Below are 57,671 nucleotides of genomic sequence, written 5' to 3' on the forward strand. Positions count from 1 at the left end.
TGTAAAAAAAGTTCTTAATTGAAGATTTCTTTGCTTATAGAAGAGTAGCAAAGAAATACAGTTGCATAGCGGACGGAAGATGTGCAGCAATCAGCTTAAAAAATGCGACTGTCCAGACCTGAATAGCTGAGGAAATAAGGGTGATTTTTCCGGTTATATGCATCATAGGTTTGTTTCATGGGTAAATAAGGGTAATTTTTCCACTTATTCAAAGAAAAGCTCTCCATTTTCACGTTTTTCGATTCGATAAACGGAATTTCTCCGTCTATTTAAGCGATTTTTTTATTAATTTTCTAATTAAGGGTAATTTTTCCGTTTATTTATCAGAGCTGGCGCTTTACATGATCGCCCAACCGATAAGATCGAATCCTCTTGATCCCAGATATGGGAATCCTTTGAATGCATGAGGCTAAATTTAAACCGGGTTTATGTTAATCACCCTAAATGGAATTTTATGATATACACAGTTAAGCGAGCGTAAATAAGCGGAGGTCTTCAACTGTTCGCTTTAACTTTTCACGAGTTAGTTTTAACTTTTGTATTTCACATTCTCAGTTCCGCATTAACTTGTACTATGGCTGGCCTTCATACTGCGCACTCCGTCTTTACTGCGCACTCCGTCTTTACTGCGCAGCATCACATCTTTTAATTTCGTATAAATTGTTTCGAAATGAGACAGGTTCAGATGCTGATCTTATGGCTAATGGCGTAACTCCCCCAAATCAAAATGTTTTCAGAAAAAAGGATCCACCTAGTGTACCCTGACTTATACGGCATGAAACGAATAGTTAGGTTGGATGATTCTGTTAACGAATTCATATTTGGTTCACAGAGTGCGGTTACACTAGGGAAATCATAGCAGGGCTTTCTTTTGAGATTATATGTTTTTAGATTGGAGATGAGTAAATGATTCGTTTGGCAAGGTATATGAGACCGTATCTATGGCCGGCACTTTTTTCGGTTATTTTTGTCTTCTTGCAATCATTAGCAAACCTATATTTGCCAACATTGATGGCGGATATTGTGGATACGGGTGTAGTGAAAGGCGACATGCCGTACATCTATAAAATGGGTGCCTATATGCTGCTGGTGACACTGGCTGCAGGCGTTCTTACAGTGCTTGCTAACTATTTGGCATCAAAGGTCGCCGCCGGATTTGGCCGTGATGTGAGGAATAAGATGTTTTCACATGTTGAGACCTTCTCGCTAAAGGAATTTGATCAGGTGGGAACAAGTTCACTCATTACGCGGACGACCAATGATATTGCGCAGATTGAACAAGTATATATGATGATTCTCAAAATGATGACCATGGCTCCGCTGATGTGCATCGGAGGAATCATCATGGCCGTTTCCAAGGATGCAAAACTGTCGCTAGTCCTGGTTGTCGCATTGCCGCTCCTGATTGTTTCAATTTCCGTGCTTGCGCGGAAAGGAATGCCTTATTTTAAGGCTATTCAAAAGAAAATGGATCGACTCAATTTGATTCTGCGTGAAGAGTTGACCGGTATTCGTGTGATTCGATCTTTTAACAGGACAAAGCATGAAGTGCAGCGCTTTGATGAAGCGAATAAAGACATCACGCAGACATCGATTCGAATCAATCAGATCATGTCGGCTGCGATGCCGCTGATGATGCTCATTATGAACTTGTCGATGGTTGCAATCGTCTGGTTTGGCGGGCTGCGCATTAATAGCGGATCCATGCAAGTAGGCGATTTGATGGCATTCATCCAGTATGCGATGCAGATTATGTTCTCGGTCCTCATGGGTGCAATGATGTTCATTATGATTCCCCGTGCTCAGATTTCCGCGACACGTGTCAATGAAGTACTTGACATTCAACCTGATATTCAGGATACAAAGCGTAATGGGTCAGAAAAAATTGATGAAAACGAGCAAGGTGTGGAATTTCAAAATGTGACATTCACTTATCCCGGAGCTGAAAAGCCTGCGTTGTCGGCTATTTCTTTTACAGCACAAGTCGGAGAGACGACCGCCATCATTGGGGGAACGGGTACGGGAAAATCAACGCTGCTGAATCTTATTCCACGATATTTTGATGCAACTCATGGCAGTGTTCGAATTAATGGTGCCGATGTTAAAACAGTTTCCTTAGATAAACTGCGCCGAATGATTGGCTATGTGCCGCAAAAATCTATACTTTTCACTGGTACTGTTGCGGATAACATTCGCTACGGAAATGAGCGGGCGACAGATGAAGAGATTGAGGAGGCTGCGCGAACGGCACAGGCAGATGATTTTATCCGTGAGATGGGGGAAGGATACGACTCTGTCATCGCTCAAGGCGGCAAGAACATTTCCGGAGGACAGAAGCAACGCTTAGCGATCGCCCGCGCTTTAGCTCGTCAGGCAGAGGTCTATCTGCTCGATGATAGTTTCTCAGCACTTGATTACCGCACTGATGCGCGTCTGAGGTCAGCGCTCGGCCGCATTACTCAGTCAGCGGCGGTGATAATTGTCGCGCAACGCGTAAGCACCGTGCTTCATGCCGATAAAATTATTGTTTTAGATGACGGCAGGATCGTTGGTATGGGCACACATGATCAGCTGATAAAAACATGCGCCGTATACAAGGAAATTGTTGCCTCGCAGCTGGATAAGGAGGAATTGGCATGAGCGACAAAAAGAGCAGCAGCCGCAATGGCGGTGGATTTGGCCCGGGTCATATGCGCATGCCTGTCCAAAAGCCAAAAAATTTTCGTAAAACCTTTCACCGCCTGATGGGGTATCTGCGTCCGCATAAAGCGGTACTGGTTGCCGTTTTTATAACGGCCATCCTTAGTACAATCTTTACCATTATCGGACCAAAACTAATGGGGAACGCGACGACCAAACTTTTTGAAGGTATGATGTTGAAAATTAAAGGGGTTCCGGGTGCGCACATCGATTTTAACTATATATGGGGCATCGTTGTCACCTTGGTTATCTTGTATGTTCTTAGTTCAGTCTTTACCTTTATCATGCAGTATCTAATGAGCGGCGTCTCGCAAAAAATGGTCTATACACTGCGCAAACAGGTGAATGAGAAGTTGGCCCGATTACCGGTCGACTATTATGATGCGCATCCAAATGGCGATATACTTAGCCGTGCTGTCAACGACTCGGAGAATATCAGCAATACACTGCAGCAAAGTCTAACGGCATCGATTACATCAATCGTCTCATTGATCGGTGTTATTGTCATGATGCTAACGATCAGTCCTTTGTTGACGCTCGTGTTGCTTGTGACGATTCCGCTCAGTTTCGTAGGCATTTCTCAAATTACAAAACGGTCTCAAGGATTTTTTAAGCAGCAACAGGTGCAAATCGGTCAATTAAATGGCCATGTCGAAGAGATGTTTACCGGTCATCAAGTCATCAAGGCATTCGGAAAAGAGCATGAATCTGTTAGTAAATTTAAAAACATTAACGGCAAACTCTATCATTCTGCGTGGAAGGCGCAATTTCTATCGGGAATTATGATGCCGATGATGATGTTTGTCGGCAACATTGGTTATGTATTGATCTCTGTTGTCGGCGGTATTCTGGTTGTAAAGCGTTCGATTGAAATCGGTGATATTCAAGCATTCATTCAATATGCGCGTCAATTTGGCCAGCCGCTCAATCAAATCGCTAACATCTCAAATATTATTCAATCTACAATTGCATCGGCAGAACGAATCTTTGAGATTCTGGATGAAGAAGATGTGAAACCGGATAGTGCAAAATCAGAATCGCTTGCGCAACCGGCAGGTCATGTGGCTTTTGATCATGTGAACTTCCGCTACAAAGAGGATCAACCCTTAATTGAGGATATGACGCTTGATGTGAAAGCCGGACAGTCGGTAGCGATCGTCGGACCGACCGGTGCCGGAAAAACAACTCTTGTTAATTTGCTTATGCGCTTTTACGAATTGCGGCATGGGAAAATCACGGTCGATGGTGTCGATACCCGCCTCATTAAACGAGAACAGCTTCATCGGCTCTTCGGCATGGTGCTGCAGGACACTTGGCTATTCAAAGGCACGATTCGCGAAAATATCGCGTACGGCCGCGAAGGCGCGACGGAAGAAGAAATCGTGCGTGCTGCGGAGGCGGCACATGCTGATCATTTTATTCGAACCTTGCCGGATGGCTATGATACGGTTTTAAATGAAGAGGGGACGAATATTTCTCAAGGCCAGAAGCAGCTCCTGACGATTGCGCGTGCTATTCTTGCCGATCCGGTCATCCTCATTCTTGATGAAGCGACTAGCAGTGTTGATACACGAACTGAGATGCATATCCAAAAAGCGATGAACAGACTCATGACGGATCGTACCAGCTTTGTCATTGCCCACAGGTTGTCAACGATCAAGGAAGCCAATTTGATTTTGGTCATGAATCACGGCCGTGTCATTGAGCAGGGGACGCATCAATCGCTGCTTGAAAGAAAAGGCTTCTATGCTGACCTGTATAACAGCCAATTTACAGAAGAAACGGAGCATCAGGAAATTAGATAATGACACGTAATACAAGCGATCGGGCCTTTGCCCTGATTGCTTTTTTTTGATTGAGGGGGCATGCTAGTATGCGATGCGCCAATTAAATTAGAATTGGAATGATCCTGATACAAAATGAATACATTCACAATCTTTTTTTGTTTTTTTGTTTTACTTTGTGAGCAAGTATATTAAACTTTTAAAAAGTGGGAGTAAAAGAAAAAAGCGAGGCAGAGCAATGGTAAAAAAAATTGTGTTTACCGGCGGAGGTTCAGCGGGGCATGTTACCCCAAACCTGGCGCTTATTGACGAATTAAAGAACTGTGAAATTACGTACATCGGCTCAAAAAATGGAATTGAAAAAAATCTGGTGCAAGCACATGGAATTGACTATCGAGCCATTTCAAGCGGCAAGCTTCGCAGATATTTCGATATGAAAAATTTTAAAGATCCATTCAAGGTTATTGCAGGAGTGATGCAGGCCTATTTGATCCTAAAAAAGATCAAGCCCAATGTGATTTTCTCTAAAGGCGGATTTGTCTCTGTACCGGTTGTCATTGCCGGGTGGCTGAATCATATTCCGGTTTACATTCATGAATCGGATATTACACCCGGACTAGCCAATCGAATAGCGATTAAATTTGCGACTAAATTGTTTGTGACCTTCGAGGAGGCCGCGGCACATCTGCCGAAGGATAAGGTGATGTATACCGGCGCGCCAATCCGTGACGTCTTGCTCAAGGGCGATCGAAAAAAAGGACTGGAATTTCTCGGGTTTCAAGGAAACAAACCAGTACTTCTTATTATGGGCGGCAGTCTCGGCGCAAAGAAGATCAACGAAGTTGTTCGAGAGTCGCTTCCTGAATTACTTAAGAGCTATCAAATAGTGCATTTATGCGGCAAAGGAAATGTTGATGCTGAATGTGCATCGACGGCAGGCTACAAGCAATTTGAGTATATCGACAAGGAATTGCCGGATGTCATGGCTGCGTCGTCGATCATTCTGTCGCGGGCGGGCTCAAACGCGATTTTTGAGTTCCTTGCTTTAAAAAAACCCATGATTCTCATTCCACTGCCACTCCGATCAAGTCGCGGTGACCAGATTCTGAATGCGGAATCGTTTAAGAAAAAAGGCCTGTGCGAAGTGCTGGAAAATGATTCGTTGACCTCCGATGAGCTGCAGCAGACTATCGCTAATGTCTATAAAAACCGATACGATTATATTGATCGGATGACAGCTGCTCAAGTTGCGACCCATGGGATCAAGAATATATTGAGCGAACTTAATAAGTAAAAAATGAGCGATCCGAATGTATTCGGATCGCTTTTTCAATACTATTTTCAGCTTATTTGCTTTACGTCAACATCCACTTTTAGATTTTGTTTCGGTGTACCATGGTAGACACCTTTGACAGGGACGATATCTTTGTAATCGCGTCCGTAAGCGAGAATGATGTAGCGCCAACCAACCGGAACATCATTTGTCGGGTCAAATCCTGTCCAACCGACTTCAGGAATATAGGCTTCAATCCAGGCATGAGAAGCTTGTTCAAAATCCGCGTTCCCACCGCTGAGATCCGATATGTATTGATAGCCGCTCACATAGCGCGCAGGAATGCCGATGCATCGGCAAAGTGCGATCATGAGATGGGCAAAATCTTGGCAGACACCGCGGCGCAGCTTAATCATCTCGTCAATTTTTGTTTGGACCTGTGTCGCGGCTGGATCATAAATATACTCCTGCTTAATGGCTGTCGTTATCTCGGCTAAGAGTTGTGAGACAGATGGCATCGATTGGCTTAGAAAGCGGTTCACGATGTTGTTAACATCAATCGTATTTTGCGTGTAATCTGTCGGTGCCAAATACTCGGCGAACTGGTCGAGAAATGCGTCACTTTTCATAATTGTTTGTTCCTGTTCAAAAGGAAGGATGCTTTCTCTAGGCGCTAAAGAATCATTGGTCACTACAATGGATTGGGCGGTGATTCTCAGTTCTGAATGAGGATCGGCGATTGAAAAAGCATGCACGCGATTTCCAAAATAATCTTCATAGGCGTAGAGCGGCGCGTGCGGATATGTGGAAATCGCGTGCTGATAGCAGGACTGATTTCCGTTCGTTCTGGGCGATAAGCGAATCTCATTGACACTGTCCGATACTTCTCCATCATATTGATAATGTGTTGTATGCACTATTTTGAATTTCATCGTTTGGCGCGTGACTGCTGATTGAAAGATGAACGCTCAAAAAGTCAGCACGTTGACCCCCTTTGCTGAGAACATTTGTCCAATTTCTGATCCGATTGTGTTGCATCGACGCACTTCAAGGTCGAGAAAATCGGCGACCCCATTTCGAACGATTTCGGAAGGATCCATGTAATTGAGCTGAGCGTGCATTTTGCCGATCAATTTCCGAACATTTTTAATAGAGTGGGAAATCCCTCCTTGAGAATCGGATAGTTTAGCAAGATGTTCGTTCAGATGGCAGAGTGAAAAACGTGTCGATCTTGGAAAAACAGCGCTGAGCATTAAAAATTCGAGCATAGTGACTGTTGAAATTTTATTTGAGAGACATTTTCGGAAAGCTTCATAGCCGCTGACTGACTTAAGCAGGGCGAGTGCGTCGCCAAAAGAAAGTTCTATGCCATTTTCACAATAAACCACACGCAAAATGCGCAATGTGTTTTCCGCGCGCTCAAAGTATTTTCCTATTTCAAGCATATGCCATTCTTGACCGCGAAGCATGGTTGATTCAACGATACCTTGAAACAGCGCTGTTTGATTCTTGATTTGTTCAAAAAACGTGTGGGGGTAGACTAATAGATTGTCCAATGTCTGTTTATCAAGCCAGATGTGAAAGCCGTTGATCGCGTTCCAAAGCTCACTTGGAAGCCGCTCACGAATCGCTTGCATGTTTCCACGCGCGCTGGTCACACAGGAACGAATAGAATTTGTATTGTCTTTGTCAAAGATTATGGTGCTGAGCACAGTGGATTCGTTGTAGGGTAATTTCTGTTCTTGAAACGCTCGTACATCCGCCAGCGTTTCAATGAGCTCTTTCCATGGATACTGATCCCGTTCTGTGTGTGTAGCTTGGCGGTGATAGTCGACATCAATAAGTCGGGCGTGATTTTCGATGCGCTCTAGATAGCGTCCAAGCCAGTAAAGTGATTCTGCAATTCTACCGATCATACGGATCCCCTCTTACTGATTCCTTTTGTATTTTTACTGCTCCCCGTACAAGGGGTGTCGCGCAGTTAAAATTAAACAATCCAAGTGTCTTTGCTTCCGCCGCCTTGTGATGAGTTGACTATAAGCGAGCCTTTTGTCATGGCGACACGGGTCAAGCCACCGGAGATGACGGAGGTTTTTCTGCCCTGAATGATGAACGGGCGCAGGTCAATGTGTCGGTTTTCAATTTGACCGTCGGTGAGTGTTGGGACTGCGGAAAGACTGATGGTTGGTTGAGCAATGTATCGATCCGGATGCTCAAGAATCTTTTGACGGAACAAGTCAATCATTTCCGGAGTGGATTGCGGGCCAATCAGCATGCCGTAGCCGCCGGACAACGAGGTCTCTTTGACGACCATTTTTTCCAACTGATTAAGCACAAACTCTCGATCTTCTTTTCTCTCCATATGATATGTGGGTACATTTTTCAGGATAGGCTCTTCATGCAAATAGTAACGAATCATGTCCGGTACCTTTGTATAAACAGCTTTATCATCGGCGACTCCAGTGCCAGGCGCGTTGGCTATGGCAACATTCCCGGCCCGGTAAGCGTTCATTAGACCGGCGACACCAAGAAGTGAGTTCGGATTAAAGGCGAGCGGATCGATAAAATCGTCATCGAGCCGGCGATAGATCACATCCACCTGTCTTAATCCTTCAATTGAATTGATGTATACCTTTTGGTCGACAACGCGCAGATCCGGTCCCTCTACGAGTTCGATGCCCATTTGCTGCGCGAGAAAGACATGCTCAAAGTACGCGGAATTATATCTGCCCGGAGTCAGTAGTACGATGACGGGATCCTGTTTGTGATGAGGTGCTAGGTCATGCAGCGCTGTGAGCAGATCCTGGGTGCCTTGCTCAATGCTCTCGACGTGTGAAGAAAAATAGAGTTCAGGGAAATAGTGCATCATGAGCGAACGATTTTTGAAGACGTAAGATAGACCGGACGGTGTGCGCAAGTTGTCTTCGAGCACGTAGTACACACCAAGCTCGTCACGGATCAAATCAATTCCGGAGAGTGCGATATAAACATTTTCCGGAACGTCGACATTGGCCATCTCCGGCAAGAAATATGGATTGTTAATAATCTGTCTTCTGGATAGTAGGCCGTCTTTAATGATCTTCTGTTGATGGTAGACATCATAAAGGAAATGGTTCAGCGCTTTAACACGCTGTCTGAGGCCTGCGCTAATGTTTTCCCAATCCTCACGCGGAATGATTCTCGGTATGATATCAAAGGGAATGATACGCTCACTGGCTTGGTTTGCTGTATACAGTTGAAAGGTCACGCCCTGACGCACCATTTGTTGCTTAATCTCTTTGGAACGGTCAAGGAGTTCATTTTCACCAAGCGTTTGCAGACAATCGAACAAATTTTGATAGTGTGCTCTGATCCGGCCGTCCGGTAGAAACATTTCATTGAAACAGCTTGTTTTCGAATGGTCGATTGTAAACATACAGACCGTCTCCCTTAAGGAGGGCTATTCAAATAGCGGGAACTGCGCAATTTGAACAGACGCTGACCTAATTAAGTTGATTAAATTTTTTAATAATTTTAATAAATTATAATCACTCTTGTGTCTAGCTGTCAATGCTTGCTAAAAAAAACAATGTATCGCTCATGATTTAGTTACTGCGAGGGCACGATGCAAGCCCAGAAAACATACACTAGGAAGGTCAGGAAATGAGCCAAATCACTAATAATAGGCAATGGTAACTAGCTTGATAGTCGATTAATGAATAGTTTTTTAATGTATAGGAAAAACTGAGTGTGGAGGTGAACATGATGACAATGCGGGAACAGGATCATTTGGAGGAGACATGCTTAATTTGCGGACAGCAAAATGTTGAAGGAATTCATATCTGCAATCAACTAATCTGTGAATCTTGCCAGAAAAAAATAGTTGAGACGGATGTGACAAATTGGAAATACAAATTCTATATGAATAAATTAGCCAAACTTCGAATCGGCCAAAGTCAGCAAGCAGTGACACGGGTTGTGATTCAGGCAGGAGCGGCAGGGGAAGCAGATAAACACTAATGCTTCTTTTTTTTGCAAGAAAAAATTACGGAGGGGGGCTGTAAAGCGCAACATAGGTATTGCAAACGTCAAATGATGTGTAATTAGTATTTTACGAGCCGCTTCTTTTTTTGCTACACTGTATGCGAAGGAAGTGATGGGTCAAATGGAATGAATTGGTGAGTAATCGCCTGTTCGTTTACATTGTGTAAAGCGCTTCTGAATCTATTTCGCGGGGAGGCGGCCCGATGACTGCCAAATCAATAAATTTATGGAAGCGATGGCTGCTCTTGGGCTGTCTCTGCGCTTCGCTTCCTGCATCCATAGTATTATTAATGGTGAGAGAAACGAGCGGCAATCCGGTTTTTAATTATGGGCTGCCCTATGTCTCCTTCCTCTTTTGTTTCGGACTAGGAATCTATTTTTGGTCGCTAAATCAGTCGGAGAAAGGGGAGCAGAGACTAGTCATTTTTTTAACAGTCCTCAGCCTGTTATGGCTGACGGGGAGTGCCGGCCGAACAGACTTTGAACGACTTGTCTGCCGCGATTTGTACCTAATTATTTATTTAACTTCCCTTGTTTTATCGATGAGAGTGCTGAAGAAATTTTTTTCATACTGGAGCCTTGTTTGGGTGTCTGCGCGGACTGAAATCATTGGTGCTGCTTGCGCTGCATTGACACTGATATCCGTAATTGCGGGTCAATGCGTCGGTTTAGCAGGTGCTTGGTTACTGGCTATAGTTGTCATCGCAGCATTGATGCTTTTCATAATCATCTGTGCCATACGCGCTTTAAGGCGTTACGATGATGCGGCGTACACGCCCATGCTGCAGGTAGTGACAATCGGGCTGCTTTTTGCATTCATACCGAACCTTATCTTGTCGCTTGTTCCTTCACTTGTTCAAAATGAGTTAGTCGTTCACTTGCGGTTGGACATTTTTTTATTAATATGGCCATTACTCTTGTCTTATTTAATTAACTCCAATCGCTTTATGGATGTTTCATTTGTGGTGACTCATGTCGCTTACTGCGCGCTGATTGCGGCACCACTGGCAGTCCTGCTTGGCGTACTATTTCATGTGGTGGCCGAATGGAACATGGTCGCTTACGCTCGAAGTGATGGTTACCGTTTCATGATCGCCGCTTTTGTCGCTTTGTTCGTGATCTTTTACATAAAGCAATATTTGGATTATGCACTTAGAAAGAGGCTTTATCCCAAACAGCAAGACGTAGAGACAAGTTTGAACCGATTTTTACAGTGGATTAAACCGGATTCCGACTTAAGTGATGTCGGCCGGATTATTAAAAGAGAGATGGAAGCTTGTTTGCCCGTGGAACAAGTCGGACTATCACGGATTGGTCAGGAAGAACGAAGCATGTCTTTACATGTTGAGAAGGCGTATCAGGAAAGTGAACGGGATCTGAATCAATCTCAGGATGAACTTGGAAAACTTTTCATGACTCTGGACGGTTTCCGCATTATATTATCAAAGAGCGCGCATGGGAAAATTGTTATTGACGGAAAGTGGTCCATGCCCCGAAGGCGCCTGAATCCGGACGAACGCGTTTGGCTTGCGACACTAATCAATTATGCGCAGATGGTAATTGAGAATCTGTCAAATACAAAAGAAATGATGGAAAAATTGGAAGAAACTTCTCTTCAGGCCGTATCCGTTCCGCTTACAATAAAAAAAATGATGCTGCGTATTTCGGAACGTGAACGCTGGAAACTGTCGCGCAAGCTGCATGACCAGAACATGCAGGATCAGCTCGATATTGCTCGCCAGCTTGATGCTTGGAGCACACATGCTGAAGACCCGGAAACGAAGGCACTGATGGTCAAATTCCGTGAGCAGGTATTAGACAGCGTATATGTGCTTCGCCAGGTCATCAATGATCTTCACCCTGAATTCATTTATCGGACAGGCCTTCGAAAAGCGCTCATGGAGTTGTTTGATAAGGTTAATCTGCGCGCTGATTTCACGCTTCAAGCCACGATTGACGAACATTTGGAAGGGTTCCAGCGGGAATGGGAAATAGCGGTTTACCGGGTAATCCAAGAATTACTAAATAACGCGCGGAAGCATTCGCACGCTCGCCAGGTTCACTTAAGTTTAGAAAAAGAGAATGGCCAATTTACACTTACCTATGCAGATGATGGGATTGGTCTTGATGTTTCTAAAATCGGCCAGTCATTTGGAACGATGGGCTTTCCAGGGATGATCGGGCGAGTAGAAGGCCTCGGTGGACGCTTTAACATTTGTTCGAAAAAAGGAAATGGTGTTGAAATCACTATTCAATGGACGAATAATGAGGCTTATAGCGGATGATTGGGAGAGGTTTGGATCGAATGAGTAAAGAAAAAAGAAAACAATGGGCACGTTCGATTATTTTTGGGATTGCACTTGTCTATTCACTGACACTCGCCATTCATTTTATGACCGTAATACTTGATCGTCCTTATGTCGGCATCTACACAGTTAGTGACGGCAAACAAGTAAAAGTCAGTTCGGTTGCGCCCTACAGCTGGGCCGAAACGGCTGGTGTACGGCCCGGCGATGTCCTAATCAGTATTGATGGAAAGCTTTCGGCAGACAATCGGAATATAGTGAATTTCAATATGGTTGGTCAAGCGAAGCATTTGAGCCTTGCCAGAGGCTCAAACGTGTTTTTTTTGACTATTAATAATGACGCCTCCCAATGGGCGCTGCTTTTCTATCTGATTATTCCGCTTGCCTTTTTTTTGACCTGTTTTGTGGCTGTTCTGTTCCTATACATGCGTAAAGAGAGCAGCCCCGTGGTTCATGTATTAATTGCGCTGTTGATCACGGTTAGTCCGGTTCTATTTGAAATGTCTGCCAACGCCCGGCACGACAGCTGGAGTCTGAGACTTACGAGTGTGGCCATTGTATTTACGCTTATCTTTCTGATTCACTTTCTCAGAGATTATTTTTCAGCGTGCGGTTTTTTTCTTGTATCCAACTGGTTACTTGGCTGTCTCTATTTGTGCGGATCGCTCATTGTTTTGAACAGTTGCTTGTTCACTTCAAGGGAGGTCAACGCCTACTATCTGCAAGAGCTGGTGTTCTCTGTTTTTGTATTCGTTCTGCTCTGTATCCAATTAATACGGCTTTATTATCGAATCAGAGCATCCGAATATGGGCGGATTATTCATTTATTGATGGCCGGATTTTTTGTTGCTCTGTTCCCTTTTATCGCGTTATACGCGGTTCCAAATATGTTTATCGGGACATCATTTGTCCCTGTGGAGTGGACGACACCATGGATGACTATGCTGCCGATTACCTTGTGCTATATCGTCTTATCCTCTGCGCTTATTGATATGTCTTTCTATATTGGGCGGATCGGCTACTATTGTGCGCTCAGCTTTTCTATTACGCTATTGATTCTGTTTGGCTTTCTTGGTCTTGTGCAAGGGCATGTGCCGGAGAGCCCAACAGACATCGCGCGAATTGGTTCGCTATGCTTCATCATAGGTTTGATTGTACTCTATACAAAGGAATACACGGATTATCGTTTGCGAGCTTATCTTCATCCGAAACGAAGCTCGGGGCAGGATACTTTAAACCGATTCCTGCAAAAATCGAAGACGGAATACACATTGCGTCATGTTGATCTGATGCTGCGTCGAGCGGTTCTGTCTGAACTTCCTATTCAAGAAACAGCCTTGTTCCTTGTGGGTCAAGATGGAAGAATGCGTGAGGTGAATTCGCGTTCATCAGGCACTTTGGAGGACATTGCGGTTATTGTTGATGGTGAAATTAATTTGAAGAAAAGCGATCTGGGGTTCTCTGCCGTCCTTAAAGAGGGAAAGGAAGAGAAGGTTGTCTTTGTCGGCAGGTGGATGAAGCCTGGACGGAACCTGAATTTGGATGAGAGTATGTGGCTTGAGACGCTGTGCAACTACGCACGAGTCATTGTCGATAATTTGTATAAAATGGAAGGACTGATGCAGGAATTTCACAATCTTGAGAATGATCGCAAAAAGATTCCGCCGACAATGAACCGCTGGCTGTTCTCTATTTCAGAGCAAGAACGAGCACATTTATCAAGGGATATGCATGATACAAACATCCAAGATCAATTGGCGATTGCTCGTGAGATGGATGCGGCTGCAAGAAAAGTTACTGATCCGGAAAGCGCGCAACAACTGAGCTATATTCGTGAGCGTATTCTTGACAATGCCGAGGGAATGCGCAAAATGATCAGAGAGTGGTATCCTGCGGATATTTTTAGGGGCAAGTTGGAAAGCTCGCTCAATGCACTGGTTCAACGTGTGAATTTATCGGCGAATTTTCTGCTTGAAACATGTTACTCAGGTGTTCCTCAAGGCCTTTCGCAAGAATGCGCACTGTGTATTTACCGATCATTTCAGGAATTATTGAGCAACGCTATAAAGCATTCGGATGCCGCGCATGTACAGCTGACTTTGATTTTTGAAAGCGGGCACTGCTTGCTTAGCTATTATGATGACGGAAGGGGACTAGGTGAGCATTCTATTGATCCTTTTTTCAGCACAACAGGTCTGCCGGGATTAATAAGCAGGATTGAAGGACTTGGCGGAAAGATTCTGTTTGGCGCAGAGAAAGCTGACCGTACGGCGGGTGGGTTCTCTGCACAAATCAAATTACCTATAAAAGATACATATTGACATTGAGGGAGATGGAGCGAATGACATCAGTATTAGTGATTGATGATCATGCTGTTGTTGCCAGTGGAACAAAAGCGGTACTTCAAAGCGCGGGTTTTGAAGTGGAGACGCAACAATCAGCAAAAAATATTCAACAAATCATGAATCAAACGCATTATGACCTATTTCTAGTGGATCTAAATATGCCGGATATGGATGGGATGGCTGCCTCAGATCTCATTCTGGATTTGGACCCTGAAGCTAAGATTGTTATTTATACAGGCTATGAGACGGAAATCGAACAGCTATTTGCATCAATGATTGAACGTGGTATCTCAGGGATTGTGAGTAAATCCGCATCCATTGATTCACTGATTGCTGCGCTGCATGCGGCACTACGTGATGAGGTGCTGCTTCCAATATGGCTGTTCCAACGTTTACGCGTAAATGAAGTAACACGAACGAGCACGTCTAAAGTTCATTTCAATCAAATTGAGCGGGCAACTCTTGCCGGCGTGATGAGGGGAGATACCAATCGTGAAATTGCGAGGAATTTATTGATCGGTCAGAGAACTGTTGAAAAATATTTGACCGGAATCTTTCAAAAATTAGGCGTTCATTCACGAATTGAGGCAGCTGAAAAAGTCAATGAACTGGGCATGGCTGAAGAACTGCAAAATGAATGGAAGGCTGCCGGACAAACGAACACGGATAAATAGTTTACTGTGATGCGGTTCAACCGCCATCGGTTCCTTTACGTGCCCCCTCAACGTGCGGGACACCGCATGATAAATGCGGTGTCCCGCATAAAAAATGCGGGTTCATGCGGTCTGATTTGTATTATTATTGATCTAAAGGATTCCGCAATTGTGAAGGGTGATGGTGAGATGAGCCATGTACTTAATCCGACAATTTTTGAATTTTTTCTCACTTATAGTATTTTGCTTTCCATAAGTTTGCTGTGGGAAAAATATGTGAGAAGATCGCTTACGTATAATCATGGTGTTTTTTTGTCGCTTTTTATTGGTTATATGCTCATTACACTGCTGCTTACCGTTCAACCGATGAGTACCGCTGAACGCTCTATCGTCACGCCTGATGCAGCTTTGGTTAATTTCGAACCTTTTCGAATGATTACTTTGCAGATGCAAAGTGTCCAAGGACACTGGCTGCTTATGTGGAGTATTTGTCTTCCTGTTCCTTTCATGTTTTTTCTTGGCTTTTTTGCGCAAGGGCGAGTCTCTTTTCCCGGACTCGTCGCTATGGGCATCATGTCCTCTGTAGCGATCGAACTGGCGCTCTTTCTCATGAATGGCATTCCTCAATTTCCAAAACATCTTTTCGATATCGACGCTTTGATACTCAATTCACTCGGTGTTTTCTCCGGCGCGCTTCTTTTCTGCTGGATGGAAACCAAACAATGGATGAAAGACTGCATCTCAGATACAATGTCCGCTAGATAAAACCTCATGTGATTAATTAATAGTTGATGCTGAAAAGTTAATTTCTTGTTACTGCAGTGGCATTAATGTTCCTCCTTGATTGTGCATTCCTCAATTTGTGGTTGAAACCTCTCCCTTTGGAGTTGATCGATGTGAAACAAACTGCCGGATTTATTTTAGGTGTACTGCTTTTGTGCCTTAGTCTCGCAATTTTTAATTACGGAGCCTCCAACGATATCGCGGCTCTTTCTCTACTTATCATTTCCTTGTTAATTATTGGCGTAACGGAACTGACGACGAAGATGGGAAAAAAATAGAGGGCAGAATACACCTTTTGATCACTGCTTTCGGGTTCAATGATCTCGTACGGGTGATTTGCTGCACCTAATTGAATTTGAATCAGCTAAAAATGGTTGAAAAATCTCCGACTATGATAAAATGAAGGTATTAAATGTCAAGGAAGTCGCCATATGGATCAGAAACGAACACCTGTCTTTGATGGTTTAATCGAGTATAGTAGAAAACAGGCGTATTCCTTTCATGTACCTGGTCATAAAGATGGGCATGTGTTTCCCGGAAAAGCCGTACGCTCATTCAAATCGATTTTGGCGCTTGATGCCACGGAAGTCGCAAATTTGGATGACCTATATCATCCGACCGGAATACTTCGTGACGCGCAGCAGCTGCTTGGCACTTACTATGGCACGAAGTCCAGCTATTTTCTTGTTGGCGGCTCAACGATTGGCAATGTGATCATGATACTTGCGGCATGTGAACCTGGTGATGTTGTCTTCGTTCAACGTGATAGTCACAAATCTGTCATTAACGCGTTGAAATTGGCTGACGTCCGTCCCGTATTCCTCGCTCCGTCAATTGATCCGGGCTCAGGTCTCCCCGTGGGGATTGAGCCGCAAACTTTTGATGAGAGTTTGCGCCGATTTCCACAGGCGAAGGCGCTTATTTTGACTTACCCGAATTATTATGGAATTGCTGCCCGTTCTGTCCGTTATTTGATTACTCAAGCGCACGAACGCGGACTGTCGGTATTAGTGGACGAGGCACATGGCCCGCATTTCAAAATAGGTGCCCCCGTACCGCCGTCAACACTGGATATGGGGGCAGATATTGTCGTTCATTCAGCACATAAAATGCTGCCGGCGATGACAATGGGCGCCTATCTCCATGTTAATTCAGAACGGATTTCGACGGAGAGGATTGAGCGCTTTCGATCAATGCTGCAGAGTTCAAGTCCATCCTATCCAATTATGGCCTCACTGGATTTGGCACGCCACTATATGGCGACGCTTGATCGAGTAAACGTCAGCAAAATGATCGCGAGTCGTAACGCGTTTGTCCAACAGTTGCAGAAGATGAATCGATTGACTATACTGCAGGCGGACCCGGATCGGTTTATGCTCGATCCATTTAAGGTTGTGCTGTGTCCGAGCACGCGCGAGAATGGTTTTGACGTACAGGACAAGCTGATCCGCTTAGGTTTGTATCCCGAAATGGCTGACCCAAATCATGTTCTCCTTGTGCTTGGTTTAACTGAAACCATTAATTACGAGCGAGCGATTCGGAGCGTGGCGGAGGTATTATCTCAGTGCGCGTCTCGATCTTTTGAGAGACAAGAACAGGCGCCTTCATTTCCGGAAATAGAGACACTTGCCGATTCTTATCGGAAACTATCTTCTATGAAGAGTGAAACGGTTGATCAGAGTCAGGCGATTGGACGAATCGCGGCGGAACAGGTCATTCCTTATCCTCCCGGCATTCCAATTGTTGTTGAGGGCGAGTACGTGACGCGGCGCGGGTTGGATCTGATCCGCTACTGGCAGCGAGCCGGAGCGGTCTTTCAAAATGAAAGCGCGAATAAAAGAAAAATCAAGGTTTATCAGGCGGGGGAGCATCATAAGAATGACACATAAAGGACTTTTTATTACCTTTGAAGGACCTGACGGTTCAGGGAAAACGACACAAATTCAGCGATTGGCGGAGGAACTGGAGCATCGTCATCGTCCATACCTGCTCACCCGGGAACCCGGCGGAACAAAGATTGGCGACAAGATAAGGACGATTATCCTAAATCCTGATCACGCGGAACTGGCGGATAAGACAGAGATTCTTCTTTATGCCGCTTCTAGGAGTCAGCATGTCACCGAAAAAATAGTTCCTGCAGTTGAGGAAGGGAAGATCGTCCTCTGTGACCGCTTTGTCGATGCGTCGATTGCCTACCAAGGGTATGGATTAGGCGAGTCCATCGATACCGTCAAACAGATCAACGCTTTTGCGACTAATGGCCTCACACCGGACCGGACCTATTTGATCGATGTCTCTCCTGAAACGGGTAGAAGCAGAATGAAGCGCCGAAGCGGCGAACCCGAAGAAGGTGTGACACGCGCTGCTAACGATTTGGACCGGATTGAAATGCGCGCGTTGGCCTATCATCAGCGCGTTCGAGAAGGATTTCATGCAATCTATGCAGAACATAAATCAAGAATCTGCTTGATTAATGGTGAGCAGGATCATGACCATGTTTTTCATGACATCATGGATGATTTTTTTCGCTTACTTGACTGATTATAAAACTAAAGTCCAAAAGGAATGATTACGATGAAGTTGATTGTAGCCGTAATTCAAGATAAGGATAGCATTCTGTTGCAGCAGGCACTCGTAGATGCTGATTTTCACGCGACAAAGCTCGCGAGTACCGGTGGATTCCTCCGATCCGGTAATACAACGTTCATCATTGGTACTGAAGATCATCAAGTCGACGGATTACTTGAATTAATTAAAGAGCATTGCCATAGCCGCAATCAAGTGATTTCACCAATATCTTCACTTGACGCGAATGCGGATGGCTATATGATGCATCCGGTAGAAGTCGAGGTAGGCGGGGCAACGGTCTTTGTTCTTGATGTGGACCAGTTTAAGCACTTCTAAGGCAGGCAGCTTAAGTTTAGTAAAGGAGCGTAATCATCTATGGCAATTAAAATAGATCAGCGCACGAATCTTGGTGACTCCGTAGCGAAGCGGGAAAGTACCGCGCCGCAGCCGCATGCGACGTTTGAGCGCACGTTAAGCGCTCAGAAAAAGTCAATGCAAAGTGATGCCCTTAAAGCGCTGCTTAATAAGGTCGATGAACAGGCAAAGCGGGTGTCGGTATCGCGTACGATACGCGATTTACACGTGTACAAGAACTATGTTCGTTCCTTTTTACAGGAAGCAGTTCAGACCGGACTTGGTACAGCACAATCACGTTCATGGCAGCAGGGCGGCGCCCAGCAAACGTTGGTAAAGACTGTGGATCAGAAACTGATCACAATGACGAATGATTTATTGGACAAAAATAAAGATGAACTCAAACTGCTTGATCAGCTGGATGAGATTCGGGGCATGCTGATTAATCTATATATATGAATGCCGCAAATAATTGGATCAGAGAGTGAGTGTACACAAAGCATGGACTGGCGGGAACTAAGTAAGCAGCAGCAAACAGTGGCGAAGGTGCTTCGTCATGCTATAACGAGAAAAGAATTAGCGCACGCTTATTTGCTTGAAGGACCAAAGGGAACCGGAAAGCATCAAACCGCCATGCTTGTCACGCAAACATTGTTTTGTGAGTCACCAACTGAACAGGGACCGTGCATGGAGTGCAGGAATTGCCGGAGAATCGGCTCGGGCAATCACCCGGATGTAATCTGGGTTGCGCCCGAAGAAGGCGCGGCATCAATTAAGAAGGAACAAATCGCCTATTTAATGAAAGAGTTCGCCTATCGAGGGGTTGAATCGGGACGCAAGGTATTTATCATTGAGCAGGCAGAGAAAATGACTGCTCAGGCAGAGAACAGCTTGCTGAAATTCATTGAAGAACCCCATCCCGGAACGCTGGCATTCCTTGTGACTGAGCATATTCATCAGTTGCTTGATACAATTATTTCGAGATGTCAGGTGCTTACTTTTGTTCCGCTCTCTGACCGCGCGCTTGAGGAGCGAATGACCCAAGACGGCTTACCAAGACAATTGCTGAAACCGGCGGCTGCGCTGACGCATGATTATGAGGAAGCCTCGCGATTATGCAAAGAGGAATGGTTTGCCGAGGCACGTTCTCAAGTGTTACAATTGATGCAAAGACTGTACAAGTCTTTAGAGTCAGCACTACCTTATATCTATGAAAAATTCACTCCCAACTTTGATAATACTCAGAAAATGGCTGTCGGTTTAGATTTGATGCTTTTTTGGTACAGAGATCTTCTGTCGCTGCACTTGAATCGTCAAGAAGAAATCGTCTATGAGGATCAGATGGACGCGTTGAAGGAGCAGATGCTCTCGCGCTCATCTGATCAAACGATTCGGGCAATGTCACTTATTCTGGATGCCCGGAGACAATTGGACGCTCATGTTAATGGGGTGAGCGTCATGGAGCGGCTGGTGATCAGGTTAGGAGGTCAGTAATAAATGAACTATGATATTGTCGGCATTCGCTTCAAGAAAGCCGGTAAGGTCTATTATTTTGATCCGGAACAGCTGTCTATACCCGATAACGCGCATGTTGTTGTCGAAACAACGCGCGGTATTGAATGCGGGACAGTAGTGATCGGAAGAAAAACAGTTGACGAGGAGGACGTTGTCTTACCACTTAAGAAAGTGGTACGGATTGCGACGGAATCTGATGAATTGCAGGTGCGCAAGAACAAGGAAGACGCACTGGCTGCAATGGACATTTGCCTTCAGAAAATATACAATCATCAGTTGGAAATGAAGCTGGTGGATGTTGAATATACATTTGATCGCAATAAAATAATATTTTATTTTACGGCCGATGGTCGCGTCGATTTCCGCGAATTGGTCAAAGATCTTGCGGCAGTGTTTAAAACGAGAATTGAACTGAGACAGATTGGTGTACGTGACGAAGCTAAAATGCTTGGCGGAATTGGACCGTGCGGACGAATGCTCTGTTGCTCAACATTTCTCGGAGACTTCGAGCCCGTTTCAATTAAGATGGCCAAGGATCAGAATTTGTCGCTGAATCCTGCCAAAATATCAGGTGTTTGCGGACGATTGATGTGCTGTTTGAAATACGAAAACGATAATTATGAATCAGCGAAGAAGGCGCTGCCGGACATCGGCGCGCCAATCACCGTCAGCTATGGACCGGGCCGCGTCGTTGGATTGAATATTTTGGAGCACTTGGTTCAGATCGAACTCAAGGAAGAAAATAAAGTTGTTGAGTATACATTGGATGAGCTTATTGAAGAAGGGGTTATTTCTTCGCAAGCCACTAAATAAGAGGTGGATGAACTTGGAGAAGAAGGACATTTTCTCACAAGTCAGTCATTTGGAGGAGCAGCTGGGGCAAATTTTTGTGGATTTCGGCAATGTGAAAGCGCAGCTTGGCGCACTGCTTGAACAAAATCAGAATCTTACTTTGGAAAATGAGAATCTGAGAAAACGTATTGAAGATGCCGGAAAGCACGGTCAGAATTCACAAAACCAGCAAGTGCGGAAGTCGGGGGCTGTTTCAGAGCCGGATATCGGTGAGGGCTACGACAACTTGGCGCGACTCTACAAAGAGGGCTTTCATATTTGCAATCTGCATTATGGCAGTGTCCGCAACGACGGCGACTGCTTGTTTTGTCTTTCGTTTCTGAACAAAAAATGATCGCTCAATTTGGGCGCTGTAGTTTGAATGCATAGTATGGGTGAAGAAAATGAACGAGCAGTACGATCACAACAACGAGCGAATTGATTATCTTTTTGATACCGATTTAAAAATCATCCAATCCAGCGATCTCTTTCCCTTCTCGCTGGATTCTGTTCTATTGGCGCGTTTTGCCTATGTGCCCATTCAAAAGGGCAAGTTGGTGGATTTGTGTGCCGGGAACGGTGTGATTCCTTTTCTTTTATCAAGGCGGACGAAAGGACAGATCACCGGCGTTGAGATCCAGCCCGAAGTATGCGCACTGGCCAAACGCGGCACGGCATTGAATCATTTAGAAGAGCGTATCAATTTTTTGTGTGCGGATGCCAAAAATAGTGAAGAAAAAATTGGGCGCGGAACCTGTGATGTTGTGACGTGCAACCCGCCTTATTTCACAATGGAGGCTGCTCGCGATGTTAAGCTGAACAGGCATCTGGCCATCGCGCGTCATGAACTGCTCATTACGCTGGCGGAGGTGCTGGCGATCGGCGGTCGTCTGTTGAAACCGGGCGGGAAGTTCGCGCTGGTACACCGGCCGGAACGACTTGTCGATATTCTTGAAGGCATGCGTGCGCAAGGAATGGAACCGAAACGGATCCAATATGTGCATCCTCACCGCCACAAGCCGGCTAATATTGTTCTCGTTGAAGGTACAAAAGGTGGCAAACCGGGTCTTTCCGTGTTGTCTCCAATTGTTGTTTACCGGTCAGATGGACGTTATACGGAGGATGTGTGTCCGACGTCATGAGCCATTACAGTGTGTATATTTTAGAATGTGCCGATGGCAGTCTTTATACGGGTTACGCCGCTGATGTCGTCAAACGTTTTGCACTTCATTGCAGCGGAAAAGGCGCAAAATATACGCGGAGTCATAAGCCGATTCGCATTGTTTATCAGGAAGATCTTGCGGACAAACAGTCGGCGATGCGGCGCGAATGGGCGATCAAGCAGTTAACGAGGCAGGAAAAACAGGAACTAATAAAAGGGAGCGGCACAGATGTGGGAACAGCGCAGTTTTCAAAGCGATCATGAAGGAAAAGGCAGCTTGTTTCTAGTGCCAACGCCTATCGGCAATCTGGACGATATCACGTACCGCGCGCTTGAGGTACTGAAAAAAGCGGACATCCTTGCCGCTGAAGATACTCGGCATACCATGAAACTGTGTTCACATTTTGATATCCACGCGCCGTTATTCAGTTATCATGAGCATAATAAGAAAACAAGCGGAACCAAGTTGGTCGCGGAACTTGAAAATGGAAAAAATGTTGCCTTGGTCACGGATGCCGGAACACCAGGTATATCGGATCCAGGAGCTGATCTTGCCGCTGCCTGCATTGCACATGAGATTCCTGTTGTGCCCCTTCCCGGAGCTAACGCCGCGATCACCGGATTGATCGCTTCAGGAATTTCTACCGACCACTTTTTATTCTATGGTTTTCTTCCCCGCGCGAAAAAGGAGCGCGGCCAAGCGCTGGATGCGCTCAAGAAGTTTCCCTACACGGTCATTTTCTATGAATCGCCATTTCGCGTGAAAGAGACATTGAAGGATTTATATGACGTTTTTGGCAATCGAAGGATCGCGATATCGCGCGAACTGACAAAGCGCTATGAGACGTTTGTTCGCGGGACACTTGACGAAGTGCTTGCGTTCCTAAATAGCGGCGAAGCGCCAAAAGGCGAGTTTTGCGTGATTGTTGATGGAAATCGTGAATTAGAGGAACGCGGGGAAGAATTATGGTGGTCGACACTTACGGTGCAAGAGCACGTAGACCATTATATCCGCAATAAACAAGTGACATCGAAAGAAGCGATCAAACAGGTGGCGCTGGATCGTGCTCAGCCGAAACGTGAAATCTATGGTATCTACCATCAAATTGAAAACGAATAAATTCAGGATTCGCAAACACGAGCGAATCCTTTTGAATAGGCTGATTTATTTGTGGCAAAGATTGGATTTAAAAGGAGCTGTGATGCGCGATTAATTTGGCCGTTGCACGCTCTATGCTTTCTTGACATTCATTCCGGTGAAACGTATAGTTTTTAAAGATAGGAATACTTTGGAAACGGCATTAAATAAGGAGGCTGCACGGGTTTATGACTGAAGAACGGAAATCTTTTTATCTGACAACGCCTATATACTATCCAAGCGGTAGACTACATATTGGTCACGCATACACAACGGTGGCCGGAGACGCGATGTGCCGTTATAAACGGCTGCGCGGTTATGACGTGATGTTTCTGACGGGAACAGATGAGCACGGACAGAAAATTGAGGAGAAAGCCAAAGCAAAAGGTATCTCTCCAATTGAGTATGTGGACGGCCTGGTGGCTCAGATTAAGCAACTCTGGGATAAGCTTGATATCTCTTATGACGACTTTATCCGAACAACGCAGTCGCGTCACACGAAAGTTGTTCAGAAGATCTTTACCCAGCTTGAGAAGCAAGGCGATATCTACCTTGGTGAATACGAGGGTTGGTACAGTATACCGGATGAAACCTACTACACAGAGTCGCAGCTTGTTGATATTGAGAAGAATGACAAAGGCGACGTGATCGGCGGGAAGAGCCCGGACAGCGGCCATCCGGTTGAGAAGGTAAAAGAAGAGTGCTATTTCTTCAAAATGAGCAAGTATGTTGACCGGTTGCTTAACTATTATGAAGAGCATCCCGATTTTATTCAACCGGAATCGCGCAAAAACGAAATGATCAATAACTTCATCAAGCCTGGTCTGGAAGATCTGGCGGTTTCTCGAACATCGGTTTCTTGGGGGATTAAGGTGCCGAATAATCCGAAGCATGTTGTGTACGTATGGCTGGATGCACTGACCAACTATATTACCGCACTTGGATACGGTTCTGAAGATGATGCGAATTATAAGAAATTCTGGCCGGCGGATGTTCATCTAGTTGGGAAGGAAATCGTCCGTTTCCACACGATCTATTGGCCGATTATGTTGATGGCGCTTGGTCTTCCGCTTCCGAAAAAAGTGTTTGGACACGGCTGGCTGCTGATGAAAGACGGCAAAATGTCCAAATCAAAGGGTAACGTTGTCGACCCTGAACCGCTGATTGATCGCTACGGGCTGGATGCGCTGCGCTATTATCTGCTGCGTGAAGTGCCGTTCGGCTCGGATGGATTGTTCACTCCGGAAGCGTTCGTGGAACGCATTAATTTTGACCTGGCCAATGACCTTGGCAACTTGTTGAACCGTACGGTCGCGATGTGCAGCCAGTACTTTGGCGGAAAGGTGCCGGCTTATGACGGTCATGTGACTGATTTTGATGCAGGGCTTGAAGATGCGCTCGCAGAGGCCGTTTCTGTTGTCGAAAAGCAAATGGAAAACTTGCAGTTCTCCGTCGCATTATCAGCAATTTGGAAGCTGGTCGGCCAGACGAATAAATATATTGATGATACGCAGCCTTGGTTCTTGGCTAAGGATGAGGCGAAGAAGGCTGAACTTGCTTCAGTTATGGCGCATCTCGTGAACACTATTCGCGGGATCGCCATCATGATTCAGCCGTTCTTCACATCCACACCGACGAAAATGTTCCGTCAGCTTGGGGTAACCAATCAGGCGGATCAAGCATGGGATACGATTGTGCGCAATGATGTTAACAAAGGTCAATGGACCGTTCACAAGGAAGAGCCTATCTTCCCACGTCTTGATATTAAAGAAGAAGTTGCCTACATCAAATCACAGATGCGCGGCGCGGCGAATACGAAGCCAAACGGCAATAAAGAGAAAAAATCAAAGGCAGTTGCAGAAGCACCGGCACAAATTAATTTGGAAGATTTCCAGAAAATTGATTTACGCGTTGCAGAAGTGCTGCAGGTAGACAAGGTTAAAGGTGCCGATAAATTGCTCAAGCTTCAACTTGATTTGGGCTATGAGAAGCGGCAGGTTGTCTCCGGCATTGCCGAGTTCTATAAACCGGAGGAGCTGGTTGGCCTGAAAATTATTGTCATTGCCAATCTGAAGCCGGTGAAACTCAGAGGCGAGCTTTCTCAAGGAATGCTGCTGGCAGGCGATGCAAATGGTACCCTAAAGGTGGCGACGGTTTCAGGACCGCTGCCGAATGGTACTAAGATTCGCTGATTCGCGAGCGAATGGAACAGAGCAGGCGGGAGATGAGCGTTTTGCGCGCAGATCCCGCTTTTTTGTTTCCGGCGTGCGTTCGGAAAAAATAGGAGGATCTTCATGCTCTTTGATACACATACCCATATTAATGATGAAGTATTTGACAAGGATTTTCCCGACGTACTAAATCGCGCAAAGGGAGTCGGCGTTGATCAAATGGTCGTGGTTGGCGTTGACCGTCCGACGATTGAGCGGGTCTTTCCGATCATTGATCAGCATAAGCATATCTATGGCGCGATTGGCTGGAATCCTGAAGACGCGATCGATATGATTGAAGATGATTTCCAGATGATCAAACATGAGTTGGGCCATCCTGGAATCGTCGCACTCGGTGAAATCGGGTTGGATTACCATTGGGATAAATCGCCGAAGTCTGTACAGCATGACGTGTTTCGCAGGCAGATTCGATTGGCCAAGGAAGCAGGACTCCCTTTAATTATCCATAATCGAGAAGCGACTGAGGATGTCGCGCGCATTCTTCGCGAGGAGCATGCAGAGACGATCGGCGGCGTCATGCATTGTTATAGCGACAACTGGGAGTGGGCGCAGAAATTCATTGATTTGAATTTTTATATTAGCTTTGGCGGGCCGCTGACTTTTAAAAATGCGCAGCTTCAACGAGAAACGGCCGCTGAAGTGCCGCTTGATCGCCTGTTGATTGAGACGGACTGTCCTTTTCTTAGTCCTCATCCGTTCCGTGGCAAACGCAATGAACCGGCGCGCGTTCACCTGGTTGCGGAAAAGCTTGCCGAGCTCAAGAACATGTCTTTTGAAGAGATAGCAAAAGTGACAACTGAAAACGCAATGCGCTGTTTTCATATTTAGTTAAAAGTCAGAGCAAGGAGAAACTTATGATTGTTAAGGAAATCATTGTTGTGGAAGGCAGAAGTGATACGGAGGCAATTAGCCGCGCGCTGGATGCCGATACGATTGAAACGAACGGATCACGCGTCAGCAAGAGAACCATTCGCGCCATTCAAAATGCGCAGGCTCGCCGGGGCGTAATCGTGTTCACGGATCCGGATTACCCCGGGGAACGCATTCGGAAGATTGTTAGCCGCGCCGTTCCCGGTTGCAAACACGCATTCATTACACGGTCCGAGGGAAAAGGCGGAAAAAATGAAAGTCTTGGAATTGAGCATGCGTCGCCACGCGCGATTCTCCGCGCTTTGGAGAAGGTCTATACTCAGTTTGAAGAACCGAAGGAACAGATCAGTATGCAGACGCTGAGGGCGCTGGGGCTGCTCGGCGGTAAGACATCGCGTTCGCTCCGGGAACAGCTTTGCGATCATCTGAGTATCGGCTATGCGAATGGAAAGCAATTGTACAAACGGCTACGCATGTTTCAAATTGCTGAAAGCGATCTGATACAGGCGCTGGATGCCATCCGATCGAAGGAGTGAGCGATATGAACAAAAGGATGTCTTCACCTAAGACCATGCAGGATGTCATTCGTAAGCACCAATTTACGTTAAAGAAGAGTCTCGGTCAAAACTTTCTTATTGATGAGAACATCCTGAACAATATTGCGTCGGCTGCCGGGATTGATGGAGACAGCTATGTGTTGGAAATCGGTCCGGGCGCGGGCGCGCTCACTCAGGTGCTCGCCGCCCAAGCCAAAAAAGTGATCGCGGTGGAAATTGACCGCCGGCTGGAGCCTGTACTGAGTGACACGCTCCAAGACTTTGATAACGTGTCCATCCATTTTGGTGATGTATTGAAATTGGATCTTCATCAAATTATCGGAGAGGAATGTCCTGCGGATGCTTCGGTGACCGTGGTGGCCAATCTGCCATACTATGTGACGACGCCGATTTTAATGAAGCTGCTCACGGCCGGACTTCCCATTAATACGATTGTGGTGATGATACAAAAGGAAGTTGCCAGCCGGCTTCAGGCTGACCCTGGGGAGAAGAGCTACGGCTCACTGTCGATTGCCGTTCAATATATGGCTGAGCCGAAGATCGTGATGACGGTGCCGAAAACGGTGTTCGTGCCGCAGCCCAATGTGGATTCTGCTGTGATCCGTCTGGATGTTCGGAAGGAGAAAAAAGTCAAAGTAGCAGACGAAGACTTTTTCTTCAGGCTGATAAGGGCAAGCTTCGCGCAGCGCCGGAAGACATTAATGAACAATCTGGTCAATAACCTATATGATAAAACGCAGAAAGAAAACTTGCTTCGGGTATTGGAGCGGGTTGGAATTGATCCGGGTCGGCGCGGTGAGACGTTGTCAATCGAAGAATTTGCGCGGCTGAGTGATGCGCTTGGAGATCGACCATAGGGATCATATTAGTCAAAGCGCTTAATGAGCACAAAAGAAGGTTCGTATTCATTTTTGAATACGGGCCTTCTTTTTGCGTGCGCCCGGCATTCAGGAACGACTGCCTCAATCATTTTTTTGATGTGCACATATTTTTTTCATCGTGATCATAGCATGAAAAGGATGGCTCTGATTTTTTGGCGGATTTCGGATGCGCGTGGAAAGAGGGAGTGGAACATGACAGTTCAAGTAGGAGATCTAGTGGCGCGGACTTCGTACCATTGCGACCTTCCTTTTCGTGTGGTAGCCATTCATGAAGAAACGAAGAGTGCTGAGCTGAACGGCCATGATTTGCGTCTTTATGCGGACGCGCCGCTCGACGATTTGGTACTGGTGACCAAAGACGAACGCGAGGAATATGAAAAAATGACAAGCTCCAAAGAGGCGGAATCCTACAAGCTTTTTAGGCAGGATTACAAGCAAATGAAGTTGAAACGAGGCTATACGGCGACAAACGGTTATAGGGAGGGTGCCTCTTATTTTGAAATGCCCGGGCGGGTACTTCATATCGATGGTGATCCGTACTATTTAAAAAAATGCCTCACTTTTTATGAGAAGTTGAGGGTTCCGGTGATCGGCAAATTTATGCGGGAGTCCGAAATGCCGGATCTGGTTCCGAAACTGGTTAGCCAAATACGTCCGGATATTCTCGTTCTAACCGGACATGATGCTTTTATGAAAAACAAAGGAACGGCAAATGAAATCAAGGCTTATCGTAATTCCGGATACTTTATCCGAACGGTCAAAGAAGTACGCTATCATTGGCCGAGTCTTGATCAAATGATCATTTTTTCCGGGGCGTGCCAGTCGCATTTCGAGTATTTGATCAGAGCTGGATCAAATTTTGCCAGTTCTCCCGATCGTGTAAATATTCACGCGCTCGATCCGGTCTATCTTGCTGCGAGAATCAGTTTCACTTCATTTATGGAGAGTGTTAATGTGTGGGAGGTTCTGAGAAACACACTGACAGGAGCAGGCGGCTTAGGCGGAGTCGAAAGCAGAGGCATGCTGCGTACCGGATTGCCTTATCCATCGGAATAAACATGATTGGGACGGCAAAAATAGTCGAATAATTCAAGAAAAAAGTGGCGGCAATTTTTGACAAATATATTGACAGTCACAATGGTTTCTTGATATAATTCATACTATTTGATTTTTTGACGTCCATTGTGGTATACTTATAATTAAGCGAGGTGGATTGTCGAGATGGGAAAAACCATTGATGATATCAAAGGCACTCTAGATGAACGTGTCGGCGAACGTTTGACATTGAAGGCAAACGGAGGCAGACGTAAAACGATTCAACGCATTGGTGTTTTGGAAGGTACCTACCCGTCGGTTTTTATTGTGAGGCTGGATAAAGATTCGAATGCATATGATCGCGTTTCGTACAGCTACACGGACGTGTTGACGGACTCGGTGGAACTCACCTTTATGGAGGAAATGGCGAGCGGTCAATAATAAAGAGCTTACCCAATTTTCCATGATGACAGACCATTTATTTGTAGCGGATGCGCGCACCCTTATGTTCGGAATGTGAGAGCATAATTGGGAATGCGCGTTTATGCTTTTCTCATCAGAATTCATTTTAACACGTTTAACGAATAGAAGGAAGTGAATTGGCACAACCTAACTTTTGCTCGACCATTGAAAGGAGTTGTGCCGATCATGTCCAGACACAAAGGCATCATGTCTGAATCATTCAAAGAGGAACTTGCCAAAGAACTGGGTTTTTATGATACGGTAAAAAGTGAAGGCTGGGGCGGAATCAAGGCCCGCGACGCAGGCAATATGGTTCGCCTCGCCATTCAAAAAGCTGAAGCGCAACTAGACAAACGCTAAAAAGCAGTACGATGATTGAGCATGAAAGAAGGGGATTCTGTCCGTAAAACGGATGGGACCCCCTTTTTCTTCACGCTTGTTTCCTTTATAGTAATCATAAGCAGTGTGAAGGGGACCGAATGGATAGAAGCGGATGGCGATCGGCATGGGCAATGTGGCGAATTTGCCGGTCTGGGCTATCTGTTGCTATCGAAGTATATCTAGTAACTGAAATGAGGGAAACGTTTGAAAGTACTTGAGAAAGCGCCGGCGAAAATTAATCTATCCTTGGATGTACTTGGGAAACGAAGCGATGGCTATCACGAAGTTAAAATGGTGATGACGTCGATTGATTTGGCAGATCGAGTGGAATGCGGCGATTTGTCTGAAAATCGAATTTTGGTTCGGACATCAGCCCCTTATGTTCCTGAGGACGAGCGTAATTTTGCCTATCAGGCCGCTCAATGTATAAGAGAAACGTATCGTATTAATCGCGGTGTGGAAATTATGATTAAAAAAAATATACCCGTGGCAGCGGGCTTGGCTGGCGGCAGTACAGATGCGGCAGCGACAATCCGTGCGTTGGACAAGTTGTGGGGAATTGGTATGTCCTATGAAGAAATGCTGGAAATCGCTGCGAAAATTGGGTCTGATGTCGCTTTCTGTATTAAAGGAGGAACAGCACTCGCAACCGGCAGAGGAGAGAAAATCACCCCTCTGTCGTCCTTGCCGCCTTGCTGGGTTGTTTTAGTGAAACCCACTGTTTCAATTTCTACGGCGCAAATTTATAAAGAGTTAGATAGTCAGCCGATCATGCATCCGGATGTTGAAGCAATGATGCGGGCGATCGAGGAAGAGGATTTTCAAAAAATATGCCGCTTGCTCGGCAATTCTCTTGAATCAGTGACGATGAAAAAAGTTGCTGATATCGCAAAAATAAAGGAGCAGATGAAAGGGATTGGCGCAGAAGGAATCTTAATGAGCGGCAGCGGACCAACCGTATTTGCGCTGACGCAACATGAATCACGGATGCAGCGTTTGATGAACGGTATGAGGGGGTATTGTTCTCAGGTGTTTGCCGTGCGGCTCTGTAAACCGTTCCCCCTCTTGTCCGAACACGAATAATGGTGTAAAATTGCCTTAAAATATTCGGGTTTGGAGGATTGTCATGAAACTTAAGCGAAGCGGCAGACTTGTCGATATGACGGAATATTTGCTGCGCCATCCTCACCAGGTGATTTCGCTTTCCTATTTTTCAGAACGGTATGAATCTGCCAAATCATCGATAAGCGAAGATCTGACTATTATCAAGGAAAGCTTTGAAACCCAAGAAATCGGACGGCTCCAGACGCAGGCGGGGGCTACGGGCGGAGTATGTTACATGCCATCCATGGGCTGCCTCGAAGCCGAACGATTGCTTGTTCGATTGCAAGGACAAATGACCAAAAAAGACCGCCTGCTTCCCGGCGGGTATCTTTATATGACCGATATTCTTGGTAAACCTGAATATGTCAATGCGATTGGACGGCTAATCGCTTCGGTATTTATTAATGAGAAACTGGACGCAGTTATGACGATGGAGACCAAAGGAATTCCGCTGGCCTATGCGGTAGCCACACAGTGCAGTGTCCCCGTTGTTGTTGTGCGCAGGAGCAGCAAAGTTACTGAGGGGTCGACGGTGAGTATCAATTATATATCAGGCTCTTCTAAAAGAATCCAAACGATGGTGCTCCCGCGAAGAAGTTTGAAGGAACACGCACGCGTTTTGATTGTTGACGATTTCATGAAGGCCGGAGGAACGATGAAGGGCATGATGAATTTGATCAAGGAGTTCGGGGCTGAGGTTGCAGGTATGGCAGTGCTGGTCGAAAAGAAAGACGAACGTCCAAAACTGGTCAACCATTATGTGTCGCTTCTCAAGCTCTCTATCCTTGAGCAACAAGATGCCCTTACAATTGAAAACGGTAATGTATCGGAGTGGCTGGCGATGCATCATGATCCGCATGCAATGAAAAAATAATTTAGGTATGAACGGATGCTATAATTTCATTCCGCGCCATTTGGACCGATAATTAAAAATATTTATATTTCTTTTAACCACTTGCAGGATTTCCCACTTTTTGTGTTGAAACAAGTATTAAGAACTACGAGTTACGCATTAGGGGAAAGGGTGGTGTCTAATCAATGGAAATAACAGATGTCAGATTGCGGCTTGTGCATACTGACGGACGCATGAGGGCAATCGCCTCAATAACCATCGATAAGGAGTTCGTTGTTCATGACATTCGTGTGATCGACGGTAATAATGGTACCTTTGTCGCGATGCCAAGCAAGCGGACACCTGATGGAGAATTCAGGGATATTGCTCATCCCATCACATCAGTAACTAGAGAGAAAATACAGTCCGCCATTCTTAGTGAATATGAACATGCGTGCGTTGGGGACTCTTCGTTTGAACAAGCGGGTGCTTCCTAATTAAGCGCGGTTGATGAACAAATGTGTCCCATGAGTGTCTAACGTTGATGAAATAGTGGATGTGCGCATGAATTTCACATCTCTAACAATAGGTAACTGTTTAGTTAAACAAAGAAAAAGGAGCCGAAGGGTTCCTTTTTCTTTGTTTGGATAATAGAAATAAGAACATACGAATTGGCACAAATTTCACCTTTGTTATCTTGAAAAAGGGCTGTTTTTAAGCTATAGTCTAAAATGGACGCTAAGAATCAGCCAAAGTTATGGGGGTTCGTCATGTCAAATCGATTTGCGATTATTCTAGCTGCCGGCAAGGGCACGAGGATGAAATCGAAACTATATAAAGTGCTGCATCAGGTTTGTGGTAAGCCGATGATACGCCATGTCGTTGATGAAGCCGGAAGGGCCGATTTTTCGAAAATTTATGTGGTTGTCGGCCATGGAGCAAGCGACGTGGAAGCGGCGGTCGGCAAAGACGCGGAATGTCTGCTCCAGCGTGAGCAGTTAGGTACCGGACACGCCGTACTTCAAGCGGCAGATCAGTTATCCAGTCTGGAAGGAACAACGGTTGTTCTTTGCGGAGATACTCCTCTAATTACGCATCAGACGATCGAGAAATTGATTCATATTCAGGAGGAGAATCACGCTGCGGCCGCGGTGCTTACGGCCAATCTTGAAGATCCGACCGGCTACGGGCGTGTCATTCGGGATCTGTCCGGCAATGTTGCGAAAATTGTCGAAGATAAGGATGCAAATCCTGCCGAAAAAAGGGTAAAGGAGATTAATACGGGTATTTACAGTTTCGATAACCGTAAATTATTTGCCCTTTTGAAACAGGTGACGAACAATAATGCCCAGGGTGAGTACTATCTTCCTGATGTGATTGGTCTGCTTGTTCGGGATTCTGAGAAAGTGATTGCATACGCCACAGAACAATTTGAAGAGACAGTCGGCGTCAATGACCGTATTCAATTGGCGGCTGCAGGGAAATATATGCAAGCACGCATCAATCGCGCTATGATGCGAAAGGGCGTGACGTTCATTGATCCTCAAACAACATATTTATCGACAGAATGCACGATTGGAAACGATACCGTCATTTATCCGGGAACGGTGATTGCCGGAAAGACGCGAATCGGGAGCAAGTGCGTCATTGGCGCACATTCACAAATTCGAAATTGTGTGATTGGTGACGGCACACGGATTGAGCAGTCTGTGCTTGAGGACAGCACGATCGGCAAAGACGTGCATATTGGACCGTTTGCCCATATTCGCCCGCTGTCCAAGATCCATGATCAGACAAAAGTGGGCACCTTTGTCGAAGTGAAGAACACGGACGTTGGAGAACGGAAAGGGCCGAGCATTTGAAAAAAAGGCGAGGCAATCGCAGCAAGATTTGAGAAAATAAGAAATGAAGCAAAATAATGCATAGGGTAAACCATTAACTGGAGGGAACCATTAGATGGTCAGCTATTTAGATCCAAACTTGAAAGTATTCAGCCTAAATTCCAATCCTGATCTTGCCAAACAAATTACCGAGCACATCGGCATTAAACTCGGAAAATGTATTGTTTCGTCCTTTAGCGATGGCGAAATTCAAATCAGCATTGAGGAAAGTATTCGCGGCAGTGAAGTGTACGTGATTCAGTCTACAAGTGCACCGGTAAATCAGCACTTAATGGAAATGCTGATTATGATTGATGCGTTGAAACGCGCGTCTGCGAAAACAATCAACTTAGTAATTCCTTATTATGGGTACGCGCGTCAAGATCGTAAAGCCCGCGCTCGTGAACCGATTACGGCAAAACTCGTCGCAAATCTTCTCGAAACTGCAGGTGCAACGCGTGTACTCACACTTGACCTGCACGCACCGCAAATTCAAGGCTTTTTCGATATTCCTGTTGACCAGCTTCTTGGTGTTCCAACATTGTCGGAATACTTTATGAGCAAACAGCTTGATGATATTGTGGTTGTCTCACCGGATCACGGCGGTGTGACCCGCGCGCGTAAAATGGCTGATCGCTTGAAGGCGCCGATCGCTATTATTGATAAGCGCCGTCCGCGTCCGAATGTATCTGAGGTTATGAACATCATCGGTGATATTCAAGACAAAACCTGTATCATTATTGACGACATTATTGACACGGCAGGAACGATTACGCTGGCCGCCAACGCTTTGGTTGAGCGCGGCGCAAAAAAGGTGTATGCTTGCTGTACACATCCTGTTTTGTCGGGTCCCGCAATCGAACGTATTCAGGCGTCTGCAATCAGCGAACTCGTTGTAACCAATACAATTCCGCTGCCTGAAGAGAAGAAGATCGATAAAATTGTGCAGTTGTCTGTCGCACCGCTGATCGGAGAAGCGATTATTCGCATTCACGAGAAACTTTCGGTCAGCCGGTTGTTTAATTAACGATTGATCGGAATTTAGTGTACTACAGGGTTAGATAAGATGTATTTAGTGAAAAATTTAAAAGATGGGTCTAATCGAAAGGGAGTGCAATGACGCATGGCAACAATAAGTGCGGCTGTTCGTAGTGACTTCAAGAAGTCATTTGCAAAGAAATTGAGAAATGAGGGCAAGATTCCTTCCGTTGTCTATGGAAAGACGGTAGGCAATGAAGCTGTTTCGGTTGATGCCGGAGCAATGAACAAACTTTTCCACAGCGAAGGTCGAAATGCGATCATCAATTTGGATGTTGAAGGAAAGAAAAAATATACTGTTATGGCTCACGAATTGCAGTTCGACCCTTTGAAAGGTACAGTTCGTCATATTGACTTCCTCGAAATTAATATGAACGAAGATATTGACGCTGTTGTACCCGTTGTATTGAGCGGTGCAGAAGCAGTTGAAACCGGAGATGTCGTTCTGAATAATCAACTTTCAGAATTGACGGTACGTGCGCTTCCTAACAATCTGCCAAGTACAATCGAAGTAGATGTCTCAAAACTTGCGGTCGGTGATGCAATTCGTATCAGCGATCTCGTTGCAGATACCAAAAACTATACGGTCCTCGGTGATCCGGAAGAAGTTATCGTTACGCTTTCTTATGGTGAGCAAGCGGCTGAAGAACCAGCGGATGCAAGCGAGACTGCAGAAGCTGCTGAATCGACTAGCGAAAACGCTGCAGAATAATCGATTGTCGGAATTAATGAAAGAGGCGTAACCAATGTGTTACGTCTTTTTTCACAGGTAAAAAAAGTATATGCTTTTGCCCTGTATCAAATCAATAAACCGGTGTCTTGGCTGGGAATCAAAGCGGAGGTACGAGGGCTCCTGCGGGACTAGGTGCCAGTAGGAGACCTCGTAGATTCCTGCCTGTTTTAGGAGGCTCGCGGTGCGCAACGTGGCAAGCGAGTAACCGAAGCGGCGATTCAGAAAAGAATAAAGACACGAACCAATAACACATGGCTGGAGAATAAGGACCGGGCTTGCCCCGGTTTTTCTTACAAGTAAAGAAAGTTTAGCATCTTGGTTTGTCGATACGACGGTAGGGTCACAAGCTTCGGTTGGGCGATCAGGTTAGCGCCCAATCTTAGAAATAAACGGAAAAGTTCCGCTTAATTAGAAAATGAATGAAAAAATTGCTTAAATAGACGGAAAAATTCCGCTTATCGCATCGAAAAACGTGAAAATAGAGGGTTTTTCCGTGCATAAGCGGAAAAATTACCCTTATGTACCTGTGAAACAAGCGCCAGGATGCATATAACCGGAAAATCTCCGCTTATTTTATTACGGCCACGTTACTTAATTAAGGACCAGGCTGTATCCTATGAGCAACGTTGAAGCCACCGCATCCTGCGGAAGTGCCACCGGACACTAAGCCGTCCAAGTTTTCTAACACAACAAAGCAAAAATTTTATTCCCGTTGAAAGAGAGGAAGAATTGTGAAGGTCATTGTCGGGCTGGGCAATCCTGGTTCTGAATATGCACATACAAGGCATAACATAGGTTTTGAAGTGATCGATTCGATATCAGAACAGCATGGTATTCGTTTATCGAAAAGTAAATTCAATGCGCTTTTCGGAAAAGGGACGATTGACGGTGAAGAGCTTTTACTTGTGAAGCCGCTTACTTATATGAATGCTTCAGGTGAAGCAGTCGGTCCGCTGCTCCGATTTTTTAAAGTGTCTGCAGAGGACCTATTGGTCGTTCAGGATGATATGGATTTGCCGGTAGGTAAGATCCGTTTGAGACAAAAGGGAAGCGCAGGCGGGCACAACGGTATTAAGTCCATTATTCAACATGTGAAAACGCAGGAATTCGCTCGAATCAAAGTAGGAATCGGTCATCCGCAGCATACACGTGAAGCGGTTGTTCGCTACGTGCTTCAGGGCTTTTCGGGCGATGAACAGATGCAAATCGCGTCGGCAATTGAACGCGCGTCCGATGCCGCTAAAGCGTGGATCACGTTGCCTTTTACACAGGTTATGAACGTGTATAATACGAATAAGTAGCGATGTACCGGGGTATAATCATATAAGTTTATCTCCGATGATTAGGGTTCTGAGTAAACACTGCAGAGCTTTGGCTGATGCCAAAGCGTTTTTCGGTTTTAAGAAAGCGAGGGTAGCCAATGCTTGGCCTGAGCCACTATTACCAGCAAAAAGTAGATGAAATTCAAGCCGTACTCGAAGGCTATGAACAAGGGATGAGGCAGCAACTGGTGTCTGGACTGTCTGGTGGAGCAAAAGCACTGTGGATCGCGGCGCTTTATCAAAAAAGACAGCAGACGGCTGTTGTTGTCACCCATAATTTATATCAAGGACAGAAACTCTATAACGATTTAGAAGGTTTGATAGATTCGGAGGAGCTGTTTCTCTATCCGGCGAATGACTTGATTGCCTCAGAACTTGCTGTTGCCAGTCCGGAACTGCTTGCCCAGCGTATCGATGTACTGAACAGGCTCGCGCAGAACAGGAAAGCGTTAATCATTATACCGGTTGCCGGATTGAAAAAGCTGCTCGCTCCGCTCTATTTGTGGAAAGCGAGCCTAATGCATTTTGAAGCTGGAAAGACCGTGGATTTGAATGAACTGTCGCGTAAACTGACTGCGGTTGGCTATGAGCGGGAGACGATGGTCACCGGTCCGGGACAATTCAGTATTCGTGGTGGAATTATCGATATTTTTCCATTGACGGAGGAGCACCCGATTCGTATTGAATTGTTCGATGATGAAATCGATTCTGTACGATTCTTCGACAGTGATTCTCAGCGCTCCTTGAAGATGATTCAAGGAAGCGTGCTGATCGGTCCGGCGAGCGAGCTGCTTCTTTATGAAGAAAACTATTCGGTTGCCGCTGAAGGACTTGAACGCGAGCTCGCTAAAACGTTAGCCAGGGTGACGGATCAGAAAGCACAGGAACTGATCAGCGAACACATCGCCGCTGACATTGAATCATTAAAGCAGAAGCAGCCGTTTAACGGAATGAACAAATATGCGTCTTTGATGTACAGCAAGTTAACAACCATCAGTGATTATTTACCGAATGATACGCTCATCATTTTCGATGAGATCAGCCGAATTCAGGAAATGTCCGAGCAACTCGATCGTGAGGAAGCTGAGTGGCAGGTCGACATGCTGCAAAAGGGGGAGATGGTCGGCGAGCTGCCGTTAACAATGGATTGGCCGCAGCTGACGGATCGATTGACTCATCCGATTCTTTTGCTCTCTCTTTTCCTACGGTATCACGGGCAATTTCAACCCCAGAATGTGATTGGCATGACGTGTCGCGCCATGCAGAATTTTCATGGGCAGATTCAGCTGCTCAAGACGGAAGTGGAGCGATGGCAGAAAGGCGGATTTTCGGTTACCTTTCTCGCCTCGGATAAAGAACGCGCGAAACGACTGGAGCAAGTGCTGTCGGATTATGGCGTTCAGGCAGAATTAGTCACTCCCGAAACGCTGCCGATACAGGGCGTCAGTCAAATCACCATCGGTCAGTTTGAGAACGGGTTCGAATTGCCTCTGAAGAGGATCGCTGTAGTCACAGAACGGGAAGTTTTTACGAAAAAGGCAGCGAAAGCGAATCACCGAGGAAAAAAATTATCCAATGCTGAACGACTGAAAAATTATAGTGAACTCAAAGTCGGTGATTATGTTGTTCACGTGGATCACGGTATCGGTCGCTATGCTGGAATTGAGACGCTTGAAGTAAACGGCACTCATAAAGATTACATGCAAATCATTTATAAAGGGAACGACAAGCTCTACGTTCCTGTAGAGCATATTGATCAGGTTCAGAAATATGTCAGTTCTGAAGGCAAGGAACCTAAGTTATACGCGCTTGGCGGTGGTGAATGGAAGAAAGTAAAGAGTAAAGCGCGTTCGTCAATTCAGGATATTGCCGATGATTTAATTAAGCTCTATGCACAACGAGAGGCGAGCAAAGGTTACGCCTTCGCCAAAGACAGCGAGGCGCAGCAAGAATTTGAAGCAGCGTTCCCATACCAAGAAACTACAGATCAGCTTCAGGCGATTGAGGAAATCAAAAAGGATATGGAAAAAGAAAAGCCAATGGATCGACTGCTCTGTGGTGACGTTGGCTATGGCAAAACTGAAGTAGCCTTACGTGCCGCATTTAAAGCAATTGCGGATGGGAAACAGGTGGCGCTGCTTGTTCCGACGACCATCCTTGCGCAGCAACACTTTGAAACAGCGAGTGAGCGTTTTGAGGACTTCCCAATTTCCATTGGCGTGCTCAGTCGTTTTCGCTCAAGGAAAGAACAATTGGAAACGCTTAAGGGACTAAAGGCGGGTACGGTCGATATGGTGATCGGAACTCATCGCTTATTGTCGAAGGATGTTCAATACAAAGACCTTGGCTTACTGATTGTTGATGAAGAGCAGCGATTTGGCGTTACGCATAAAGAAAAGATTAAGCGTTTGAAGGCTAATGTTGATGTATTGACATTAACCGCGACGCCGATTCCCCGCACACTTCATATGTCAATGCTTGGCGTGCGTGACCTTTCAATTATTGAAACGCCACCGGAGAATCGTTTTCCGGTTCAAACATTTGTCATGGAATACAATATGTCGCTCATTCACGAGGCGATTGAGCGGGAGATGGCGCGTGGAGGACAGGTTTACTTCCTTTATAATCGTGTTGAAACGATACAGCGGATGGCGGAAATGATATCGAATCTTGTTCCCGATGCAGCAGTTACTTATGCGCATGGACAAATGAAGGAATCGGAACTTGAATCGGCCATGATTGATTTTCTTGACGGGAACGCCGATGTACTCGTCAGCACAACGATCATTGAAACGGGTGTCGATATCCCGAATGTAAATACACTGATTGTCTATGACGCGGATCGTATGGGGCTGGCCCAGTTGTATCAGCTGCGTGGACGAGTTGGACGTTCAAGCCGAGTAGCCTATGCGTATTTCACCTATCAGCGCGACAAAGTGATGAATGAAGTGGCAGAAAAAAGGCTGCAGGCAATTAAGGAATTCACAGAGCTCGGTTCTGGATTTAAGATCGCCATGCGCGATTTGTCCATTCGCGGTGCCGGGAACTTGCTCGGTGCGCAGCAGCATGGATTTATTGATTCAGTCGGTTTTGATCTCTATTCCCAAATGCTTCAGAACGCGATCGCGGAACGCAGTAAAAAGGACAATACACAGACAATTCAGAAGCCGTCTAGAGTCACTATTGAAGTTGATACAGATGCATATATTCCGGATGTGTACATTGAAGATTCATTACAAAAAATTGATATGTATAAACGCTTCAAAGCTGCAGACTCGCTTCAGGATGTGGCTGAACTGAAGGATGAAATGATCGACCGGTTTGGCGATTATCCTAGAGAAGTTGCCGACCTATTCAAAGTCGCAGAGGTTCGTGTGACAGCGAATAAGTTGATGATTGAGGAAATTAAACAGTATGGAATGGAAATCAGAATTATTTTTTCTGAACTAGGATGGAAATCTTTGGATCGCGAATCTTTATTTAAATCAATAAGCAAAATGGGTTCCGGAGTCGGACTAGGCGCTGACGGATCTAAAATGAAAGTAACCATCAAGCAGAATGCACGAAATCCCGTGCCGCTGCTTGAAGAAGTAGGCAAACTCCTCAGCGAAGTTGAGCAACTGAAGGATCCAACGCAGAAAGCAGGATAAATTTGGGGAAAAATGCATACTTTGACCAGTAGCGAAGATAATAATACAAGGAATAGATGATTTTTGCGGAAGCGGAAAGAGAGGACATCCTTGTATGAAAGCAACTGGCATTGTCCGTCGGATTGACGATCTTGGGCGGGTGGTTATTCCCAAAGAAATAAGGCGCACGCTTCGTATACGTGAAGGTGACCCGCTGGAAATATTTGTTGATCATGATGGTGAAGTGATTTTAAAAAAATATTCACCAATGAGTGAACTTGGCGATTTTGCAAAAGAATATGCAGAAGCATTAGCGGAAAATTCAGGTAAATTAACATTGGTTAGTGATCGGGATGCAGTCATTGCGGTCGCGGGCGGTTCAAAAAAAGATTTCTTGGAAAAACGGTTGCTATCGGTTCCTGAAAAGTCAATGGAACAGCGGCAAACCATTCTAGAGCAAAATCGTGGAGAGCCCCTAATGGAAGGGCATGAAAATTTGTCCGGTCCCTATGTGATTGCTCCTATTATAGCTGGGGGAGACCCGATCGGGACGATTATTCTGATTGATAAGGATAAGACGCAGATGGGTGATGTTGAAGTGAAGCTTGCAGAGACGGCTGCCGGCTTCCTTGGCAGACAAATGGAGCATTAACCACATGCATGAAAAGAGGCGGAACCATCGCCTCTTTTTCGTTTGGCCTGGAAATGATCATACACTTGGCGATTTATTCTGGTTTGTGGGAGATGGTCAAATCATGCCCTTTTGCAGGCGCGATAGGAGTATAGGATCGCAGATTCAAAACGCCGCGCGACAAGTTATGATATAATCCTTTGTAGAATTTAGGGAAAAGCGAGAGAGATTATGGGCAACGAAAAGACAGAAAGCCACTTAGTTTGGAGAGGCGCGGCAATTTTAACCGGTGCTGCTCTGCTTGTGAAAATAATGAGCGCGCTTTACAGGCTGCCTTATCAAAACCTTGCTGGTGATGTGGGCTTCTATGTATATCAGCAAGTCTATCCTTTTTACGCATTGGCCGTTGCACTAGGCGGTACAGGATTTCCTATCGTTATCTCGAAGTATATGGCCGAAGCGGATGAAAGGATTGAAATGAAGGCATCTGTTCAGAGGCATGCACTCATAGCCCTGCTCTTTCTATGCGGCTTGTTTTTTGTTGTCCTGTTTTTCTTTGCACGCCCCTTAACGGCGATGATTGGTGATCGGCATCTTACCGGTTTAGTTCGCGTTGCGGCGACGGTTTACTTATTTGTTCCACTCGTCGCCCTTTTGCGCGGCAATTTTCAGGGGGATAAGGAAAACATGCTGCCCACAGCTCTATCTCAGATTAGCGAGCAGGCTGCGCGTGTCTGCTTTATCCTTGCTGCGTCATGGTACCTATTTGTCAATCAGGGAGATGCTTATCAATTTGGAGCGGCGGCAACATCAGGCTCTGCACTTGCTCCGCTTGTTACCATTGCGGTCCTGATTTTTTTTCTGCCTCGAAAAAGAGCCTTCGTCCGCGAATTGTTCTCATTCTCTCTTGCAGTCGATTGGCGCCTTGTCGGTACACTAATGATCAGCGGATGCCTCTTCTCCATTCTTGCAGTACCCTTGTTGCCGTTTCAACTATTGGATTCGCTGACGGTGCTCCGGTTTTTGGATAAGCTCCATCTTGCGGATCCTCGAGCAGAAAAGGGGATTTATGATCGGGCGTACATACTTACCCAGTTCGGCATGATTGCTGCGACATCGTTGACAGCCGCGATTGTGCCCCGACTCGCACAGCTCGCCTCACTAAAAAAACGACATGAGTTTCAGATTGAAGCCACACTCGTGATAAAGGTAAGCTTGGCGCTTGGTGCGGCGGCAGCGGCAGGTCTTATTACGATCAGCCGTGAAGTGAACATCATGCTGTTTCGGAATGCCCAGGGGACAACGGCATTCGCCATTGCTGCGCTCACGATGCTGACACTATCCCTTCTTTTAACTGCCTCGGGTGTTTTAGAGGCGACCGGAAAACCATGGATTCCCATTTATTTTTTAATCATTGGTACGGGTGTCAAAGGTCTCGGCAATTATTTGCTCGTTCCGCACTTTTCGATTGTCGGCGCGGCGATCGCAACCTGCGGGGGAACAGCTGCCGCCGCTGGGTTGAGTCTTTTCTATTTACGCCAAGCCGCATTAATGAAGCACCTCGGGTGGAGGATTGGTATAAAATTAGCTGCCGCTATTACGGGTATGGCGATGACTGTGCTGCTGGGTAAAATGGTTATTAGCTATTTGACAAAATCACTGCCCGTGCGGCCGGCAGCAGCAATTATTGCTCTATCGGGAGCTGTTTTTGGCGGAATCACGTTTATCGTCCTTCTTTATGTGCTGCGTTTTCTTGACGCTCAGGATGTGAAACGTTTGCCCAATCCGTGGCATAAGAGGCGTGAGCTTCCTTCGAGCAAGCAAGTCTAAAAGACAAGTAGCGATAGCGATAACTGTGATCAACAGTCAAGTTATGTTAAAATGAAAAAAATGATGGCAATGTAAATTTGGACGGGTTTGTTACGAATTGACTATTTTTACGGAGGGACACATTGATGAATAAAAATGAATTAATAAATAAAGTAGCAGAAAAGACAGGCATTTCGAAAAAGGAAACAGAGTCGGTCATAAACGAGGCTCTCGATCAGGTTATGGACACACTTTCAAAAGGGGAAAAAGTTCAATTTGTCGGGTTCGGAACGTTTGAAGTTCGACAACGAGCAAGCAGGACAGGCCGCAATCCGCAAACGGGAGAGACCATCACCATTCCTTCAACGAGTGTGCCCGGATTTAGAGCGGGAAATAAATTTAAGGATGCAGTGAAAAAATGAGATTGGACAAATATTTGAAAATATCCCGATTAATAAAGCGAAGGACAGTAGCCAAGGAACTTGCTGATCAAGGGCGTGTCGACATTAATGGTCAGCCAGGCAAGGCCAGCTCCAATGTCGCCGTCGGCGATGTTCTGACGCTTCATTTCGGTCAAAAACCGATGACCGTCCGTATTTTGCTGCTCAAGGAAGTTGTCAAAAAAGAAGAAGCCGCTTCACTCTATGAAGTGGTTAATGAACAATCTGCAAGCAAATAAACAAAGAAAAAACAAATGATATGCAGCTCCCTTCCCAGGTTCTAAATGGGACAGCTTCCTCATAATGTATGGAAAAGAGGAGGGGAGTCCGATGAGTCAATTCTATTCGTCACAGATCCCAAGTAAAGACAAGCCGGTGCAAAATCAGAACATCATCGTGAAAGATCGGAAATCAATCGAGATCACAGGTGTCAAGCATGTAGACAGCTTTGATCATGAAGAATTCCTTCTTGAGACGGTGCTGGGCTATCTTGCTGTACGGGGTTCAGGTCTGAAAATGCAAAATCTGAATGTTGAGCAGGGACAGGTATTGATTGAGGGTCAAATCATTGAAATCAGCTATCTGGATGATCAAGGCGGAGAAGCGAATAAAGGCTTCTTCAGCAAGCTGTTTCGATGACACTTGAAGAACAATATGTCTCGCTCATGCTGATGATTGCCATGGGTGTGTGGTTCGGCGCCTCTTTTTCGATCTATCAATATTTCGTGCACCCGAAAAAAGGACGCCGATGGATTTTGTTGATTTCAGACCCTCTCTTTTGGATTGTACAGGCCCTGCTGCTTTTTTCTTTGCTTTTGCCTGTTAACGAAGGACAACTGCGCTTTTACTATTTTTTGGGAATCCTGCTTGGCTTCGCATGTTACAAAGCAATTTTAGAAAACGCTTTTATGCGATTGTTCGGCAGAATTATTGCCGTGATTGTCCGAGTGGGGCGTTTTACCGCAAAAACTGTCTATAATTTATTGATCTATCCGCTTTTTTTCCTATTGATGCTTGCGTATAGATTGTGTAGAATGACAGTAAACACCGTATTGAAAGTGGCACTCTTTCTGATTTCTATTCCTTTGAAAATTTTAAGAGGCGTGATTCGGCTGATTGTGCCGGATCAATGGCTGCTCTTCCTTATAAAGAAAAGGATACAGATCCAGCAGCAATTCGGGAAATGGGTGTCACGGTTCACAAGGCGGAAATGATCGGAGGGGAACGAACGTATGGGAAGTGCCGGTGCGGAGCGAGTCACTCGGTTGCAGACGAACTATTTGCAATCGCATGAGATGAATGAAAAGAGAAAACGAAAACGGCGTAAGGGATTAATTCGGCGCCTAGTCGCTTTCTTCGCTGTCTTCGCCTTGGTCTGCACATTCATGGTTTCCTCTCTGATTTCGCAATCTCATCAACTTAATCGAGTCCTGCAAACAAAAGCAGGTCTTGCAAAGCAGTTGGATCAATCGAAGCTTCAAGCAGTTCAACTGAAGAAGCGTATTAAACTGCTTCATGATAAGAAATATATTGGAGAGATTGCCAGACGCGATTACCTTTTATCAAATAAAGGCGAAATTATTTTTTCAAAACCCAATCACGACAAGGATTGACAGGCACTTTTTTTGCTATGTATAATAATATAATTAGTGATACTAATTTAGGAGGAAGCTTTTTTTTATGTCAATTGAAGCAGGCAGCAAGCTGAAGGGTAAAGTTTCAGGAATTACGAATTTCGGAGCCTTCGTTGATTTACCCGACGGGAAAACAGGGCTGGTTCATATCAGTGAGGTAGCGGATCGATACGTGAAAGATATTCACGATGTTTTGTCAGTTGGTGATGAAGTTACGGTTAAAGTGTTGCAGGTCGCTCCTGATGGAAAGATCGGTCTGTCCATCCGTAAAGCTGTCGATAAACCGAAGGTCGCGCCGTCGTCATCGTCGAGAGGTCCAAGGCACGGTGGAGGAAAAAGATTTACAACACGCGCACCGAGTTTTGAGGACAAAATTTCCCAATATCTGAAAGATAGTGAGGATCGTCTTTCGACAATTAAGCGCCAGACAGAATCCAAACGTGGGGGACGCGGTGCAAGAAGAGGGTAAATGCGGCTTCCGAAAGTTTCCATATATAGATCAAAACAAACACTCAGGCTGAAGAGCTTGGGTGTTTTTTCTGCGTTTAGAACGAATAGAGCTTCTAGCAGATTTAGGTATGTGTGCTCCTTGATCATTCGGGCCTTTAATCGACAGCCTGCACGTTCGAATGTCATTTTTGGATGAACATTAAGAAAGCCGTCGAAGTTTTTTTGAATACAAGCTCGCAATTCTGACAAATTATGAACGTCTACTATGCTTTAATGGATCATACAATCATAAGTTAAAAGGCGGCGAGCGATATGATTCAAAAATTTGGTAGTGTTGCTGCGGGCACTATTGATCCTTATGTGCATAAAGATCGAACGATTCAGGCCGGATCGCAACCAGGTCATTCCTTTCAGACATTTCTGCTAGGCGTACTGTTCCGAACGGATCTTTTTTTCTTGCTAGCCGGTTTCTTACTTGGTCGAGCGGTGCTCATTACAAGCCTGACTCCGTTTATTTTGCCTTATTTTGCAACTGTATTCTGGATGAAGCGTAAGCGGAGATGGGCAGATTCACTAGCAGTATTGGCGGGAGGTCTGACGCTTTCTGTGGGACAAGCCTTTTACGCATTGTTAGCCTTGCTCGTTTTTTTGGCAGGACAGCGAATCATGCGTGCATTTCACCGAGTGCATGAAGAACGGTGGCTGCCGGCGCTTGTATTAATTGCCGGACTTTTGGTTCGGCTCTTGTGTCAGGCGGCATTCTCATTAACACTCGTATGGACAGATGTGCTGACGGCAGGCGCTGAAGCTTCGCTGGCCGCATTGGTGACGCTGATCTTCATGCAGAGCGTGCCGCTCATGTCGACGCGTGTCAATCATAAACTTTTTCGCAATGAGGAGATCATTTGTTTTGTCATTCTGATCTCGTCGGTAATCGCCGGAACAATTGGATGGCATATTTACGATGTGTCTGTCGATCATGTGCTTGCCCGCTATGCCGTGCTTCTGTTTGCATATGCCGGCGGTGCCGCGATTGGTTCAACTGTGGGTGTGGTGATCGGCTTGATTTTGGGCATGGCCAGTGTGTCCAGTCTCTATCAAATGAGCCTGCTCGCCTTCTCAGGGGTACTGGGAGGTTTGCTGAAGGAGGCCGGAAAACTAGGCGTCTCAGCCGGTTTGCTCATTTCCACCTTGCTCATTGGCGTCTATGGAGGCGGTTACGCGGGACTTGGAAACGAGGTTATCGATTCAGTGGCGGCGCTCGTGTTGTTTCTATTAACTCCGAAAAGTTTAATTAGACAAATGGCTTCCTTTATTCCCGGTACGCGCGAATATCAGGCAGAGCAGCAGCAATATGTCCGTAAGCTGCGGGATGTGACAGTCGGCAGGGTGGAACAGTTTTCAGGACTTTTCCAAACGCTTGCGAAAAGCTTCTATCCGCCGGTGGAGGAAGAGACGCCGGATGATGAGCTGTTTCTAAGCAAAGTCACTGCGAAAACATGCCAGAACTGCTTCAAAAAAGAGTTTTGCTGGGTAAAAAACTTTGAGCAGACGCAGCGTTTAATGCTTGAGCTGCGTGACGAATCTCGCCGCGGGAATCGGGCAGATGACGGACGGCTCCACCGAATGTGGCGTGACCAGTGCTCAAAAGCGGATCGCACACTCGACGTCATTCGCCGAGAGCAGAGTCTAGCGGAATTACAGGAGAAAATGAGACGAAATGTTAAAGAAAGCCGTCGACTCGTCGCAGATCAGCTTAAGGGTGTTTCCCAGGTTATGGGTGACTTTGCCAGTGAAATGAAGCGCGAGCGCGGCTTGCATGAGTGGCAGGAGGAGATGATCCTGTCCAAATTGAACGGGGTCGGACTTCGTGTAGAGAGTATTGAAATTTATAATCTTGAATCAGGGGCGATTGATATTGAGGCCGTTTTGCCGACCGATAATTACGGCGCTTGTGAGAAGGTTATTGCCCCATTACTCTCCGACATTCTTGGCGAGAGCATTGTTGTTGAGAAGAAACAGGCATCTGACCTTCCCGGAGGCCCGAGTCGGGTCGTCTTTATTTCAGCAAGAGCCTTTGATCTTGAAACCGGTGTTGCAACAGCGGCGAGGGGCGGAGGAAGTATCTCGGGTGACAATTACTCACTTTTTGAAATCGGTTCAAAAAAATATGTGATGGCGATTAGCGATGGGATGGGTCATGGTGAGCGTGCGGATATGGAGAGTAAAGATACGTTGCAGCTGCTGAAAAAAGTACTGAAATCCGGTATTCATGAGACGCTGGCCATCAAGTCCATCAACTCAATTCTGTCACTTCGCTCCACTGAAGAAATCTATGCGACCTTGGATTTAGCACTGATTGATTTGCAAAATGCGACATCAAAGTTTCTAAAAATAGGATCAAATCCAAGCTTTGTCAAGCGTGGCGGACGGGTTTTCATGTTGGATGCGGAGAACTTGCCCATTGGAATGATCCGAGACTTCGACGTGGATGTAAAGACGGAACAATTAAAGTCGGGTGACTTGCTCATCATGATGAGTGACGGAATTTTTGACGCACCGAAGCATATTGAGAATAAGGAGGCATGGGTGAAACGAAAAATAAAAGAACTGCAGACAAATAATCCTCAAGAAATTGCCGACTTGTTGCTTGAAGAGGTGATTCGGGTGGGGGATGGCTGCATCGATGACGATATGACGGTCATCGCCGCTCGAATCAGTCATCATATTCCGGAGTGGTCTGCTTTTTCGACAGATCGAAGTGAGAGGCAATTTAGTCGCGCTGAATAATTGATTGACTATAGGGAATAGTTCTTCACTAATCTTAGTGAATGGCAGGTCACTAGATTTGTGGTGCCTGTACTGCGTAAACTCCAGACACATCTGTGTGTTTTTCTGAATCTGGCGGGTATAGAAACTACTTTTCCTGTCCATCATAATGCTAGATTCAGGGAGGAGTTGAAAGGCGCGATGAAAAAAGGCACGTTAAAGCAAATTTTATTAATTACGGATGGATGTTCAAATGAAGGCGAAGATCCGATAGCGATGGCGGCACTTGCCCGAGAACAAGGGATTACAGTCAATGTTATTGGCGTGCTGGATCAGTATGATTCCGAAGACGGGCATGGTCTTCAGGAAGTGGAAGGAATTGCTCAAGCTGGCGGCGGAATCAGTCAGATTGTGCAAACCAAGCAACTGGCGCAAACCGTGCAAATGGTGACCAAGCAGGCGATGACCCAGACGATTAAAGGTGTGATTAATCGACAGCTTCAGGATATTCTAGGCGATGGGGAATCGGTAGAGGATCTGCCTCCAGAAAAACGCGGCAAGGTCATGGAAGTTGTTGATGAAGTTGGAGAAACCGCAGACCTTCACGTATGTATTCTTGTCGACACAAGTGCCAGCATGAAAAATAAGCTGCCAACTGTGAGGGATGCGCTGAAGGATCTGTCCTTAAGCTTATCTGCACGCATGGGTGAAAATCAATTCTGTCTCTACTTATTTCCCGGGAAAAGGAAATCAGTGCAGAAGGTCATTTCGTGGACACCGCAATTAGACAGCATTGAACGCACGTTCGACAAAATCAGTTCACATGGTATTACACCGACGGGTCCCGCTATTAAAGAAGCAGTAAGAGGTTTTGATTCCGTATCAAGAAAACGCGGGTTTTATGATGATGGTGATGAGGCTTATGATGACGGGCCAAGATAATTTGCGCTTCGCACCGGGAACAGTGGTTGTTGGAAAATGGCATCGAAACCGTTATCAATTGGTTAAATGGCTAGGGAGCGGCGCGCAAGGCACAGTGTACCTGGCTCGGGACGGTGCGCGTTCGATTGCGATAAAACTGGCGAAGGATCGTGCATCATTGATCTCGGAGGTCAATGTATTGAAACAGTTTGAAAAGCTCCAAGGGGATCCTTTGGGGCCTTCTTTATATGATAGTGACGACTGGTTAATAGGGGGCAGAACCATTGGCTTTTGTGCCATGGAATATTTGGACGGCGTATCATTATCTGAAGCGCTGAAGCGAAAACCATTTGATTGGGCGCTTGTCTATATGCTTCAGCTGTTAAAGCAGCTGCAGCAGTTGCATGAGACAGGTTATATTTTCGGTGATCTTAAGCCGGAAAATTTGATCTTAATGCACCCGGGCCATTCGATTCGATGTCTTGATTTTGGTGGGGCGACGCGAATCGGACGATCGGTGAGAGAATATACAGAATTTTATGATCGCGGGTACTGGGGATTAGGCAGCAGGCGTGCAGAACCTAGCTATGATCTTTTTGCTTGCGTGATGATCTTAGTTTATGCCGCAACGGGTAAACGAATGGAAAGGCTGAGCACGCCGCAACTACAGTTGCGACAGCTCGTGAAGACGCAACCAAGGCTCGTTCCTTTTCGTAGAATAATGATGAATGCGCTGAATGGCAGCTATACAACTGCAGATCAAATGCGCCGAGAGCTTCTTCATGACATTATGGCGAACCAGCAAAACGAACCACATGTCGCAAAAGTTAGACACAGTCAAAGAAGGCAACCCGCGAGCAATCGCGAAACCTGGAAATCGGCCTGGATGGCTGCGTCCGTTGTGATATCTGCTTATATTCTTTTTGTCATTATTTACGTGATGTGATTTTTGGAGTATTGTGGACATACATTATAGGGTGACCTGTTTCAATATAAGGAGAAATCTGCGATGACATTTAACGAACAAGTGACACAATTTATCGACAGCCATCACTTGATCCGTCCCAACTCCAAACTTGTACTAGGCGTCAGTGGCGGCGCCGATTCGATGGCGCTTCTCCATTTTTTCTATATGAAACAGAAAGAGTGGATGCTCGAGCTTGCCGTTTGCTCCGTGGATCACCGACTGAGGGGCATGGACAGCACCGAGGATTTAAACTATGTTGCATCATTTTGTGCCGATCGGGATATCCTTTTTATTGGGAAAACAGTGGACGCGCGCTCATGGAGTCGTGAAAAAAAGATCAGTATTGAAACAGCGGCCCGCGCGCTGCGCTATCAGGCTTTCGCGGAGACAATGAAAGCGACGAATGCCGATGCCCTTGTATTGGCCCATCATGGTGACGATCAAATCGAAACCATGTTGATGCGGCAGGTCCGTGGAACAGTTGGGTTGGGAAGAGCAGGAATCCCCGTTCGACGAGCTTTCGGCAGTAAGGAAATTATTCGACCGTTTCTTTCGCAAACGAAAAAAGATTTGGAACGGTATTGCGCACAAAATGGCATTGTGCCGCGACAGGATGAAACGAATGATTCAGATGCGCACACGCGAAATCGTTTTCGTAAATATGTGCTTCCGTTTTTAAAAAAAGAAAATCCTTCCGTGCATCTCAAATTCCAATATGAGAGTGAACGCATCGCCGAAGATGAATCGCTGCTCGGACAAATGGCCGAGCAGCAGCTGGAAACGGTAACACTGGAAAAAGAAAAAACAAGATATGCGCTTTCAATCCCTAAGTTGATTGGCATTCATCCCGCTTTACAAAGACGGACAATTCATCTACTATTATGTTATCTCTACACAAGTCAACAGCTACAGCCATCACATCAACCGATACATATTGAACAATTATTGCAGTTGTTGCGCTCCAATCGTTCCTCAGGGGCTGCGTTTTTCCCAATGGGGCTTACAGCAAGAAAATCATATGATCGCTGCTGGATCGGGTTTATGCCGAATTTCGGTGGGATGAATGAAAAAATAAAGATTGCAATTCCCGGACAAACCGAATTCCCGTCCGGATATTTTGAAGCTGACTATGTGAAAGCGGATCATTTATCGAACGAACTGGGACGGGATTGTTTCATCTTTGATGATGCGGCTGTTTCACTGCCGCTTTTTGTCCGAACGTTCCGCAATGGCGATCGAATGAGTCCTAATGGAATGGCAGGGTCACAAAAGATTCAGCGTATATTTATTAACGAGAAGGTTGACCGTAATCAAAGACTGATCTGGCCGATGGTTACGGACGCGAAAGACAATGTGCTGTGGCTGCCGATGCTGAAGCGGGCGATGACACTTCCGTCACCCCAAACTTCACAGGAAAAAAATTATTTGAAGCTTAAGTTTATACCGTTTGCTGGTTTTGGGAGGACACAGGCATGAAGGAAGATGTTAAGGAAATATTAATTACCGAAGAAGAGATCCAAAATAAGGTGCATGAATTCGGCGCATTGCTTTCGAACGAATACGCAGATTCCTTTCCGCTGGTTATCGGTGTTCTGAAAGGCGCGCTGCCCTTTATGGCGGATTTGATTAAAACAATCACAGTTCCGATTGAAATTGACTTTATGGATGTGTCCAGCTATGGGAACTCCACTGTGTCTTCAGGAGAAGTGAAAATTCTCAAGGATCTGGACACTTCAGTGGAGAACAGAGACATTCTGATAATTGAGGATATTATTGACAGCGGACTGACCCTGAGTTATTTGGTCGAATTGTTTAAGACCAGAAAAGCAAAATCAATCAAGATTGTGACGCTGCTCGATAAACCATCAGGAAGAAAATCGGATATTGCGCCTGACTTATCCGGATTTACCGTGCCCGATGCGTTTCTCATCGGTTATGGTCTTGACTATGCGGAGAAATACCGCAATCTTCCGTTTATCGGTGTCTTGAAACCTGAAATATACGAGGCATAAGAGCGCGATTGGTGGGAGACATTCGTCCTATTTAATCCAATTATCTACGGAAATGCAATTGGTTGAGCGGCAACAATCGTATGTGGTACTATAAAATATGATCTGTTTTTAGAGCGGGAGGAGGTAAGGCATGAATCGACTTTTCAAGAATATTATCATATATTTATTTATTGCTGTAGTCATCATTGGTATCGTCAGCTGGCTGACGGAAACAAACCGGACTGTAAAACCGATGACTTACAGTACTTTTCAATCCAATTTAACTGAAGGCAATGTAGATCAGCTGACCTTACAACCTGAAGGCAGTGTCTATGCGGCGACAGGACATTTAAAGAGCGCTGACAAAAATACGACATTTAAAGCGTATTTGCCTGCGAGTGACAAAGCGGTAAATCAGGTCACTGATCTAGCAAAGCAATCGAATTTGGATGTGAAACCGGCGGAACGGACAAGCGGATGGATTACATTCGTCACATCATTGATTCCGTTTGCGATTATTTTCTTCCTAATCTTTTTCCTTTTGAATCAGGCTCAAGGTGGCGGCGGCCGTGTGATGAACTTCGGCAAAAGCAAAGCCAAGCTGTATTCTGAGGATAAAAAGAAAGTTACGTTTAAAGATGTAGCAGGGGCAGATGAAGAGAAGCAGGAACTGGTGGAAATTGTTGATTTCCTAAAGGATCCGAGAAAGTTTGTTGCGCTTGGCGCGCGAATTCCAAAAGGTGTGTTACTTGAGGGACCTCCGGGTACAGGTAAAACATTGCTTGCGCGCGCGGTTGCCGGTGAGGCAGGCGTACCGTTCTTCTCAATAAGCGGATCGGATTTTGTAGAGATGTTTGTTGGTGTCGGCGCATCTCGTGTCCGCGATCTGTTTGATCAGGCCAAGAAGAATTCGCCATGTATTATCTTTATTGATGAAATTGATGCAGTAGGACGTCAGCGTGGTGCCGGACTCGGCGGTGGTCATGATGAACGTGAACAGACGTTGAACCAGTTGCTGGTTGAAATGGATGGGTTCGGCGCAAATGAAGGAATCATCATTATTGCCGCAACCAACCGTCCGGACATCCTTGACCCGGCGCTCCTCCGTCCGGGACGCTTTGACCGCCAAATTCCGGTCAACCGTCCTGACCTTATCGGGCGTGAGGCTGTGTTGCGCGTTCACGCGCGCAATAAGCCGCTCGCAAAAGAGATTGACCTAAAGACTGTAGCCAAACTGACTCCCGGATTTTCCGGAGCGGATTTGGAGAACCTGCTCAATGAAGCGGCTCTTGTCGCTGCGAGAGCCAATAAAAAAGTAATTAACATGGAAGATATTGATGAGGCGGTTGAACGTGTAATCGCCGGTGTCGCCAAGAAATCACGGGTTGTTTCAAAGAAGGAACAAAACATTGTCGCATACCATGAGTCGGGTCATACCATTATTGGCCTTGCACTTGAAGGTGCCGATGAAGTGCATAAAGTTACGGTCATTCCTCGTGGTCAGGCAGGCGGCTATACCGTCTCATTGCCGAAAGAAGACCGCTATTTCATGACCAAACCTGAGCTTCTTGAGAAAATTTGCGGGTTGCTCGGCGGCCGAGTTGCTGAAGAAATCACATTTGGAGAAATCTCAACTGGGGCGAGCAATGACCTGCAGCGCGTTACGGGCTTGGCACGTCGCATGGTAACCGAATTTGGAATGAGCGAAAAGCTTGGTCCGATGCAATTCGGCAATAACGACAGCGGCCAAGTCTTCTTGGGACGCGATATTCAGAACGAACAGAACTACAGTGATGCAATCGCGTTTGAAATTGATCAAGAAGTGCAGCGTATTGTGAAAGCTGAATACGATCGATGCAAAAAGCTGCTTACCGAACATAAAGATAAACTAGAACTGATCGCCCAGACATTGCTCAAAGTGGAAACATTGGAAGAAGAGCAGATCAAATCACTTTATGAAAAAGGCGAATATATCGAACCAAGCAAGAGCCGCTACGCTTCTGAAAATGATGACAAGGAAGAAGCGTCTGCAGTTGCGCCAAGTGAACCGGCATCCGGATCGGATACTGAGGTTAAAGTGACGATCCATTCAAAAGATGAGGATTCAGTTCAACCAACTGTTGAGGCACCAAAGCCATCGGATGCAAATAAGGATGACGAACATAAGCTTTGATTGCATGACTGATTCACCATTTACAAAAAGAGGAGGCCTCTCCATATTAGGAGTGCCTCCTTTTTTTGTAAGGATCAGAAAGTAATAAGTTCGTTAGAGACGCGAACGCGCGCGACGTTTGCTGGAGAACCTCTGTTGATCGCGATCCAGGGGAGAAGCCCCCGCTAGATGACCGTCTGTTCGAGGAGGCTCCCGGATCGCCTGCGGCAAGCGAGCGGCTGAAGGGGTGTTCAAGCGCAAGGTTGATGAGTAAAGCTGCATCCTGCAGAAGTAAGGCTTGCCTGGTTTTTTTACTGTATGAGGTTGTGCGAATATCCGGTGGAAGGATTACTTGGCATGGCAAGTTGTCTTAGTAAAACGTTATGCCATGCTCAGATGAGCGACCGATTGAACAAACTGGAGGGAATAAAATGATCTTTGTTTGTGATGTTGGGAATACCCACATTGTTCTTGGTACTTATGATGGCGAAATTTTGACCAATCATTGGCGCATTTCGACGGATCGGGAAAAAACAGAGGATGAGTTCGGCATGCTGATCAACAATCTTTTTGCATATAGCAATCTCTCCTTTACAGACTTCAGCGGTGTGGTGATTTCGTCTGTGGTTCCGTCGATTATGTTTGCGCTTGAACGGCTATGCGAGAAATACTTTCATTTGAAGCCGATCGTGGTTGGTCCTGGTATCAAGACCGGACTTAATCTGAAATATGATAATCCAAGAGAGCTTGGTGCAGACTTGATTGTAAATGCGGTTGCCGCAGTAAATGATTATCAGGCGCCGATCATTGTTATTGACTTTGGTACAGCGACAACGTATTCCTATATTGATGAGCAAAAAGGCTATGTTGGCGGAGCGATTGCACCAGGGCTTGATATTGCGACTGAAGCACTTTATGAAAGGGCTTCAAAGCTCCCGAGAATTGAGATTGTGAAGCCGCCGCATATTGTCGGGCGGAACACGGTCCACGCGATGCAGTCCGGGGTGCTTTTCGGCTATGTCGGGCAGGTGGAAGGAATTGTTTCCCGTATGAAGAAGCAGGCTTCCTCGGAACCGGTAGTGGTTGCGACAGGCGGGCTTTGTTCGCTGATTTCACATGAGACTGATGTCATTGATCATGTGGATCCTTTACTTACACTCAAGGGACTCTTTCTTATTTATCAGCGTAATTTGTAAAAAGAAAGGAATGATCGGTATGAGCGACTATTTTATAAAAGCATTGGCATACGGCGACAGCCTTAGGGTTATCACATCAGTGACAACTGAAACGATCAAAGAGGCTCAGTCGCGCCATAAAACATGGCCGACAGCAACTGCTGCGCTTGGCCGGACAATGACTGCGACGATGATGATGGCCGCCCAAGAAAAAGGCGATGAAAAAATTACGGTCACCGTTCAGGGCGGCGGACCGATCGGGGCAATTGTTTCTGACGCGGATACCGAAGGTCAAGTGCGTGGGTATGTGACGAATCCTGAAGTTCATTTTGAATTGAATGCGCATGGGAAATTGGATGTGGCGCGAGCTGTCGGAAATACCGGTTTTCTCAGTGTCGTCAAGGACCTGGGACTTAGGGAAAATTTCACCGGAAGAGTGCCTATCGTCTCAGGTGAATTAGGTGAGGATTTTACGTATTATTTTGCGCGGTCCGAGCAGGTACCGTCTGCCGTCGGTGTAGGTGTCCTGGTTAATCCGGATCAATCGGTGAAGGCCGCAGGGGGCTTTATCATTCAAGTGCTTCCCGGGGCAGAAGATGCTGTCATTGAAAAGTTGGAAGAAAGGCTGAAAACAATTCCGCCAATTTCTAAATTGATTGATGCGGGGCATTCTCCGAAACAGTTGTTGGATGACTTGTTTTCAGATGGAAACTACAGGATTTTACAACAACATCCCGTGCACTTTCACTGTGGATGCTCTAAAGAAAAATTCGGAATTTCCATTAAGGGTTTAGGAGCAAAAGAAATTCAAGCAATGATTGATGAAGACGGCGGCGCCGAAGTGACGTGCCAATTCTGTGAAACAAAGTATCAATTCACTGCGGACGATTTAAGGGTACTGATTTCGAAGAAATAGTCCAGGAGTTTGCCCATGAGCAAGCTCCTCTTTTATCTTTTGTCGCATAACTAGTTGAACCCTGCCGTATAGGTAATTAAGCATATGACGCATGATCGTAAACTATTTGACGGCACGATCGTTCACTGATAATATAGTATATAAATCGCACATGATTACTGAGGATTTAAAGGGGGATGAATGATGACTGTTGCAAATTCGGTTACTGAATTGATTGGAAATACGCCGATCGTTCGTTTAAATCATTTGACAGGTGAGAATGACGCGGAACTTTATGCGAAGCTTGAATATTTTAATCCGGGCAGCAGCGTGAAGGATCGGATTGCCCTGGCGATGATCGAAACGGCTGAAAAAGAAGGCAAGCTGAAGCCTAATGATACAATCATCGAACCAACGAGCGGAAACACGGGGATTGGTTTGGCACTCGTCGCTGCTGTAAAAGGTTATAAGGCAATTTTGGTTATGCCGGAAACGATGAGCATCGAGAGGCGCAAATTGTTTAAAGCATACGGCGCGGAAGTTATTCTGACTCCGGGAGCCCAGGCGATTAAAGGGTCAATTGCTAAAGCCCAGGAATTGGCGAAAGAAAAAGGCTACTTCTTGCCGCAGCAATTTCAAAACCCGGCAAATCCGCAGGTACATTATGAAACGACCGGTAAAGAAATCGCCGCAGCATTTGATTCGCTGGACGCTTTTGTTGCCGGAGTCGGAACCGGTGGTACATTGAGCGGAAGCGGCAAAGCATTGAAAGAGAAATTTAAGGACATTCGCGTCTACGCGGTTGAACCGAAGGACTCACCGGTGCTTAACGGCGGAAAAGGCGGTCCACATAAGATCCAAGGGATTGGTACAGGATTTATTCCGGATACATTGGATACCGAAATCTACGACGAAGTCATTGATGTTGCTAATGAACAGGCGTTTGAGTATGCGCGCCTTGCAGGTAAAAAGGAAGGCGTGCTTGCCGGCATTTCAGGCGGTGCGGCAATTTATGGCGGTGTTCAGGTTGCTAAAAAGCTTGGCAAAGGAAAAAAAGTTGTTGTGATCGTCCCGGATAACGGCGAACGCTATTTGAGCACTCCGTTGTATCAAGTTGAGGAATAAGCGAATTTAAAGATAATTACTTGGAAAAGGTCTGAATTATAGTCAGGCCTTTTTTTGTTGCGCTTGGTATATCTGTGTTTTATAAAGCTCTAGGCAAAGCTATGGCGGTCATCTGTGTTATACTATTTTTATTAAACTGTGAATGATATTCGGGAGGATCAGACACCTGTGGGCAACTTTCAACTTTCTCCTTTTCATCTGATGAATGTAAGGGGCAGAACGCTGGATTATCGAAAAAAAACAGTGATTATGGGTATTTTGAATGTAACACCGGACTCTTTTTCCGACGGAGGACAATTCAACCATCTGGATCAGGCTGTGA

Annotated in this window: 54 protein-coding genes (1 of these 54 running past the window's edge); 51 read left to right on the top strand and 3 right to left on the bottom strand. The window is 45.8% G+C overall.

Annotated elements, in window-relative coordinates; translation table 11 throughout:
• Positions 1-906 precede the first annotated feature (906 nt).
• From ABWW58_RS16765 to murG, 3 genes are all read left to right on the top strand, one after another.
• Positions 907-2,640: an ABC transporter ATP-binding protein gene (locus ABWW58_RS16765; RefSeq protein ID WP_353870196.1), complete on the top strand. Its 1,734-nt coding sequence runs from the start codon at positions 907-909 to the stop codon at positions 2,638-2,640.
• A complete protein-coding gene (locus tag ABWW58_RS16770) occupies positions 2,637-4,505 on the top strand; it encodes an ABC transporter ATP-binding protein (protein ID WP_353870198.1) in 1,869 nt (622 codons plus the stop codon). Before ABWW58_RS16765 ends, ABWW58_RS16770 begins: the two co-directional genes overlap by 4 nt.
• A gap of 217 nt (positions 4,506-4,722) precedes the next feature.
• Positions 4,723-5,778 carry an undecaprenyldiphospho-muramoylpentapeptide beta-N-acetylglucosaminyltransferase gene (gene murG / locus ABWW58_RS16775; protein WP_353870199.1) on the top strand — a complete coding sequence of 352 codons (1,056 nt, stop codon included), beginning with the start codon at positions 4,723-4,725 and terminating at the stop codon, positions 5,776-5,778.
• 47 nt (positions 5,779-5,825) lie between these two features.
• Here murG and ABWW58_RS16780 read toward each other — a convergent pair whose 3' ends face one another.
• From ABWW58_RS16780 to ABWW58_RS16790, 3 genes are all read right to left on the bottom strand, one after another.
• Positions 5,826-6,689 carry a transglutaminase family protein gene (locus ABWW58_RS16780; RefSeq protein WP_353870200.1) on the bottom strand — a complete coding sequence of 288 codons (864 nt, stop codon included), beginning with the start codon at positions 6,687-6,689 and terminating at the stop codon, positions 5,826-5,828.
• Between the two features lie 36 nt (positions 6,690-6,725).
• On the bottom strand, positions 6,726-7,673 hold the full coding sequence (locus ABWW58_RS16785; RefSeq protein WP_353870201.1) for an alpha-E domain-containing protein: 948 nt from the start codon (positions 7,671-7,673) through the stop codon (positions 6,726-6,728).
• Positions 7,674-7,744: 71 nt separating this feature from the next.
• Positions 7,745-9,172, bottom strand: a complete 1,428-nt coding sequence (locus tag ABWW58_RS16790) for a circularly permuted type 2 ATP-grasp protein (RefSeq protein ID WP_353870202.1) — start codon at positions 9,170-9,172, stop codon at positions 7,745-7,747.
• 326 nt (positions 9,173-9,498) lie between these two features.
• On the opposite strand from ABWW58_RS16790, the gene ABWW58_RS16795 reads away from it, so the two are divergent.
• The 48 genes from ABWW58_RS16795 to folP form a co-directional block, all read left to right on the top strand.
• Positions 9,499-9,756, top strand: a complete 258-nt coding sequence (locus ABWW58_RS16795) for a sigma factor G inhibitor Gin (protein WP_353870203.1) — start codon at positions 9,499-9,501, stop codon at positions 9,754-9,756.
• Positions 9,757-9,983: 227 nt separating this feature from the next.
• Complete coding sequence (locus tag ABWW58_RS16800) at positions 9,984-12,065, top strand: sensor histidine kinase (RefSeq protein WP_353870204.1); 2,082 nt, start codon at positions 9,984-9,986, stop codon at positions 12,063-12,065.
• Positions 12,066-12,085: 20 nt separating this feature from the next.
• Positions 12,086-14,407, top strand: a complete 2,322-nt coding sequence (locus ABWW58_RS16805) for a sensor histidine kinase (protein ID WP_353870205.1) — start codon at positions 12,086-12,088, stop codon at positions 14,405-14,407.
• 20 nt (positions 14,408-14,427) lie between these two features.
• Positions 14,428-15,105: a response regulator transcription factor gene (locus ABWW58_RS16810; protein WP_353870206.1), complete on the top strand. Its 678-nt coding sequence runs from the start codon at positions 14,428-14,430 to the stop codon at positions 15,103-15,105.
• Between the two features lie 168 nt (positions 15,106-15,273).
• Positions 15,274-15,849, top strand: a complete 576-nt coding sequence (locus ABWW58_RS16815) for a VanZ family protein (protein ID WP_353870207.1) — start codon at positions 15,274-15,276, stop codon at positions 15,847-15,849.
• A 449-nt stretch (positions 15,850-16,298) separates the two neighbouring features.
• The gene (locus ABWW58_RS16820) at positions 16,299-17,756 is read left to right on the top strand and encodes an aminotransferase class I/II-fold pyridoxal phosphate-dependent enzyme (RefSeq protein WP_353870208.1); all 1,458 of its coding nucleotides are present in this window, start codon (positions 16,299-16,301) and stop codon (positions 17,754-17,756) included.
• Positions 17,746-18,408: a dTMP kinase gene (gene tmk / locus ABWW58_RS16825; protein WP_353870209.1), complete on the top strand. Its 663-nt coding sequence runs from the start codon at positions 17,746-17,748 to the stop codon at positions 18,406-18,408. The genes ABWW58_RS16820 and tmk overlap by 11 nt, the downstream gene beginning before the upstream one ends.
• A gap of 33 nt (positions 18,409-18,441) precedes the next feature.
• Positions 18,442-18,771, top strand: a complete 330-nt coding sequence (gene darA / locus ABWW58_RS16830; RefSeq protein WP_353870210.1) for a cyclic di-AMP receptor DarA — start codon at positions 18,442-18,444, stop codon at positions 18,769-18,771.
• A gap of 39 nt (positions 18,772-18,810) precedes the next feature.
• A complete protein-coding gene (locus ABWW58_RS16835) occupies positions 18,811-19,248 on the top strand; it encodes a YaaR family protein (protein ID WP_353870211.1) in 438 nt (145 codons plus the stop codon).
• Between the two features lie 42 nt (positions 19,249-19,290).
• Positions 19,291-20,283 carry a DNA polymerase III subunit delta' gene (gene holB, locus ABWW58_RS16840; RefSeq protein WP_353870212.1) on the top strand — a complete coding sequence of 331 codons (993 nt, stop codon included), beginning with the start codon at positions 19,291-19,293 and terminating at the stop codon, positions 20,281-20,283.
• A 3-nt stretch (positions 20,284-20,286) separates the two neighbouring features.
• Positions 20,287-21,117 (top strand): PSP1 domain-containing protein, encoded by an 831-nt coding sequence (locus tag ABWW58_RS16845; RefSeq protein ID WP_353870214.1) that lies wholly within the window; start codon positions 20,287-20,289, stop codon positions 21,115-21,117.
• A 13-nt stretch (positions 21,118-21,130) separates the two neighbouring features.
• Entirely contained in the window at positions 21,131-21,490 is a 360-nt protein-coding gene (yabA, locus tag ABWW58_RS16850; protein WP_353870215.1) for a DNA replication initiation control protein YabA, read from the top strand.
• A 49-nt stretch (positions 21,491-21,539) separates the two neighbouring features.
• Entirely contained in the window at positions 21,540-22,277 is a 738-nt protein-coding gene (locus ABWW58_RS16855; RefSeq protein ID WP_353870216.1) for a tRNA1(Val) (adenine(37)-N6)-methyltransferase, read from the top strand.
• On the top strand, positions 22,274-22,561 hold the full coding sequence (locus ABWW58_RS16860) for a GIY-YIG nuclease family protein (RefSeq protein WP_093673849.1): 288 nt from the start codon (positions 22,274-22,276) through the stop codon (positions 22,559-22,561). The genes ABWW58_RS16855 and ABWW58_RS16860 overlap by 4 nt, the downstream gene beginning before the upstream one ends.
• Complete coding sequence (rsmI, locus tag ABWW58_RS16865; RefSeq protein WP_353870217.1) at positions 22,527-23,417, top strand: 16S rRNA (cytidine(1402)-2'-O)-methyltransferase; 891 nt, start codon at positions 22,527-22,529, stop codon at positions 23,415-23,417. The genes ABWW58_RS16860 and rsmI overlap by 35 nt, the downstream gene beginning before the upstream one ends.
• A 206-nt stretch (positions 23,418-23,623) precedes the next feature.
• Positions 23,624-25,627 carry a methionine--tRNA ligase gene (metG, locus tag ABWW58_RS16870; protein WP_093673853.1) on the top strand — a complete coding sequence of 668 codons (2,004 nt, stop codon included), beginning with the start codon at positions 23,624-23,626 and terminating at the stop codon, positions 25,625-25,627.
• 102 nt (positions 25,628-25,729) lie between these two features.
• Positions 25,730-26,494, top strand: coding sequence for a TatD family hydrolase (locus tag ABWW58_RS16875; protein ID WP_353870219.1), 765 nt, complete (start codon positions 25,730-25,732; stop codon positions 26,492-26,494).
• Positions 26,495-26,520: 26 nt separating this feature from the next.
• Positions 26,521-27,072 (top strand): ribonuclease M5, encoded by a 552-nt coding sequence (gene rnmV / locus ABWW58_RS16880; RefSeq protein ID WP_093673857.1) that lies wholly within the window; start codon positions 26,521-26,523, stop codon positions 27,070-27,072.
• A gap of 5 nt (positions 27,073-27,077) precedes the next feature.
• Entirely contained in the window at positions 27,078-27,950 is an 873-nt protein-coding gene (gene rsmA / locus ABWW58_RS16885; RefSeq protein ID WP_093673859.1) for a 16S rRNA (adenine(1518)-N(6)/adenine(1519)-N(6))-dimethyltransferase RsmA, read from the top strand.
• Between the two features lie 216 nt (positions 27,951-28,166).
• On the top strand, positions 28,167-29,030 hold the full coding sequence (yabG, locus tag ABWW58_RS16890; RefSeq protein WP_093673919.1) for a sporulation peptidase YabG: 864 nt from the start codon (positions 28,167-28,169) through the stop codon (positions 29,028-29,030).
• Positions 29,031-29,195: 165 nt separating this feature from the next.
• Positions 29,196-29,450 carry a Veg family protein gene (locus ABWW58_RS16895; RefSeq protein ID WP_093673861.1) on the top strand — a complete coding sequence of 85 codons (255 nt, stop codon included), beginning with the start codon at positions 29,196-29,198 and terminating at the stop codon, positions 29,448-29,450.
• Between the two features lie 207 nt (positions 29,451-29,657).
• On the top strand, positions 29,658-29,831 hold the full coding sequence (locus tag ABWW58_RS16900; RefSeq protein ID WP_353870221.1) for a small, acid-soluble spore protein, alpha/beta type: 174 nt from the start codon (positions 29,658-29,660) through the stop codon (positions 29,829-29,831).
• A 225-nt stretch (positions 29,832-30,056) separates the two neighbouring features.
• The gene (gene ispE, locus ABWW58_RS16905; protein ID WP_353870222.1) at positions 30,057-30,935 is read left to right on the top strand and encodes a 4-(cytidine 5'-diphospho)-2-C-methyl-D-erythritol kinase; all 879 of its coding nucleotides are present in this window, start codon (positions 30,057-30,059) and stop codon (positions 30,933-30,935) included.
• Between the two features lie 43 nt (positions 30,936-30,978).
• Entirely contained in the window at positions 30,979-31,830 is an 852-nt protein-coding gene (purR, locus tag ABWW58_RS16910) for a pur operon repressor (RefSeq protein WP_353870223.1), read from the top strand.
• 164 nt (positions 31,831-31,994) lie between these two features.
• On the top strand, positions 31,995-32,285 hold the full coding sequence (gene spoVG, locus ABWW58_RS16915; RefSeq protein WP_093673871.1) for a septation regulator SpoVG: 291 nt from the start codon (positions 31,995-31,997) through the stop codon (positions 32,283-32,285).
• A gap of 273 nt (positions 32,286-32,558) precedes the next feature.
• The gene (glmU, locus tag ABWW58_RS16920; RefSeq protein WP_353870224.1) at positions 32,559-33,650 is read left to right on the top strand and encodes a bifunctional UDP-N-acetylglucosamine diphosphorylase/glucosamine-1-phosphate N-acetyltransferase GlmU; all 1,092 of its coding nucleotides are present in this window, start codon (positions 32,559-32,561) and stop codon (positions 33,648-33,650) included.
• A 94-nt stretch (positions 33,651-33,744) separates the two neighbouring features.
• On the top strand, positions 33,745-34,695 hold the full coding sequence (locus ABWW58_RS16925; RefSeq protein ID WP_093673873.1) for a ribose-phosphate diphosphokinase: 951 nt from the start codon (positions 33,745-33,747) through the stop codon (positions 34,693-34,695).
• A gap of 96 nt (positions 34,696-34,791) precedes the next feature.
• Complete coding sequence (locus ABWW58_RS16930) at positions 34,792-35,418, top strand: 50S ribosomal protein L25/general stress protein Ctc (protein WP_353870225.1); 627 nt, start codon at positions 34,792-34,794, stop codon at positions 35,416-35,418.
• Between the two features lie 752 nt (positions 35,419-36,170).
• Complete coding sequence (gene pth / locus ABWW58_RS16935) at positions 36,171-36,740, top strand: aminoacyl-tRNA hydrolase (protein WP_353870226.1); 570 nt, start codon at positions 36,171-36,173, stop codon at positions 36,738-36,740.
• 119 nt (positions 36,741-36,859) lie between these two features.
• A complete protein-coding gene (gene mfd / locus ABWW58_RS16940; protein WP_353870227.1) occupies positions 36,860-40,411 on the top strand; it encodes a transcription-repair coupling factor in 3,552 nt (1,183 codons plus the stop codon).
• Between the two features lie 94 nt (positions 40,412-40,505).
• Positions 40,506-41,042, top strand: coding sequence for a stage V sporulation protein T (gene spoVT / locus ABWW58_RS16945; protein WP_353870228.1), 537 nt, complete (start codon positions 40,506-40,508; stop codon positions 41,040-41,042).
• Positions 41,043-41,252: 210 nt separating this feature from the next.
• On the top strand, positions 41,253-42,851 hold the full coding sequence (locus ABWW58_RS16950) for an oligosaccharide flippase family protein (RefSeq protein ID WP_353870229.1): 1,599 nt from the start codon (positions 41,253-41,255) through the stop codon (positions 42,849-42,851).
• Positions 42,852-42,976: 125 nt separating this feature from the next.
• On the top strand, positions 42,977-43,252 hold the full coding sequence (gene hbs / locus ABWW58_RS16955; protein WP_353870230.1) for a non-specific DNA-binding protein Hbs: 276 nt from the start codon (positions 42,977-42,979) through the stop codon (positions 43,250-43,252).
• Positions 43,249-43,509, top strand: coding sequence for an RNA-binding S4 domain-containing protein (locus ABWW58_RS16960; RefSeq protein ID WP_093673887.1), 261 nt, complete (start codon positions 43,249-43,251; stop codon positions 43,507-43,509). Before hbs ends, ABWW58_RS16960 begins: the two co-directional genes overlap by 4 nt.
• A gap of 91 nt (positions 43,510-43,600) precedes the next feature.
• Positions 43,601-43,909, top strand: coding sequence for a sporulation protein YabP (gene yabP, locus ABWW58_RS16965; protein WP_093673888.1), 309 nt, complete (start codon positions 43,601-43,603; stop codon positions 43,907-43,909).
• Positions 43,906-44,484, top strand: a complete 579-nt coding sequence (gene yabQ, locus ABWW58_RS16970) for a spore cortex biosynthesis protein YabQ (protein ID WP_353870231.1) — start codon at positions 43,906-43,908, stop codon at positions 44,482-44,484. Before yabP ends, yabQ begins: the two co-directional genes overlap by 4 nt.
• An 18-nt stretch (positions 44,485-44,502) precedes the next feature.
• The gene (locus tag ABWW58_RS16975) at positions 44,503-44,883 is read left to right on the top strand and encodes an FtsB family cell division protein (protein ID WP_353870232.1); all 381 of its coding nucleotides are present in this window, start codon (positions 44,503-44,505) and stop codon (positions 44,881-44,883) included.
• A gap of 67 nt (positions 44,884-44,950) precedes the next feature.
• Positions 44,951-45,373 (top strand): S1 domain-containing RNA-binding protein, encoded by a 423-nt coding sequence (locus tag ABWW58_RS16980; RefSeq protein ID WP_353870233.1) that lies wholly within the window; start codon positions 44,951-44,953, stop codon positions 45,371-45,373.
• A 293-nt stretch (positions 45,374-45,666) separates the two neighbouring features.
• Positions 45,667-48,144 carry a stage II sporulation protein E gene (gene spoIIE / locus ABWW58_RS16985; RefSeq protein ID WP_353870234.1) on the top strand — a complete coding sequence of 826 codons (2,478 nt, stop codon included), beginning with the start codon at positions 45,667-45,669 and terminating at the stop codon, positions 48,142-48,144.
• Positions 48,145-48,324: 180 nt separating this feature from the next.
• Positions 48,325-49,065, top strand: coding sequence for a VWA domain-containing protein (locus ABWW58_RS16990; RefSeq protein ID WP_353870235.1), 741 nt, complete (start codon positions 48,325-48,327; stop codon positions 49,063-49,065).
• The gene (prkT, locus tag ABWW58_RS16995) at positions 49,049-49,990 is read left to right on the top strand and encodes a serine/threonine protein kinase PrkT (protein ID WP_353870236.1); all 942 of its coding nucleotides are present in this window, start codon (positions 49,049-49,051) and stop codon (positions 49,988-49,990) included. The genes ABWW58_RS16990 and prkT overlap by 17 nt, the downstream gene beginning before the upstream one ends.
• Before the next feature lie 63 nt (positions 49,991-50,053).
• A complete protein-coding gene (gene tilS, locus ABWW58_RS17000; protein ID WP_353870237.1) occupies positions 50,054-51,487 on the top strand; it encodes a tRNA lysidine(34) synthetase TilS in 1,434 nt (477 codons plus the stop codon).
• Complete coding sequence (hpt, locus tag ABWW58_RS17005) at positions 51,484-52,023, top strand: hypoxanthine phosphoribosyltransferase (protein ID WP_353870238.1); 540 nt, start codon at positions 51,484-51,486, stop codon at positions 52,021-52,023. The genes tilS and hpt overlap by 4 nt, the downstream gene beginning before the upstream one ends.
• A gap of 130 nt (positions 52,024-52,153) precedes the next feature.
• A complete protein-coding gene (gene ftsH / locus ABWW58_RS17010; RefSeq protein WP_353870239.1) occupies positions 52,154-54,175 on the top strand; it encodes an ATP-dependent zinc metalloprotease FtsH in 2,022 nt (673 codons plus the stop codon).
• 410 nt (positions 54,176-54,585) lie between these two features.
• Entirely contained in the window at positions 54,586-55,350 is a 765-nt protein-coding gene (locus ABWW58_RS17015; RefSeq protein WP_353870240.1) for a type III pantothenate kinase, read from the top strand.
• 19 nt (positions 55,351-55,369) lie between these two features.
• Entirely contained in the window at positions 55,370-56,245 is an 876-nt protein-coding gene (gene hslO / locus ABWW58_RS17020; protein WP_353870241.1) for an Hsp33 family molecular chaperone HslO, read from the top strand.
• Positions 56,246-56,425: 180 nt separating this feature from the next.
• Complete coding sequence (gene cysK, locus ABWW58_RS17025) at positions 56,426-57,349, top strand: cysteine synthase A (RefSeq protein ID WP_353870242.1); 924 nt, start codon at positions 56,426-56,428, stop codon at positions 57,347-57,349.
• A 201-nt stretch (positions 57,350-57,550) separates the two neighbouring features.
• Positions 57,551-57,671: the beginning of a dihydropteroate synthase gene (gene folP, locus ABWW58_RS17030; protein ID WP_353870247.1), read on the top strand. 707 nt of this gene lie beyond the right edge of the window; only the first 121 of its 828 coding nucleotides appear in the window; the start codon lies at positions 57,551-57,553; the stop codon falls past the right edge of the window.

It is taken from the genome of Sporolactobacillus caesalpiniae (assembly GCF_040513385.1).
GTDB lineage: Bacteria > Bacillota > Bacilli > Bacillales > Sporolactobacillaceae > Sporolactobacillus.

Bases quoted from the DNA above. Each gene is read 5' to 3' on its own strand.
- spoVT (WP_353870228.1), top strand. From the start codon at position 40,506: ATGAAAGCAACTGGCATTGTCCGTCGGATTGACGATCTTGGGCGGGTG.
- ABWW58_RS16835 (WP_353870211.1), top strand. From the start codon at position 18,811: ATGGCAATTAAAATAGATCAGCGCACGAATCTTGGTGACTCCGTAGCG.
- rnmV (WP_093673857.1), top strand. From the start codon at position 26,521: ATGATTGTTAAGGAAATCATTGTTGTGGAAGGCAGAAGTGATACGGAG.
- ABWW58_RS16770 (WP_353870198.1), top strand. From the start codon at position 2,637: ATGAGCGACAAAAAGAGCAGCAGCCGCAATGGCGGTGGATTTGGCCCG.
- ABWW58_RS16900 (WP_353870221.1), top strand. From the start codon at position 29,658: ATGTCCAGACACAAAGGCATCATGTCTGAATCATTCAAAGAGGAACTT.
- ABWW58_RS16960 (WP_093673887.1), top strand. From the start codon at position 43,249: ATGAGATTGGACAAATATTTGAAAATATCCCGATTAATAAAGCGAAGG.
- hslO (WP_353870241.1), top strand. From the start codon at position 55,370: ATGAGCGACTATTTTATAAAAGCATTGGCATACGGCGACAGCCTTAGG.
- ABWW58_RS16810 (WP_353870206.1), top strand. From the start codon at position 14,428: ATGACATCAGTATTAGTGATTGATGATCATGCTGTTGTTGCCAGTGGA.
- rsmI (WP_353870217.1), top strand. From the start codon at position 22,527: ATGTGGGAACAGCGCAGTTTTCAAAGCGATCATGAAGGAAAAGGCAGC.
- hbs (WP_353870230.1), top strand. From the start codon at position 42,977: ATGAATAAAAATGAATTAATAAATAAAGTAGCAGAAAAGACAGGCATT.
- ABWW58_RS16815 (WP_353870207.1), top strand. From the start codon at position 15,274: ATGAGCCATGTACTTAATCCGACAATTTTTGAATTTTTTCTCACTTAT.
- ABWW58_RS16975 (WP_353870232.1), top strand. From the start codon at position 44,503: ATGGGAAGTGCCGGTGCGGAGCGAGTCACTCGGTTGCAGACGAACTAT.
- holB (WP_353870212.1), top strand. From the start codon at position 19,291: ATGGACTGGCGGGAACTAAGTAAGCAGCAGCAAACAGTGGCGAAGGTG.
- ABWW58_RS16785 (WP_353870201.1), bottom strand. From the start codon at position 7,673: ATGATCGGTAGAATTGCAGAATCACTTTACTGGCTTGGACGCTATCTA.
- cysK (WP_353870242.1), top strand. From the start codon at position 56,426: ATGATGACTGTTGCAAATTCGGTTACTGAATTGATTGGAAATACGCCG.
- ABWW58_RS16845 (WP_353870214.1), top strand. From the start codon at position 20,287: ATGAACTATGATATTGTCGGCATTCGCTTCAAGAAAGCCGGTAAGGTC.
- ftsH (WP_353870239.1), top strand. From the start codon at position 52,154: ATGAATCGACTTTTCAAGAATATTATCATATATTTATTTATTGCTGTA.
- purR (WP_353870223.1), top strand. From the start codon at position 30,979: ATGAAACTTAAGCGAAGCGGCAGACTTGTCGATATGACGGAATATTTG.
- metG (WP_093673853.1), top strand. From the start codon at position 23,624: ATGACTGAAGAACGGAAATCTTTTTATCTGACAACGCCTATATACTAT.
- yabQ (WP_353870231.1), top strand. From the start codon at position 43,906: ATGACACTTGAAGAACAATATGTCTCGCTCATGCTGATGATTGCCATG.
- tmk (WP_353870209.1), top strand. From the start codon at position 17,746: ATGACACATAAAGGACTTTTTATTACCTTTGAAGGACCTGACGGTTCA.
- ABWW58_RS16980 (WP_353870233.1), top strand. From the start codon at position 44,951: ATGTCAATTGAAGCAGGCAGCAAGCTGAAGGGTAAAGTTTCAGGAATT.
- yabP (WP_093673888.1), top strand. From the start codon at position 43,601: ATGAGTCAATTCTATTCGTCACAGATCCCAAGTAAAGACAAGCCGGTG.
- rsmA (WP_093673859.1), top strand. From the start codon at position 27,078: ATGAACAAAAGGATGTCTTCACCTAAGACCATGCAGGATGTCATTCGT.
- ABWW58_RS16990 (WP_353870235.1), top strand. From the start codon at position 48,325: ATGAAAAAAGGCACGTTAAAGCAAATTTTATTAATTACGGATGGATGT.
- ABWW58_RS16860 (WP_093673849.1), top strand. From the start codon at position 22,274: ATGAGCCATTACAGTGTGTATATTTTAGAATGTGCCGATGGCAGTCTT.
- darA (WP_353870210.1), top strand. From the start codon at position 18,442: ATGAAGTTGATTGTAGCCGTAATTCAAGATAAGGATAGCATTCTGTTG.
- spoIIE (WP_353870234.1), top strand. From the start codon at position 45,667: ATGATTCAAAAATTTGGTAGTGTTGCTGCGGGCACTATTGATCCTTAT.
- ABWW58_RS17015 (WP_353870240.1), top strand. From the start codon at position 54,586: ATGATCTTTGTTTGTGATGTTGGGAATACCCACATTGTTCTTGGTACT.
- ABWW58_RS16925 (WP_093673873.1), top strand. From the start codon at position 33,745: ATGGTCAGCTATTTAGATCCAAACTTGAAAGTATTCAGCCTAAATTCC.
- ABWW58_RS16805 (WP_353870205.1), top strand. From the start codon at position 12,086: ATGAGTAAAGAAAAAAGAAAACAATGGGCACGTTCGATTATTTTTGGG.
- mfd (WP_353870227.1), top strand. From the start codon at position 36,860: ATGCTTGGCCTGAGCCACTATTACCAGCAAAAAGTAGATGAAATTCAA.
- ABWW58_RS16930 (WP_353870225.1), top strand. From the start codon at position 34,792: ATGGCAACAATAAGTGCGGCTGTTCGTAGTGACTTCAAGAAGTCATTT.
- hpt (WP_353870238.1), top strand. From the start codon at position 51,484: ATGAAGGAAGATGTTAAGGAAATATTAATTACCGAAGAAGAGATCCAA.
- ABWW58_RS16950 (WP_353870229.1), top strand. From the start codon at position 41,253: ATGGGCAACGAAAAGACAGAAAGCCACTTAGTTTGGAGAGGCGCGGCA.
- ABWW58_RS16875 (WP_353870219.1), top strand. From the start codon at position 25,730: ATGCTCTTTGATACACATACCCATATTAATGATGAAGTATTTGACAAG.
- spoVG (WP_093673871.1), top strand. From the start codon at position 31,995: ATGGAAATAACAGATGTCAGATTGCGGCTTGTGCATACTGACGGACGC.
- ABWW58_RS16820 (WP_353870208.1), top strand. From the start codon at position 16,299: ATGGATCAGAAACGAACACCTGTCTTTGATGGTTTAATCGAGTATAGT.
- murG (WP_353870199.1), top strand. From the start codon at position 4,723: ATGGTAAAAAAAATTGTGTTTACCGGCGGAGGTTCAGCGGGGCATGTT.
- ABWW58_RS16765 (WP_353870196.1), top strand. From the start codon at position 907: ATGATTCGTTTGGCAAGGTATATGAGACCGTATCTATGGCCGGCACTT.
- tilS (WP_353870237.1), top strand. From the start codon at position 50,054: ATGACATTTAACGAACAAGTGACACAATTTATCGACAGCCATCACTTG.
- ABWW58_RS16895 (WP_093673861.1), top strand. From the start codon at position 29,196: ATGGGAAAAACCATTGATGATATCAAAGGCACTCTAGATGAACGTGTC.
- ABWW58_RS16780 (WP_353870200.1), bottom strand. From the start codon at position 6,689: ATGAAATTCAAAATAGTGCATACAACACATTATCAATATGATGGAGAA.
- yabG (WP_093673919.1), top strand. From the start codon at position 28,167: ATGACAGTTCAAGTAGGAGATCTAGTGGCGCGGACTTCGTACCATTGC.
- ABWW58_RS16790 (WP_353870202.1), bottom strand. From the start codon at position 9,172: ATGTTTACAATCGACCATTCGAAAACAAGCTGTTTCAATGAAATGTTT.
- ABWW58_RS16800 (WP_353870204.1), top strand. From the start codon at position 9,984: ATGACTGCCAAATCAATAAATTTATGGAAGCGATGGCTGCTCTTGGGC.
- glmU (WP_353870224.1), top strand. From the start codon at position 32,559: ATGTCAAATCGATTTGCGATTATTCTAGCTGCCGGCAAGGGCACGAGG.
- ABWW58_RS16855 (WP_353870216.1), top strand. From the start codon at position 21,540: ATGAACGAGCAGTACGATCACAACAACGAGCGAATTGATTATCTTTTT.
- ABWW58_RS16795 (WP_353870203.1), top strand. From the start codon at position 9,499: ATGATGACAATGCGGGAACAGGATCATTTGGAGGAGACATGCTTAATT.
- prkT (WP_353870236.1), top strand. From the start codon at position 49,049: ATGACGGGCCAAGATAATTTGCGCTTCGCACCGGGAACAGTGGTTGTT.